Annotated in this window: 43 protein-coding genes (1 of these 43 running past the window's edge); 20 read left to right on the forward strand and 23 right to left on the reverse strand. The window is 69.8% G+C overall.

Annotated features, from left to right (window positions below):
- The 4 genes from VFI59_07575 to VFI59_07590 all read right to left on the reverse strand — a co-directional run.
- Positions 1–435, reverse strand: the 5' portion of a protein-coding gene (locus VFI59_07575) for an EamA family transporter (protein HET6713552.1). The gene continues 414 nt to the left of window position 1, outside the view; the window shows 435 of its 849 coding nt (coding positions 1–435); the start codon lies at positions 433–435; the stop codon falls past the left edge of the window.
- Positions 432–2,555 (reverse strand): acetate--CoA ligase family protein, encoded by a 2,124-nt coding sequence (locus tag VFI59_07580; protein ID HET6713553.1) that lies wholly within the window; start codon positions 2,553–2,555, stop codon positions 432–434. The genes VFI59_07575 and VFI59_07580 overlap by 4 nt, the downstream gene beginning before the upstream one ends.
- Positions 2,552–3,388, reverse strand: coding sequence for an enoyl-CoA hydratase-related protein (locus VFI59_07585; protein HET6713554.1), 837 nt, complete (start codon positions 3,386–3,388; stop codon positions 2,552–2,554). The genes VFI59_07580 and VFI59_07585 overlap by 4 nt, the downstream gene beginning before the upstream one ends.
- 77 nt (positions 3,389–3,465) lie before the next feature.
- Positions 3,466–4,680: an NAD(P)/FAD-dependent oxidoreductase gene (locus tag VFI59_07590; GenBank protein ID HET6713555.1), complete on the reverse strand. Its 1,215-nt coding sequence runs from the start codon at positions 4,678–4,680 to the stop codon at positions 3,466–3,468.
- Between the two features lie 163 nt (positions 4,681–4,843).
- Between VFI59_07590 and VFI59_07595 the strand changes: the two genes are divergently transcribed.
- The 3 genes from VFI59_07595 to VFI59_07605 are packed head-to-tail and all read left to right on the forward strand — an operon-like array spanning position 4,844 to position 7,987.
- Positions 4,844–6,115 carry a spermidine/putrescine ABC transporter substrate-binding protein gene (locus tag VFI59_07595; GenBank protein HET6713556.1) on the forward strand — a complete coding sequence of 424 codons (1,272 nt, stop codon included), beginning with the start codon at positions 4,844–4,846 and terminating at the stop codon, positions 6,113–6,115.
- Entirely contained in the window at positions 6,108–7,091 is a 984-nt protein-coding gene (locus VFI59_07600; protein ID HET6713557.1) for an ABC transporter permease, read from the forward strand. The genes VFI59_07595 and VFI59_07600 overlap by 8 nt, the downstream gene beginning before the upstream one ends.
- Positions 7,088–7,987: an ABC transporter permease gene (locus tag VFI59_07605; protein HET6713558.1), complete on the forward strand. Its 900-nt coding sequence runs from the start codon at positions 7,088–7,090 to the stop codon at positions 7,985–7,987. The genes VFI59_07600 and VFI59_07605 overlap by 4 nt, the downstream gene beginning before the upstream one ends.
- Before the next feature lie 40 nt (positions 7,988–8,027).
- Here VFI59_07605 and VFI59_07610 read toward each other — a convergent pair whose 3' ends face one another.
- Positions 8,028–9,140 (reverse strand): ABC transporter ATP-binding protein, encoded by a 1,113-nt coding sequence (locus VFI59_07610; protein HET6713559.1) that lies wholly within the window; start codon positions 9,138–9,140, stop codon positions 8,028–8,030.
- Positions 9,141–9,220: 80 nt separating this feature from the next.
- On the opposite strand from VFI59_07610, the gene VFI59_07615 reads away from it, so the two are divergent.
- Positions 9,221–10,423 carry an MFS transporter gene (locus VFI59_07615; GenBank protein HET6713560.1) on the forward strand — a complete coding sequence of 401 codons (1,203 nt, stop codon included), beginning with the start codon at positions 9,221–9,223 and terminating at the stop codon, positions 10,421–10,423.
- On the opposite strand, the gene VFI59_07620 is transcribed toward VFI59_07615, so the two are convergent.
- Together VFI59_07620 and VFI59_07625 are read right to left on the reverse strand one after the other, a co-directional pair.
- Positions 10,412–10,870, reverse strand: a complete 459-nt coding sequence (locus VFI59_07620) for a DUF3291 domain-containing protein (GenBank protein ID HET6713561.1) — start codon at positions 10,868–10,870, stop codon at positions 10,412–10,414. The genes VFI59_07615 and VFI59_07620 overlap by 12 nt on opposite strands.
- 74 nt (positions 10,871–10,944) lie before the next feature.
- The gene (locus tag VFI59_07625) at positions 10,945–11,232 is read right to left on the reverse strand and encodes a hypothetical protein (GenBank protein ID HET6713562.1); all 288 of its coding nucleotides are present in this window, start codon (positions 11,230–11,232) and stop codon (positions 10,945–10,947) included.
- 121 nt (positions 11,233–11,353) lie between these two features.
- Between VFI59_07625 and VFI59_07630 the strand changes: the two genes are divergently transcribed.
- Positions 11,354–11,857, forward strand: a complete 504-nt coding sequence (locus tag VFI59_07630) for a hypothetical protein (GenBank protein HET6713563.1) — start codon at positions 11,354–11,356, stop codon at positions 11,855–11,857.
- Here the strand turns inward: VFI59_07630 and VFI59_07635 are convergent.
- Entirely contained in the window at positions 11,827–13,071 is a 1,245-nt protein-coding gene (locus tag VFI59_07635; GenBank protein ID HET6713564.1) for an extracellular solute-binding protein, read from the reverse strand. The genes VFI59_07630 and VFI59_07635 overlap by 31 nt on opposite strands.
- A 49-nt stretch (positions 13,072–13,120) precedes the next feature.
- A complete protein-coding gene (locus tag VFI59_07640) occupies positions 13,121–13,942 on the reverse strand; it encodes an SDR family oxidoreductase (protein HET6713565.1) in 822 nt (273 codons plus the stop codon).
- 10 nt (positions 13,943–13,952) lie between these two features.
- On the opposite strand from VFI59_07640, the gene VFI59_07645 reads away from it, so the two are divergent.
- The 3 genes from VFI59_07645 to VFI59_07655 are packed head-to-tail and all read left to right on the forward strand — an operon-like array spanning position 13,953 to position 15,098.
- Positions 13,953–14,276 (forward strand): alpha/beta fold hydrolase, encoded by a 324-nt coding sequence (locus VFI59_07645; protein HET6713566.1) that lies wholly within the window; start codon positions 13,953–13,955, stop codon positions 14,274–14,276.
- The gene (locus tag VFI59_07650; GenBank protein HET6713567.1) at positions 14,261–14,821 is read left to right on the forward strand and encodes an alpha/beta hydrolase; all 561 of its coding nucleotides are present in this window, start codon (positions 14,261–14,263) and stop codon (positions 14,819–14,821) included. Before VFI59_07645 ends, VFI59_07650 begins: the two co-directional genes overlap by 16 nt.
- 7 nt (positions 14,822–14,828) lie before the next feature.
- On the forward strand, positions 14,829–15,098 hold the full coding sequence (locus VFI59_07655; protein ID HET6713568.1) for a hypothetical protein: 270 nt from the start codon (positions 14,829–14,831) through the stop codon (positions 15,096–15,098).
- On the opposite strand, the gene VFI59_07660 is transcribed toward VFI59_07655, so the two are convergent.
- Positions 15,099–16,556 (reverse strand): FAD-dependent oxidoreductase, encoded by a 1,458-nt coding sequence (locus VFI59_07660; GenBank protein ID HET6713569.1) that lies wholly within the window; start codon positions 16,554–16,556, stop codon positions 15,099–15,101.
- Positions 16,553–16,993, reverse strand: coding sequence for a DUF3054 domain-containing protein (locus VFI59_07665; GenBank protein HET6713570.1), 441 nt, complete (start codon positions 16,991–16,993; stop codon positions 16,553–16,555). The genes VFI59_07660 and VFI59_07665 overlap by 4 nt, the downstream gene beginning before the upstream one ends.
- 161 nt (positions 16,994–17,154) lie before the next feature.
- Between VFI59_07665 and VFI59_07670 the strand changes: the two genes are divergently transcribed.
- Genes VFI59_07670 through VFI59_07680 form a run of 3 tightly spaced genes read left to right on the forward strand, consistent with a single transcriptional unit; the run spans position 17,155 to position 19,247 of the window.
- The gene (locus VFI59_07670) at positions 17,155–18,132 is read left to right on the forward strand and encodes a polysaccharide deacetylase family protein (protein HET6713571.1); all 978 of its coding nucleotides are present in this window, start codon (positions 17,155–17,157) and stop codon (positions 18,130–18,132) included.
- 9 nt (positions 18,133–18,141) lie between these two features.
- A complete protein-coding gene (locus VFI59_07675) occupies positions 18,142–18,552 on the forward strand; it encodes a DCC1-like thiol-disulfide oxidoreductase family protein (protein ID HET6713572.1) in 411 nt (136 codons plus the stop codon).
- Entirely contained in the window at positions 18,498–19,247 is a 750-nt protein-coding gene (locus VFI59_07680) for a DNA alkylation repair protein (protein HET6713573.1), read from the forward strand. Before VFI59_07675 ends, VFI59_07680 begins: the two co-directional genes overlap by 55 nt.
- A 9-nt stretch (positions 19,248–19,256) precedes the next feature.
- On the opposite strand, the gene VFI59_07685 is transcribed toward VFI59_07680, so the two are convergent.
- The 3 genes from VFI59_07685 to VFI59_07695 form a co-directional block, all read right to left on the reverse strand.
- A complete protein-coding gene (locus tag VFI59_07685) occupies positions 19,257–20,165 on the reverse strand; it encodes a TIGR03620 family F420-dependent LLM class oxidoreductase (protein ID HET6713574.1) in 909 nt (302 codons plus the stop codon).
- Positions 20,162–20,620, reverse strand: a complete 459-nt coding sequence (locus VFI59_07690) for a DNA starvation/stationary phase protection protein (GenBank protein ID HET6713575.1) — start codon at positions 20,618–20,620, stop codon at positions 20,162–20,164. Before VFI59_07690 ends, VFI59_07685 begins: the two co-directional genes overlap by 4 nt.
- 117 nt (positions 20,621–20,737) lie before the next feature.
- The gene (locus VFI59_07695) at positions 20,738–23,125 is read right to left on the reverse strand and encodes an MMPL family transporter (GenBank protein ID HET6713576.1); all 2,388 of its coding nucleotides are present in this window, start codon (positions 23,123–23,125) and stop codon (positions 20,738–20,740) included.
- Between the two features lie 166 nt (positions 23,126–23,291).
- Here VFI59_07695 and VFI59_07700 point away from each other — a divergent pair, with 166 nt between their 5' ends.
- The gene (locus tag VFI59_07700; GenBank protein HET6713577.1) at positions 23,292–23,972 is read left to right on the forward strand and encodes a TetR/AcrR family transcriptional regulator C-terminal domain-containing protein; all 681 of its coding nucleotides are present in this window, start codon (positions 23,292–23,294) and stop codon (positions 23,970–23,972) included.
- A gap of 3 nt (positions 23,973–23,975) precedes the next feature.
- Here VFI59_07700 and VFI59_07705 read toward each other — a convergent pair whose 3' ends face one another.
- Positions 23,976–25,157 carry a glycine C-acetyltransferase gene (locus tag VFI59_07705; protein ID HET6713578.1) on the reverse strand — a complete coding sequence of 394 codons (1,182 nt, stop codon included), beginning with the start codon at positions 25,155–25,157 and terminating at the stop codon, positions 23,976–23,978.
- Positions 25,158–25,251: 94 nt separating this feature from the next.
- Here VFI59_07705 and VFI59_07710 point away from each other — a divergent pair, with 94 nt between their 5' ends.
- The gene (locus VFI59_07710) at positions 25,252–25,749 is read left to right on the forward strand and encodes a hypothetical protein (protein HET6713579.1); all 498 of its coding nucleotides are present in this window, start codon (positions 25,252–25,254) and stop codon (positions 25,747–25,749) included.
- Here the strand turns inward: VFI59_07710 and tdh are convergent.
- Positions 25,746–26,813, reverse strand: coding sequence for an L-threonine 3-dehydrogenase (gene tdh / locus VFI59_07715; GenBank protein HET6713580.1), 1,068 nt, complete (start codon positions 26,811–26,813; stop codon positions 25,746–25,748). The two genes, VFI59_07710 and tdh, sit on opposite strands and share 4 nt — an antisense overlap.
- A 79-nt stretch (positions 26,814–26,892) precedes the next feature.
- Here tdh and VFI59_07720 point away from each other — a divergent pair, with 79 nt between their 5' ends.
- Both VFI59_07720 and VFI59_07725 read left to right on the forward strand, forming a co-directional pair.
- Positions 26,893–27,756, forward strand: coding sequence for a hypothetical protein (locus VFI59_07720; protein ID HET6713581.1), 864 nt, complete (start codon positions 26,893–26,895; stop codon positions 27,754–27,756).
- A gap of 89 nt (positions 27,757–27,845) precedes the next feature.
- Positions 27,846–30,122 (forward strand): EAL domain-containing protein, encoded by a 2,277-nt coding sequence (locus tag VFI59_07725; protein ID HET6713582.1) that lies wholly within the window; start codon positions 27,846–27,848, stop codon positions 30,120–30,122.
- Between the two features lie 11 nt (positions 30,123–30,133).
- Here VFI59_07725 and VFI59_07730 read toward each other — a convergent pair whose 3' ends face one another.
- Positions 30,134–31,342, reverse strand: coding sequence for a DEAD/DEAH box helicase (locus VFI59_07730; protein HET6713583.1), 1,209 nt, complete (start codon positions 31,340–31,342; stop codon positions 30,134–30,136).
- A 304-nt stretch (positions 31,343–31,646) separates the two neighbouring features.
- Here VFI59_07730 and VFI59_07735 point away from each other — a divergent pair, with 304 nt between their 5' ends.
- Positions 31,647–33,485 carry a transketolase gene (locus VFI59_07735; protein HET6713584.1) on the forward strand — a complete coding sequence of 613 codons (1,839 nt, stop codon included), beginning with the start codon at positions 31,647–31,649 and terminating at the stop codon, positions 33,483–33,485.
- A 24-nt stretch (positions 33,486–33,509) separates the two neighbouring features.
- Here VFI59_07735 and VFI59_07740 read toward each other — a convergent pair whose 3' ends face one another.
- Positions 33,510–35,801: an EAL domain-containing protein gene (locus VFI59_07740; protein ID HET6713585.1), complete on the reverse strand. Its 2,292-nt coding sequence runs from the start codon at positions 35,799–35,801 to the stop codon at positions 33,510–33,512.
- 61 nt (positions 35,802–35,862) lie between these two features.
- On the opposite strand from VFI59_07740, the gene VFI59_07745 reads away from it, so the two are divergent.
- From VFI59_07745 to VFI59_07755, 3 genes are all read left to right on the forward strand, one after another.
- Positions 35,863–36,138: a hypothetical protein gene (locus VFI59_07745; protein HET6713586.1), complete on the forward strand. Its 276-nt coding sequence runs from the start codon at positions 35,863–35,865 to the stop codon at positions 36,136–36,138.
- Positions 36,139–36,318: 180 nt separating this feature from the next.
- Positions 36,319–37,806 carry a lysine 2,3-aminomutase gene (locus VFI59_07750; GenBank protein HET6713587.1) on the forward strand — a complete coding sequence of 496 codons (1,488 nt, stop codon included), beginning with the start codon at positions 36,319–36,321 and terminating at the stop codon, positions 37,804–37,806.
- 38 nt (positions 37,807–37,844) lie between these two features.
- Positions 37,845–38,702 carry a carbon-nitrogen hydrolase family protein gene (locus VFI59_07755; protein HET6713588.1) on the forward strand — a complete coding sequence of 286 codons (858 nt, stop codon included), beginning with the start codon at positions 37,845–37,847 and terminating at the stop codon, positions 38,700–38,702.
- Here the strand turns inward: VFI59_07755 and VFI59_07760 are convergent.
- Genes VFI59_07760 through VFI59_07775 form a run of 4 tightly spaced genes read right to left on the reverse strand, consistent with a single transcriptional unit; the run spans position 38,666 to position 43,596 of the window.
- Positions 38,666–39,382 carry a hypothetical protein gene (locus VFI59_07760; protein HET6713589.1) on the reverse strand — a complete coding sequence of 239 codons (717 nt, stop codon included), beginning with the start codon at positions 39,380–39,382 and terminating at the stop codon, positions 38,666–38,668. The genes VFI59_07755 and VFI59_07760 overlap by 37 nt on opposite strands.
- Positions 39,379–40,887: an alkaline phosphatase family protein gene (locus tag VFI59_07765; protein HET6713590.1), complete on the reverse strand. Its 1,509-nt coding sequence runs from the start codon at positions 40,885–40,887 to the stop codon at positions 39,379–39,381. The genes VFI59_07760 and VFI59_07765 overlap by 4 nt, the downstream gene beginning before the upstream one ends.
- A gap of 17 nt (positions 40,888–40,904) precedes the next feature.
- Complete coding sequence (locus tag VFI59_07770; GenBank protein ID HET6713591.1) at positions 40,905–42,359, reverse strand: sulfatase; 1,455 nt, start codon at positions 42,357–42,359, stop codon at positions 40,905–40,907.
- Between the two features lies 1 nt (position 42,360).
- The gene (locus tag VFI59_07775; protein ID HET6713592.1) at positions 42,361–43,596 is read right to left on the reverse strand and encodes a molybdenum cofactor synthesis domain-containing protein; all 1,236 of its coding nucleotides are present in this window, start codon (positions 43,594–43,596) and stop codon (positions 42,361–42,363) included.
- 77 nt (positions 43,597–43,673) lie between these two features.
- Here VFI59_07775 and moaA point away from each other — a divergent pair, with 77 nt between their 5' ends.
- Positions 43,674–44,693: a GTP 3',8-cyclase MoaA gene (moaA, locus tag VFI59_07780; GenBank protein ID HET6713593.1), complete on the forward strand. Its 1,020-nt coding sequence runs from the start codon at positions 43,674–43,676 to the stop codon at positions 44,691–44,693.
- A 61-nt stretch (positions 44,694–44,754) separates the two neighbouring features.
- Here the strand turns inward: moaA and VFI59_07785 are convergent, their stop codons facing one another.
- The gene (locus VFI59_07785; protein HET6713594.1) at positions 44,755–46,635 is read right to left on the reverse strand and encodes an ABC transporter substrate-binding protein; all 1,881 of its coding nucleotides are present in this window, start codon (positions 46,633–46,635) and stop codon (positions 44,755–44,757) included.
- Positions 46,636–47,050 lie beyond the last annotated feature (415 nt).

Below are 47,050 nucleotides of genomic sequence, written 5' to 3' on the forward strand. Positions count from 1 at the left end.
GGGTCTCGTGTGCGTCCCCGCCCGCAGCTTCGCGAGATCGGTCGAGGTGAGCATCACGCCGAGCACCGTGATCGCGCCGCCGACGATCGCCGCGGGGCCGGGTCGCTCGCCGAGCACCACCACGGCGAGGGTGACGCCGACGACCGCGTACGTCGCGCCGATCGGCGAGACGACGGCGACAGGCCCGAGCTGCAACGCGCGGTAGTGCGACAGGTAGGCCCCGCCCGAGGCGAGGCCGTTCATCAGCACGAACGCGACGTACGGGGCCATGACGCTCGGGTCGTGCCCGCCGGCGATCATGAAGCCGGTCATCACGACCGCGCTCAACGCCTGCGCGACCATCACGGTCGGAAGGCTGCCGATGCGCCGCCCCCCGACGGCGCCCGTGAAGTCGGCGAGCCCCCACCCGAGGGCGGCCGCGAGGCCGTAGATCACCCGGGGCGGACTTCCGCGAGGGCGTCGACGGCCACGGCGCCGCGCTCGCACACGAGCAAGGGGTTCGCCTCGAAGGAGGTCAGCCGGCCTCGGAGGTCGTGGGCGATGCGGGCGATCGCCTCGACCGCCCTCGCCGCCGCCCGTAGATCGTGATCCTGTGGGTCGAGCCCACAGTCCGATGCCTGATCGAGCATGTAGGCGCGGGCCTGCGCAGGGGTGAGCGGACACGGCACGAAGACCGCCTCGCCCTCCTCGGCGAGAGCTCCGCCGGGTCGCACGGTGATCATCGGCCCGAACCGCTCGTCGACGACGGCGCCCACGAGGACTTCGGAGCCACGCACCATCTGCTGCACGAGCACCTTCGGCACGCGTGCCCCCGCCCGCTTCGCGGCCTCGAGCACCTCGGCCGCGGCGACCTCGACGTCGGTCGCGTTGCGCAGCCCGAGCCGGACACCGCCGAGCTTCGCCTTGTGCGGGATCTCGGGCGCCTGGGCCTTCACGACGACCGGGAACCCGATCGAGCGGGCGAACGCCGCCGCCTGCTCGGGGCTGGCGACGGTCCGTTCCTTCGGCCGGGCGACCCCGTACAGGCGCAGGATCCGGGCACCCGTCTCCTCGTCGATCGGGCCCTCGTGTCCGCGCAGCACCCGCAGCGCCTTCGCACGGTCGGGATGCGGCGGCAGGTCGTCGGCCGTCGCCCGCGCCTTCGCGCTCTGGAACTCGACGAGCGCCCGGATCGCTCCGGCCGATGCGTGGTGCCCTTGCAGGAACGGCAGTGCATGCTTCCTCGTGAACGACTTCGCCGCCCGCTCGTAGGCGAGCGGGCTCATCGCCACGCTGGCGAACACCACCCCGGTCTCGCGCCGCAGCGCCGCGACCCTCCTCAGCACCGGGTCGGCCCACGGCGTCTCCCCCTCGAGCCTCGGGGGGAACGCGTCGAAGGCGATGAAGCCGACGGCCGGGTCGTTCGCCAGCGCCTCGAGCGCGCCCTCGAACATCTCGGTCTCGACCGCGGCCTGCCCGGTGACGTCGAGCGGGTTGTTCTGCGAGGCGAAGTGGGGCAGCACCTTCGCCAGCCTGCGCCGCGTCGTCGGCGAGAACTCGGGCAGGTCCAGACCCGCGGCCCCGGCGGCTTCCGCGAAGAGCGTGCACGCGCCGCCCGACTGCAGCGCCGCGGCGACGCCGGGCGTCCGCAGCTTCCGCTCCTTCGAGAGCAGCACGGCGGCCTCGAACATCGTCACGGGGTCCTCCACCAGGATCACGCCCTGGGCGCGGAGCCACGCGTCCCGCAGAGTGGTGTTGCCGGCCAAGGCCCCGGTGTGCGCGACGATCGAGCGGCGCGCCGCCTCGCTCCTGCCCTCGGGGGCGCAGATCAGCACGGGCTTGCCGGTGCGTCGCAACGCGTCGAGGCCGTGGTCGATGCCGTCGACGTCGCGCATCGTCTCGATGTAGCTCGTAACGACCTTCGTCTTCGGGTCGGCGGCCGCCCACTCGAACATGTCGCCGAGCCCGAGCACGGCCTCGTTGCCCACCCCCAGGATGATGCGCAGGCCCACGCCGCGATCCGAAGCCAGCTGATTCATCGTCCACGCCACCGTGCCGCTCTGGCTGATCACGCTGATCGACCCGGGAAGCGGCTCGGGGGGTGGGGTGGTGCCGTAGGGCGCGATGCGGTCGACGTAGTTCACGAAGCCCTCGACGTTCGGGCCGAGCACCGGGATGCCCGTGCGAAGCGCGGCCTCACGCAGCTCGGCTTGCAGGGCGGCCCCTTCCTCGCCCGCCTCGGCGAACCCCGACGAGACGACCATGATGCTCCGCACGTCGCGGGCGCCGCAGTCGTCGATCATGCGAACGACCACCCGGGCCGGCACGACGAACACCACGAGGTCGACACCCCGCGGCAGTTCGGCGATCGCATGCAGGCACGGGCGCCCCCACACCTCGTCGTACTTCGGGTTGATCGGGAAGAGCTCGCCCTCGAAGCCGACGTGGCGGAGGGAACGCTCGATCTCGGGCGCCCACGAGTCCGGGGACTCCGAGGCGCCGACGATCGCGACGGAGCGCGGCGCGAGCAGCGGCGTGAGGTCGTACCGGGGGCGCCGCGAGCGTGATCGGCTCACGCCTGCTCCCCCCGGAAGCGCTCGTCGCGCCACGCGATCGCCGCCTTCAGGCCCTGTTCCTGGGTGATGCGGCGGAAATCGTCACGCGCGGGCAGGTTCGCCGTCTCGATCAGCACGTCGAGCTCGGTGTTGGCTGCCATCGCCGCCCGGAACCCGGCGACGTCCCACACACGGTTCACCGCCCGCTTCGTCGTCGCGATCACGAACGGCTCGTTCTTCGCGATCTCGTTCGCGAGCGCCAGCGTTGCGTCGTCGAGCTCGGTGGCGGGCACGACGCGGTTCACCATGCCGATGCGCAGGGCCTCGTCGGCGCCCACGCGATCCTCCCCCGTGAACAGCAGCTCCTTCGCCCGGCGCACGCCCACGACCCACGGCAGGAACATCGACACGACGCCCGAACCGAAGCGGATGTCGACGTAGCCGAACTTCGCGTCGTCGGCGACCACCGCGAGGTCGCAAGCGAGCATCAGGTCGGTGCCCCCTGCCAGACAGTACGAGTGCACCTGCGCGATGGTGGGCTTGGAGCACTCGGTGAACTCGAGCATGTGCTCGGTCGACCGCGAGAGCTCCTCGTGCCAGGACCTGGCGTCGTGCTCACCGCCCTCCGCGTCCTCGTTCAGGTCGTACCCGGCGCAGAAGGCGCGACCGGCGCCGCGAAGGATCGCGACGCGAACGTCGTCGTCCTCGCTCGCATCGTGCACGGCGGTGGACATCGCCTCGATCAGCTCGCCGTTCAGGGCGTTGAGGGCGTCCGGGCGGTTCATCGTGAGGCGCCGCACGGGTCCGATGTCCTCCACGAGCAGCACGGGCCCTGGGGCGGTCGACTCGCTCACGGCTCTCCCTCTCTCGTCGAACTCTCGTCGAACGATCTCTCCTCGCGTTCGGCCGGTGCCACGCGAGGCCCGGGATGCTAGCGCGACCCGAGCAGGTCGAGCACCTGGCCGGCGGCGCGCTCACCCGACCGCAGGGCGCCCTCCATCGTGCCGTGGTACTCGCTCGCGGTGTGCTCCCCTGCGAACGCGATCGGACCGACCGTGCGGGCGAACACCTCACGACGCTGCCACGAGGCCGGATCCCAGCTCGAGTACCCGCCGAGCGTGTACGGGTCGTCGGCCCACGCGTAGAGCACGGGCTCGCCCACGAGCGTGAGATCGGGGTTCATCGCTCGCACCGCCTCGAGCCAGGGGACGATCTCGCCACGCGTCACCCCGAGCGACTCCTGTGCGGCGTGCGAGCCCGCGAACGCCGTGACGCAGCGCCGCGGCCTGCCGTCCTCGCCGTTCGCCGTCCAGCACCACATCGATCGATCCGTCGCCTGTCTCGACCGCGTGGGAGGGTGCTCCTTCGTCGCGACCGCGAACTTCGATGCCTCACCCAAGCGCAGCGACGCGAGCGCCGACGCGAGGTCGTCGGGGAGCGCGGGCAGGAACGTCATGCGCGCCGCGATCGGCGACGGGATCGCGACCACCACGGCTTCCGCGCGCTCGGCGTGCGGCCCGACCCGTACCGTGACCCTCTCGGCATCGTGCTCGATCGCGTCGACCGCGTGGCCGGTCCGCACGTCGGGCAATGACGCCGCGAGCTCGCGAGCGATCGCCAGGTTCCCGCCACCCACACGCACGTACCGGTCCGGACCCGGCGCGAACGGCCGCTCGCCGCCGAACTCGCCGAGCGCAACCTCGTGTAGGTCCCGAGCGCACGTGCCGGCCAGGCGCAGCATCACGATCGACCGGGCACCCTCGTCGTCGTCGAGCGAAGCCAGGAACGACCCGACCGTCATCGACGCGACCCGCGCGGGGGAAAGCTCGGCGATGGCATCGTTCGCGCGCTCGAGGAACCGGTCCTGCGCCTCGAGCGTGGCGGCCATGGCTCCCCACGGTTCGCGACGACCGTACGACGCACCCGTCTCGACGAGCCCGAGGCCGAACCGCTCCGCGGTCTCCCGCACCTTCGTGTCGCCGGCCATGATCCACTCCGCGCCGAGCTCGACCACCGCGCCGTTGGTGAGCCTGGTCGACCAGACCCTTCCCCCGACGCGTTCCCGCGCCTCGAGCACCGAGACGTCGATCCCCGCATCGACGAGCCGACGGGCGGCCGACAGTCCGGAGAATCCTGCGCCAACCACGACGACCCTCGGCGTCGTATGCATCAGTGACCAGGTCCGAATGGACTACCGGATCGTGGCGCGCGTGGGCGAAACTTGCAGGACACGGTACGCCTATGGTACTCAGCGCCATCGACCTGAACGGCGGCTCAATCTGGTTGGGCGCCGCACGAGGGAGGCAGGCATGATCGGAAGGCACCCGATGGAGAACCGCTGGTCGCGACGCCAGTTCCTGGGAAGGGCGGCCGGTGGCGCGGTCGCGATGCCCTCCCTGGCAGCGATCCTCGCCGCGTGCTCGAAGCCCGGGGAGAACGCGGGGGGCTCGGGCTCGGGCTCCGCGTCGACCGAGATCCCGATCGCGACCCTCGAGAACCCGGTCGAACTCCCCGTGACGATGGACACGATCGCCGCCGACACGCCGATCGAATCGGGTCCGCTCGTGCTCTACAACTGGGCCGACTACATCCACAAGAAGGTGGTCGCGGAGTTCGAGGAGGAGTACGGCGTCGACGTGGAGATCACCACCTACAACAACATGGAGGAGGGGATCCAGAAGGTCGCCAACGGGCAGGTGACGCCCGACGTCTTCGTGCCCACGGTCGGCTACCTGCGCCGCCTCGTGCAGAAGGATCTTCTGATGCCGCTGCAGCAGGAGCTGATCCCGAACATGCTCGCGAGCGTCTGGCCGTCGTACTCCGATCCCGGCCCCTACTACGACCTCGGGTGGAACTACAGCGTGCCCTACACGATCTACACGTGGGGCGTGGCCTACCGTCGCGATCGCGTGAGCGACGAGGATCTCGCCGCGCAAGGGTGGGAGGCCCTGTGGAACCCGGAGTACGCGGGCGCGATCAGCCTCTACGACTCCTACGGCGACACGATCGCGGTCGCGATCTTGCGCAACGGCAGCCTCGACGTGAACACCGGGGACCCGGCATTGATCGACGCGGCCAAGGTCGCGATCCTGGAGACGATCAACGACCACGAGGCTCGCCTCACGATCAACGGCGTCTACGCGAAGCTCCCGGCCGGCGACTTCACCGTCGCCGAGGCGTGGTCGGGCGACATCGTCGGGGCCCAGTGGTACCTGCCGAGGGGCACCGGCACCGACGTGCTCGGCTACTGGCGCCCCGAGCCGGGGCAGACGATGATCGGGAACGACACGCTGGTCGTGCCGGCGGAGGCGCAACGACCGCGGCTCGCCCACGAGTTCATCAACTTCATGCTCGACGAGCAGCACGGGACCGACAACTTCGTCAACTGGAACGGTTACCAGCCGCCGTTCGTGTCGATCCAGCCGGATTCCCTCATCGATCAGGGCGTCGTGCCGGAGAACCTGTCCGACGCCGTCGTGACCGAGGAGATGTTCGCCGACGACCTGACCCCGATCGAGCTCTCCCCCGAGGTCGAGGCGATGTGGCTCGATGCCTGGACCGAGATCAAGGCGGGTGCCTGAGATCGAGACATCGGCGACGCACGACGAGCGACCACGGCGCCGCCTTTGGCGGCGCCGTGCCTCGGTCGACGAACCGGGGGGCGCGAGCGGCGCCTGGTATCCCCGCTGGTATTGGCCCTCCTTCGTGGCTCCGGGCAGCCTGTGGCTGGCGCTCTTGTTCCTACTGCCGTTCTACGTGGTGTTCTCGGTGGCGTTCGGCACGGTCGACTTCGAGAACTTCGGGGCCCCTGTCCCCTACTACGCGCCGTGGTGGTGGTCGTTCGACACATTCAACGAGACACTCAGCAAGTTCTACGAAGGCACCGCGATCTACCGGCCGCCGCTGTTCCGCACGTTCGCCTACGTGTTCTCCGCGACGGTGATCTGCCTCGTGGTGGGGTACACGGTCGCCTACTTCGCCGCGCGGAGCGCGACGAAGTACAAGGGCCTCATCCTGATCCTGCTCATCTCTCCCTTGTGGATCAGCTACCTGATGCGGATCTACGCGTGGCAAGGGCTGCTCGACACCGACGGGCCGATCAACCTCCTGCTCAGGCCGCTCGGTTTCGGCGAGACGAACTGGCTGGAGGGCATGCACGTCACGGTCATCCTCGGCCTCGTCTACGGCTACATCCCGTTCATGATCCTGCCGATCTACGCATCGCTCGACCGGATCCAGGAGAGCCTGCTCGAGGCCGGGCGCGATCTCGGCGCGAGCGGACGGCAGACGTTCTGGCGCGTCACGCTGCCCCTGTCGCGCCCCGCGATCCTGGCCGGCATCGTGATCGTCACGCTGCCCATGTTCGGCGACTACTACACGAACGACCTGCTCGGGTCGACGAAGACCTCGATGTTCGGGAACCTGATCTCGACGCAGCGGGAGCAGCAAGGCGGGTCCACCCGCATGGCCTCGCTCGTGCTCATCCTGGCCGTGATCGTGCTGGTGCCGATGTTGTACTACCTGCGCGAGACGAAGCGCGCCGCGGAGCAGGCGTGAGCACGGCGATTGAGCACGCGCCGGCGACCCCAGCCAGGGGCTACTTCAGGAACCCCTGGCGGAAGCCGCGCATCCTGCAGGGCGTGACGATCGGGTACTTGCTCTGGTCCTTGCTGCCGGTGGTGATCGCCGTGATCTTCTCGTTCAACGGAGGTCGCTCCCGCATCTCATGGCAGGGATTCTCGTTGCGGTGGTGGACCCAGGACCCCACCGACTCGCTCCTGCGCGATGAGGCGATGCGCTCGGCCATGGCGCAGACCTACAAGCTCGCCATCATCACCGTGCTGGTCGCGGTGCCGCTCGGCACATTGTTCGCGATCGGCATCGACCGATGGCACGGCCGGCCCGCGCGGAGCGCCAACTTCACGATGCTGCTGTCCTTCGTCGTGCCCGAGATCATCCTGGGCGTCTCCCTCTACATCCTGTTCACGAACCTGCTGCAGGGGCTCGTGCCGCTCGGGACGCCGGCGCAGGCGATCGGGCTGATCAGCTTCCAGCTGAGCTATCCGGTGATCATCGTGCGAGCCCGCCTGCTCTCGATCGGCCCCGAGTACGAGGAGGCCGCGATGGACCTCGGCGCCACCCCGAGTCAGGCGATCCGTCGGATCCTGCTGCCGCTGATCGCCCCGGCGATCCTCGCGAGCGTTGCCCTCGTCTTCGCCGACGTCGTCGACGACTTCGTCACCGTCGCCGCGCTGTCAGCCGAGGCGAGCAGCGAGACGCTCGCCCAGAAGATCTACTCAGCCTCGCGCGCCTCGCCGACCCCCGAGGTCAACGCCGCCGCCACGATGATGTTGATCACGACGTTGCTCGTGGTCGCCGGTGGCCTGCTGTTCTATCGCCGGTTCAGCCGGGGGCAGAGCGACATCGCCACGACCGACTTCATGCAGCTGTAGCTCCCCGGCCCGATCGCCGGGCCCTTGACCCGGGACGCGCCTAGTCCTCGAGCTCGCCGCTCTCCATCACGGCGGTCCCAGCTTCGGGGAGCACCCGCAGTGCCTCGACCGGGAAGTGCACCGTCACCGGGGCGCCGGAGTCGAACGGCATGGCACCGCCCTCGTTCTGCACCCAGGCCTGGATGCGCTGGCCCGGCGCGAGGTTCACGATCACCTGCAACACCGACCCGACGTAGACGACACGCTCCACCATGCCGGGCACGCGGTTCTCCCCGCTGGTGCCCTGCGGCTCGAGGCTCACCCGCTCGGGGCGGATCGTGACCTTGGCCTGGCCACGGGTGTCCTCGTCGCCCTGGCCGGCGACGAACGAGAACTCTCCGATCGCCACCTTGCAGCCGTTGGGGACTTGCCCCGCGGCGGTCGCCTCCATCAGGTTCGACACGCCGAGGAAGTCGGCGACGTAGGCGGTCGCGGGCTCCTCGTAGATCTCCTTGGGTCGCCCGATCTGCTCGACGCGCCCCTGGCTCATCACCGCGATGCGGTCCGACATCGTGAGCGCTTCCTCCTGGTCGTGCGTCACGTAGACGAACGTGATGCCGACCTCCTCCTGCAGGGCCTTCAGCTCGATCTGCAGGCGCTTGCGGAGCTTGGCGTCGAGGGCACCGAGCGGCTCGTCGAGCAGGAGCACGGCGGGGTTCAGGATCAGCGCCCGCGCGAGCGCGACCCGCTGCTGCTGACCGCCCGAGAGCTGTGAAGGGCGGCGGTTGCCGAACCCCGTGAGCGCCACGAGCTCGAGTGACTTCCCGACCCGGTCGCGCATCTCCTGCTTGGAGACGTCCTTGTACTTCAGGCCGAACGCCACGTTCTCCTCGACCGTGAGGTGCGGGAAGAGCGCGTAGTTCTGGAAGACGGTGTTCACGTTCCGTTTGTGGGGCGGCGTCTGGGCCATGTCGACCCCGTCGAGCAGGATCTGGCCTTCGCTCGGGCGTTCGAACCCGGCGATCATGCGCAACGTCGTGGTCTTGCCGCAGCCCGACGGGCCGAGTAGAGAGAAGAACTCGCCGGAGGGCATGTCGAGGTTGATACCGGCGACCGCCGTGAAGTCCCCGAACCGCTTGACCAGATCGACGAGTTGGACCTCTCCACCTGCCATGGACGCGGAGTCTAGTCCAGGCGAGCCGCGACCGGTCAACACGACGGGAGCGAGGCGTTCGCCCGTGGCATCATGCCCCGATGGACGAGCTCGCCCGCCCGCCCGCGACCACCGGACGGCCGCTCGAGCGCCCTCTCGACGCCGCGGCGGGCCGGCGCGCGACGCTGCCGTTGCTCGCCGGCTACCTGGCGTTCGGTCAGTACTGGGGCGTCTGGGTGATCCTCGTGTTCGACTTCCAGCGGTTCCACGGGCTGACGTCGAGCCGGCTCGGTGCCCTCTACACGATGCTGTCGCTGACGGCGGTCGCGGTGATGCTCGTGGGCGCCCCGAGGCTGCAGCGGCTGCCGCTCACGACGACCGTCCCGCTGTCCATGCTCGTGCTCGCCGGGGGCTCGCTCGTGATCGCGTATCAGCCGACCGCCATCATCGCCCTCGGGTTCCTGATCGTGGGCGCCGGCAACGGCCTGATCGACGTCTACCTGAACGTGGCTGCCCAACGGGTCGAGGTCGCCACGAGGCGCCCGGTGCTGCAGTGGCTCCACGCCTCGTACGCGCTCGGCGGCGTCACGGGAGCCGCGATCGCGGGGCTGCTGCTGGTCGCCGACGTCGACTACCGGTGGGGGCTGGCTCTCGCGGGTCTCACGCTCGCCGTCACCGCCGCCTGGAACGCACGGACCGCGCCCCCTGAGCGCAGCCCCGAGGGTGCCCAGGCCGTCTTGTCGGTCTCCGCGCTCTTCCGCACGCCGGCGCTCTGGGTACCGGCGCTCACCGTGCTGTTCGCGTTCCTCGTGGAGGGGTCGATGGATGCGTGGTCGGGCCTGTACCTCCGCGACGAGCTCGGCGCATCGGCGGGGGTCGCGTCGCTCGCCTTCATCGCGTTCTCGGGCGCGATCTTCCTCGGCAGGCTCTTCGCGGGGAAGGTGCTCTTCGGGCTCGGCCCTCGCACGACGATCATCGTGGCCGGGGCGGGATCCTTCGTAGGAGGTCTGCTCGCGATCGCCACTGACGACCTCGTCGTCGTGGCGATCGCCTACCTGATCCTCGGGTTCATGATCAGCGCGGCCGCACCCGCGGGGTTCAGCCTCACCGAGGACATCGACGAGGATCCCACCAGCGCGATCGCCGCCGTCACGACGGTCGGCTACACGGGTTTCATCTGGAGCCCGCCGCTCTTTGGTTATGTCGCCCAGACGATCGATCTGCGGGCGGCGATGGCCGTAATCGTGATCGCCACCGTCGGGATCATCGTCGCGGGACTCATGGCCCCACGCTCACGAGTGTGAGCTCGGCGGCGGCGGGAACGCATCGCGGAGCGTGAACCCCTCGCGGGTCGGACCCCGCGCACGGAGCGACTCGAGCTTCGTCTTCGCGTCCTCGACCATCGGGGTCTCACCCGCCCGGATCCACCACAGGGCCGTCGATGCCTCGGCGAGCTTCTCGAACCACTCGGACCGGCGTCGCAGGTAGCCCGCGTGCTCCGACCGGAACACGAACGCGTGGAGCGCCTCGACCGAGTCCCAAACCGACATGTTCACGATGATCATGTCGTCGTCGAAGACCCGGAGCGCGGTCGCGTCGCCGTCGTCGGTCTGCAGTCGCCACACGAACCCGGGGCTCGCATCCGCGAGCGTGTTGATCGGTTCGAGCCCGTCGACGAACGCCTGCATCGACGGGCGGTCGAGCGGCTCCCGCAGGCGGGCGACGTTGATCTGCGCGACGTGGAAGGTCATGGCGGGCAGCCTAGCGTGACCTTCCCGAGGTCCGGACCGACGTCGCTCTTCGGCAGCCCTCGGCGAGTGAACCGTTACGCGGTGTCCTGCTCGATCTCCCCGTCGTGCCACTCGGGCTCGTCCTCGAGCAGCGCTCGGTACTCGAGGTACCGCTCGTGCTGCGCCGGGTCGTCGGCGTTGCGCTCGTACGTTTCACGATCGGTGAAGACGGCGAACATCCAGGCGGTGTCGCTGTCGTTCTCGAAGAGCACGTAGGAGGTCACGAACCCAGGGACCTCGTCGTAGCCCTGCCGCTCAGTGACCTTGCTGAGCTGCTCCCGGTTCTCGGGCTTCACCCGCGTGCGCGCCACGGTGCCGTACATCGGCTCCCCCTTCCCGCGGGCACGCTCGGTCGGACGGTCGCGCCCACGCTACGCCCGCAGGATCGTCGGGTGAACCCCCTCTTCGGCCCCGCCGTGCCGACGCTCGGGGTACGCTCGGCTGGTGCGTTCGGCTTCCCTGGTGACGGTCGTGCTCCTGGTCGCGTCGTGCAGCCTGGTCGACGACCCGGCGCCGTTCGCACCCCTTCACCAATCGGTCCGCCAGGAGATCCCCGGTACGTTCGGTTACGACCTGCTTCCGGTCGACGGCTTCGATCCAGCGATCGATCCGCTGCAGGCGTGGCGAGGACTCACCGGCGCGGCGGGTGGCACCCACGTCTCCGTCACGCTGGCCGCGGTCGAGGACCCCGTCGACGGCGGTTGGGGGCCGTCGTGGGTGTTCTTCACACGCGACCTCTGCTACTTCACGGCCAAGGGTGACTTCGTCTCGCCCTCGCGCAGCGGCGACGGCGACGGCTGCACGCCGCGCAATGTGCTCGTTCAGGTGGTCGATGCCTCGACAGGCGATTTCGTGGCGGTCTTCGAGGCCTACGACGCGGACCTCACCTGGCTGCCCGACCGTGTGGGAACGCCCGCTCAGGTGCCGGGGGCGAGGCGCTTCCAGTAGTCGAGCCAGCGCGCGCGTTCGCTCGGGCCGAACCCCACGAGCATCTGCGCATCGGCGAACGTGCCGTTGTCGAGCAGCGTGCTGATCAGGTTCGGCGGCACCTCCATGTGCCACGGCGAGTCGGGTGCCGCGAACGCCTGGGGCGTGACCCCCTCGAGGGGCGGTTGGTAACCGTTCCAGCAGAAGTTCTCCACGCCGACGCGCGTGTCGAGCAGGTGGTTCAGGAACGCGTGCGCGAGCTCGGGGTGCCGGCCACGCGCGCAGACCGCCATCAGGTCGCACCCGACGATCTTCTCCGATCCGGGGGGGGACCAGAACCGGAGCTTCGCGCCGAGGTCGAAGTCGCCCTCGGCCGCCGCGTACCCCGGGGCAGACAGCACGTCGCCCGACCACGCCTGGTGGGCGGCGAACGCACCCTCGGGCAGGCCCTCCTCGACTCCGTCGTTCGTGAACCGCACGTGGGTGAGCGAGACGGCGTCGGCGAGCGAACCCACCGCGGCGTCCAGCTGCGCGTCGGTCGCGGTGCGCACGTCGAGGACGCCGTCACGCAACAAGGCGAGCGAGATCGCCTCGAGGAAGCCGTCGTACATGCCGACCCGCCCGCGGTAGTCCGGGTTCCAGAAGACGCCCCACGGGTCGGTCGCCGCATCGGGCGCATCGGCCGCATCGACCATGTCGGACCGCCACGCCACGCCGCTCACGTACACGGTGTACGGCAGCGAGTATCGCTGCCCTGGGTCGTAGAACGGCCCACCGCCCTCACGGAACCAGGGCCAGAGGTTGCCGACGTTGGGGAGCCGACCGTGGTCGAGCGGGCGCAGCAACCCCGCGTCGATCAACCCCGGCAGGACATCGATCGTCGGGAAGAACACGTCGAACCGCGTGTCGGGGTCCTGCAGGCGCGATATCGCCTCGTCCATGTGCGTGAAGCTCTCGACCTCGACCCGCACGGAACCCCTCGGGAACGAACGTTCGAACGACGAGAGCGTGCTTTTCGACAGGTAATCACGCCATTCGTAGACCCTGAGCACTCCCTCGTCGTCCGGCTTGCGGCTCTCGAACGTCGGGCCGACCGGTCTCGCCCCTGACCCCAGTCGCCCTCCCCGGTCGCGGTCGCAGGCCGCCAGCAACGCCGGGAACGTGACGCCGACGGCAGCGAGTCGTCGCAGGAACGCCCGCCGATCGAGCCCGGGAACATCGTGCCGAGGGTCCACCGGGCCCATCTTGCGGGAACGGACGTGCGGGCCGCAAGGAGCGCGACGGCTAGGCTTCGGGCGGCTCGATCTCGGGAGGCGCCGCGCCCTGCCCCCACGCGTCGGCGCCGCCGTCGACGAGTACCGACGACCCCGTGATGTAACCACCGCCCGCCGAGGCGAGGAACGCGATCGTCGCGGCGACCTCCTCGGGCAAGCCCGCCCGACGCATCGGCACCTGGGCCGCGAACCCTGCCACCACCTCGTCGCCTCCGTACTGCTGGAGCCCCTCCGTCTCGATCAATCCCGCCGCGATGCACACGGCGCGGATGCCGTAACGAGACCACTCGTTCGACAGTGAGGAGGCCATCGTCTCAAGGGCGGATCGCGCCATCGACGAGTGCGCCATCATCGGGATGCCACGACGAGGGCTGAACCCGATGACGAGGATCGTGCCGCGTCGTCGCGGGATCATCCACCGCGTGGCCACCTCGTGCGTGAGGTGCCACACGGCGTCGACGTTCAGCCGGTGCACCGCTCGAAGGCCCTTGAGGGAGATGTCCTCGGCGGCCGCCGCGAACTGCCCGCCGGCGTTGTTCACGAGCACGTCGGCACCGCCGAAGCGCTCGTCGACCCTCGCGAGGAACCCGGCGACCTCGTCGGGCTCTCGCACGTCGCAGGTGGCGGCGAGCACATCGGACCCGGACGCGTCGAGTTCCGCCCGCACGGCTTCGATGGGCTCCGGACGTCGCCCGCAGATCGCGACGCGTGCGCCGGTGCGCGCGAGCTCGCGGGCCGTCGCCCGCCCGATGCCGGTGCCCCCGCCGGTGACGATCGCGACCTTCCCCTTGTTGGCGTCGGCGGTGAGCGGGGAGCGGAATCCGTCTGCCATGCTGCGCAGTATGCCCGAGGTGACGAGCGCGGTCGTCGTCGGCAGCGGTGGGGTCCGCCTGTCGGTGCGCCTGCACGAGGCGCCCACGCCCACTGCGCCGGGGCTGCTGCTCCATCACGGCCTGGCGTCGTCCCAACGCATCTGGGACGGGGTGCTGCCCCGGCTCACACGACGGTTCCGCGTCGTGACGTTCGATGCGCGCGGGCACGGCCTGAGCGGCAAGCCGAACCGGGGCTACGGGTTCGCCCATGTCGTGGCCGACGCGCTCGCGGTCGCGCGCGACACCGGCCTCGGCCGCCCGATCGTGGTCGGGCACTCGTGGGCGCGATGGTGACGCTCGAGCTGGCGGCACGCCACCGCCGGTCGGTCGCCGGCGCCGTGCTCGTCGACGGTGGCCTGCTCCGCATGCGCGACGAGCTCGACTGGGCGGCGGCGAAGGAGTTGCTCGCACCGCCGAACCTCGCGGGCATGCCGTTCGAGGAGTTCCGTGGAGTGATGCGCATGTTCATGGCCGACGCCGTCGACGTCACGCCCGACGTCGAGACCCAGATGCTCTCGGTGATGCGCGTGCGTCGCGACGGCACGATCGCGCCGCGCCTGGCCCGCTCGAACCACTTCCGCATCCTGCGGGCGATCTGGGAACAGGACCCCGATGACCTGTGGACCCGGGTCGCCGCGCCCACGCTCGCGATCGTCGCTCACGGCACCGACGCCGACCGCGACGTGAGGGCGCGTCGGGCGGCAGCAAAGGTGCAGGAGCTCACTCGTGGGCGAGCGGTCACGGTTTCATGGATGCGGGGCATCCACGACCTGCCTCTGCAGCATCTGGACGCCGTCGCCCGCCGCATCGAACGCTTCGCGCGAAGCGCCGTAGGCTAGGGACGGGATGTTCGTGCTCGTGTTGATCCTGCTGTTGCTCGCCGCCGTGTTCGGTGTGCTCGGAGCCGTGCTGAAGGCGGTGGCGTTCCTCGTGATCACCGCCCTGCTCACGGTGACCGTGCTGGCCGCGCTCGCATGGTGGGGCTTCAAGCGAGCGACCCGCGAGTTCCGGGCAGAGTACGATCGGCAGATCACCGAGCAGCGGGTCACCCGCTACCGCGTGAACGAGGCGCAGCACGACCCCGAGCACCTGCCGCCGCACGACGACCGATACTGATCAGCGGCGACGGTGTCGCGCGGCCCTCTTCGCGACCCACTCCCGATACGCCAGCGGCGCGTACCCGGCCGCATCCAGCAGGATGCCGCGCGACCGACCCGCGTCGGCGCGACGGTCGCCCGCCTCGAGCGCCCGCGACGAGAGCCACACCGCCGGGAAGCGCAGGGGTTCGGGCGGCGACTTCGCCTCGGGCCCGACGACCGGCATCGAGGTCCACTCGTCGTCGAGGCCCAGCACCATCGAGGCGAGGATGCGCCCGCCCAGCATCGTCTGGGATAGCCCGTGCCCGGAGAACCCCATGCCCGCGTGCACGTTGCCGGGCTCGAGCGTGCGGAAGAACGGCAGGAACGTGGCGGTCTGGTCGATCGGTCCGCCCCACGCGTGGGTGAAACGGATGCCCTCCAGCTGCGGGAAGAGCCAGAGCAGCCCTCGGGCGGCGGCCTCGGCAACACGGCGGTCGTGCGAGGCCGCTCGCCCCCCTGCCCTGCCACCGAACACGACGCTCAGGGCGCCGCCGCCGATCACGATGCGTCCGTCGTCGGTCGGACGCAGGTAGTACACGAGCTCCCGCCCGTCGCCGATGCCCACCTGCGACGTCCAACCGATCTCCTCGAGGCGGTCGGGGATCGGCTCGGTTGCGACCACGTGGTCCGCGATCACGCCGAAGCTGCGGCGGAAGCCGGGCCAACCAGCCGCCCACGCGCCGATCGCGAGCACCACCGCCCGAGCCTTCACCGCGCCGTGGGTCGTGCGCACGACCGCCGGCCGCGAACGATCGAGCCCGGTCATCGCCGTCCGCTCGAAGATGTGGACCCCTCGCTCGAGCGCGACACGACGCAGGCCTCGCGCGAGCCGGGCCGGCTGGACGATGGCGCCGTCGGGACCGAACCGCGCCTCGGTGAATCGGGGTGAGTCGGCGATCGCCCGAGCCTCGTCGAGCGGGATCGGCCGCAGTCGATCGCCAAGCCCCCTCGCTTCGAGGAACGCCGCCGCAGAGGTCTCGTCGACGTCGGTCTGCCACGGTCCCGTCGCGACTCGCATCGTGCCCTCGTGGTGGAACCACGCGTCGACGCCATTGGCCTCGAGCCACGCGCCCGCCTCGCCGACCGTGTCGGCGACCGCCTGCAGGTAGCGCAGCCCCTCGTCCTCTCCGAAGAGCGCGCACGTGGCCGGCGCGTCCCACCACGACGACGAGAAGAATCCCCCGTTGCGACCGCTTGCGCCGCCGCCGCAGATGTCCTGTTCGACGAGCGCGATCCGCAGTCCGGGATCCCTCGCGGAGAGCTCGATCGCGGTCCAGAGCCCGGTGAACCCTGCGCCGACGATGCAGACGTCGGCCGACAGCTTGGCGGTGAGCGGTGGGCAGCCGTCGCCGGGGTCGTCGGTGAGGGCCTCCTGCAGCCAGAAGCTCCGTGCCGCGCCGGGAGCCGGTATCGACGGGACTTGCTCGCCCGTCACGGCCGTCGACGCCAGACGGGTTTCGTCCGGACGAACGCGGCGACGAGCGCACGGCCGAGCGACAGGAACAGCAACGTGAACGCGAGTCCCACAGCGAGGAACACCACGATGCGCCATCCTTGCGGCGAGCCGACCCACCAGGTCCGCACCACGAGCGCCACGGGCACGGCGATCGCCCACGTGATCACGAGCGAGGAGACGTCGCGGCGGCGGTATGTGCCGACGACGACGCACACGACGATCCACGTCACCGCCAGCGGCACGGCGTTGCGGGCCGCGACCTCGGCGATCGCCCCGATGCGGTGTGACCGCAAGCCGACGGCGACGAACGTGAGCAGCGCCACGGCGTCGACCACGGCGAGCGCGGCTCCGGTCGGTCGCTGCTCGGTCCGAGCAGACGCGGTGTCGGCGGCGGTCGTGCGCGTGGACCCGGCCATGTCTCCATGTTCCCAGCGAGGCCGTGCCATGATGGAGCAACCCGATGCTGCGTCGATCCTTCCCCTTGTGGCCCCGATGCGTCGTGCTCACGCTCGCCTTGGCGACGGCGGCTTCCGCCTGCACGATCGCCGTCGAAGCGGCACCTACACCACCGCCCCCGGTGCGCATCCGCCTCGATCGCGAGCCGGTGACGGTGCCTCAAGGCACGACGTACGGCGACTTCGCCGAGGGTGAGAGCATCCAGGCCCGCGACGGTCGCCTGCTGTCGGTCACGGGCGAGATCCTCGAACGCCACGTGTCCGAGGGAACGGTCGAGCTCAACGGCCACGCGCCCGATCCGCTCCACCTGCTCGCCACCGGCGACCGCATCGTGCGCCTCGAGGGCGAGGATCGGAGCGAGGGCACGAGGAGGGTCACGACCCGGCTCCGAGGCCGCACGAACGCGTTCGTGCAGCGGACGCTCGCTACGTTCCGGGTCCGGGAGGTCACGACGGTCGGCCGGATCTCGGGCGAAGTGGCCGACCTGCGCGTCGAGACGAACGGGCGGCCCCGCATCCCCCGTGCCGTCGCGCTCACGTTCGATGACGGACCCTGGCCGGGACATACCGAGGCCGTGCTTCGGGTCTTGCGCCGCGAACGGGTGCGGGCGACGTTCTTCATGATCGGTTCGCTCGTCGTCGAGCGCCCGGATCTCGTGCGGAAGGTCCTCGACGCGGGCCATGTCGTGGCGAACCACTCCCTCACGCACCCCGTCGCGCCGGCGTTCGCTGAGCTCCCCGATCATCGGGTCGAAGCCGAGATCGTGCAGACCGTGGACGCGCTGCGGGAGATCGGCGCGCACCCCACCCTGTTCCGGCCCCCCGGCGGGAGCTACGACGACGACACGATCCTCGAAGCATGGCGCCAGCGCGAACGGGTCGTGATGTGGAGCGTCGATCCGCACGACTGGGACGCCTCGCGCACGCCGAAGCAGATCGCGAACGACGTGCTCCGCCGGGTGCGGCCAGGATCGATCGTGCTCCTGCACGACGGAGGTGGCGACGCCGCAGACACGATCGCCGCGCTCCCGAGGATCATCCGCGGTATCCGGAAGATGGATCTGCGGCTCGTGACCCTCGACCCCTATCGACCCCGATAGCCTGTCGCCATGCGCCGGGCGACCGTGCTCTACGATGAGGACTGCGGGTTCTGCCGTTGGTCGGCTGACAGGCTCCGCGCGTGGGACCGACGCCGGGAACTGCGGTTCGTGCCGCTGCAGGATCGCGAGGCCGACCGGCTCCTGGAAGCGGTGCCGCCTCCATTGCGGGCGCGGTCGTGGCACCTCGTAGAGCCGGACGACCGCGTCTGGTCCGCCGGGGCCGCCGTGCCACGGGTGCTCCGCAGGCTGCCGCTCGGCGCCCCGCTCGCGGCTCTCGCCGAGGCCGCGCCGGGGCCGACCGACCGCGCCTACGACGCCGTCGCCCGACGACGCACGACGCTGGGACGGCTGCTCGGGCAGCGAGCATGCGCGGTCGACCCGTCCCGGGGATCGACGACGGCCGCCCGGTCCGCGCCGTGAACGCCGATACCCGGGCGGTCGTCGCCGAGCTCCGGACGCTGGCCGATCCCTCGCGCAAGCCCGGCATGGCCCACGTGGGCATCACGATCGACCGGGCGCTGGGGGTCTCGATCCCGAAGCTGCGTCGCCTGGCGCGAGCACATCGGGGCGACCACGAGCTCGCGCTCGACCTGTGGGCGACGGGGATCCACGAGGCCCGCATCCTCGCGTCGATGGTCGATGACCCGGCCCTGGTCAGCCGCACGCAGATGGACACCTGGGCGAAAGACTTCGACTCGTGGGACCTCTGCGACCAGGTCTGCACCAACCTCTTCCAGTCCTCGCGATCGGCCGATGCCGCCGCCCGCGCCTGGTGCCGTCGCGACGAGGAGTACGTGAAGCGCGCAGCGTTCGCGATCGCTGCGGCCCAGGCGGTACACGGTCGCGACCGCGACGACGACTCGTTCATCGCCTGGTTCCCGAGAATCCGCCGGGCCGCGACCGACGAGCGCAACGTCGTGAAGAAGGCCGTGAACTGGGCGCTGCGACAGATCGGGAAGCGGAACCTCGCACTGCGCGATGCGGCGATCGCCGAGGCGGAACGATTGCTCGAGCTCGACAGCCGCAGCGCCCGCTGGATCGCGCGCGACGCGCTCCGCGAGCTCCGCAGCGACGCCGTCGCGGAGCGGCTCGGGGCACGCCGGGAGGAGGCCTGAGCCCGGAGCTCAGCCCATCACGAGCGGCGCGAGTGCTCGGTACGCTGGCATGCACACGTCGGCGTCGTCGCCGTTCACGAACTGCACGCAGACGTGGTCGGCTCCCGCGGCGAGGTGCTCGCGCACGCGTGCGGCGATCGCCTGCTCATCCCCCCAGGCGACCGTGGCGTCGACGAGTCGGTCGCTCCCCCCGTCGACGAGGTCGCCCGGCTCGAACCCCGAGCGCTCGAGGTTCCGAGCATAGTTCGGCAGCTCCAGGTACCCGCTCGTCCAGCCGCGCGCAACCGCTCGCGCTCGGTCGGGATCGGTCTCGAGGACCGCGGTCAGCTCGACGGCGAGCACGGGCTCGGCGCCGAGCACGTCGCGGGCGTGCACCGTGTGCGCGACCGGCACGAAGTAGGTGTGGGCACCGAGCGCCTGCTCCGCGGACAGCCGCAGCATCCCGTCGCCGAGCGCCGCGAGCATGCGGCGAACCCCCACCCGTGGCTTCGGCGCGTCCCACGGCGCCTCGTCCATGCGCTCGAGGTAGGCGCGCATGCGAGTCAGCGGCCGTTCCCATGCGTACCCGCGCGCCTCGGTCGAGTACTCGTGGCCGACGCCGATGCCGAGCACGACCCGTTCGCCGAACGTATCGGCGAGCGTGCGTGCGCCGGCGGCCATCACCTCGGGCGCACGAGCGGTGATGTTCGCGATCCCCGAGCAGACCGTGATGCGCTCCGACCTTGTGGCGAGCAGCGACAGGTGCGCGAAGATGTCGCGCGAAGTCGAACCCTCCGGGACCCAAACCGCCTCGAACCCGAGCGACTCGAGCGCCCTCGCATCGATGCCGATCTGTTCGGCCGAGCGAGCGTCGAACGCGAACGTCCACGCGCCGACGCGGCCGAGCGCGGCCCTGACCGCCTCGTGCTCCCCGCTCACGTGAGCTGGGTCCGCACCATCCAGAGCTGCTTCTCGATGCCCGCGACGATCTCGATCAGGATGTCCTGACTCACCGGATCGGTGTCGCCGAGGCGATCCATCCGCTCGCGGAACGCACCCGCCGTGGCTTCCAGGCGCTCGACGAACAACCCGATCACGTCATGGTCGCCGACCGTGCCGTCGGGGAAAGCGGCGAGCACGCTGCCGTCGGCGACCGAACGGGCACGCCCGTCGGCAGCGACGCCGATCGCCACGATGCGCTCGGCGACGACGTCGGACCAGGCGCGGTACTCGGTCATCATCTCGTCGAGCTGCAGGTGCACCGATCGGAAGTTGCCGCCGGTCACGTTCCAATGCGCCTGCTTGGCCTGCAGGGCCAGGTCGATCAGGTCCACCAAGGTCGCCTGCAGATCATCGGCGACCTTCGGGTCGAGGGTCGGTACACGATCGGTCATGGGCTGCCTCCTTCTGACGCTCCCGAAGACAGCCTACCCATGCCAGGCGCCCGCCTACCCACGGACGCGACGAGGAGGGGATGTCCAGCCCCCTCCTCGCCTCGCTCCCACGCGCCGCTACTCCTTGGCCTCGGCCTCCACGAGCTCGGCAGGGCTGTCGGGGACGACGACCGCGGTCTCGCCCGCCGCCTCGTGTCCCTCGACGTCGACCTTGGGCAGCCACTGCAGCCACCCCGGCAGGTACCAGTTGCGATCGCCGAGCAACCGCATCGTCGACGGCACAAGGATCGAGCGGACGATCGTGGCGTCCATGAAGACCGCCACCGCCAGGCCGAAGCCCATCTGCTCGAGCGACGTCAACCGACCGGCGGCGAACCCGGCGAACACCGCGACCATGATGATCGCCGCGCCGGTGATGATGCCCCCCGTCGTGCGCAGCCCATATGCGACGGCTTCCGCGTTGTCGCCGGTCTTGTCGTACTCCTCCCTGATCCGGGTGAGGAGGAACACGTGGTAATCCATCGACAGGCCGAACAGGATCGAGAACAGGAACAGCGGCAGCCACGCCTCGATCGCATCGACCTGCTCGAACCCGAACAGGTTCGCGATCGACTCGCCGATCGTCGGCCCTCCCTTCTGGAAGACCAGCACGATCAGGCCGTAGGCGGCACCGACCGACAGCAGGTTCATGACGATCGCCTTCGCCGGCACGACGAGCGACCGGAACACGATCGTGAGCAGCACGAACGACAAGCCCAACACCAGCAGCACGATCAGCGGCGTGTAGCTGTCGCTGATGTCGAAGAAGTCCTTCACGAACGCGGTGTCGCCGCCGACGAGGACCTCCTGTGCACCGCTGTCGTCGAACGCGTCCGGCACGTACGTCTCGCGAAGCCGCGTGACCGTCGCGACGGCAGCCTCGCTCTGCCCGTCGGTCGCGGCGCCCGTGAGCGGCACCTCGATCACGGCGAGCGAGCCGTCCTGGCTCACCTGCACCGGCAACGGGTCGCCGAGCTCTGCATCATCGGCGATCGATGCGCTGAACGCGTCGACGGACGCCGCGACCTCGGGCTCGAGTTCACCGGGCGCGCCGGCCTCGGCACCGGGTGTGCCGACGGCACCGTCGCCGACCACGACGATCTTCACCGATGCCTGGGCGCCCGCCTCCGGGAACCGCTCCACGATCGCGTCGAACGCCTGCTTGGACTGGGCATCATCGGGCAGCGTCTCGATGCCGGCCAGCCCGGTCTTGATGCCCTGACCGTCGTCCTCGGGATGACCCTGGAGCCAGTACGGCAACGACAGGAGGATCATGAAGCCGCCCGCCAGCACGAGCCACACGACGGGCCTGCCCATGACCGCGCGCGTGGCACGGTCCCAGAACCCTCCCGGACGACCGTGTTCGATCGTGCGGTTGCGGCCGAAGATGCGCCCGGCGTTGATCTTGTCGCCGAGCATCGCGAGGATCGCCGGCAGCAGCGTCATCGACGCCGCGACCGAGACGAGCACGACGATGATCGCGCCGCCAGCGAGGCTCCGGAAGATCGTGGTCGGCACGAGCAGCATGCCGGCGAGCGCCAGCACCACGGTCAGGCCGCTGAAGAACACCGCCCGGTTCGCCGTGGCGCCCGACATCGCGATCGCGTCGAGCTTCTCCCGCCCCTTCGAACGCTCCTCCCGGTACCGGGAGACGATGAACAGCGAGTAGTCGATGCCGACGGCCAGGCCCATCATCGAGATCAGGTTCGGCGTGAAGAAGCTGAAGTCCCACAGCACCCCGAACAGACCGACCACGCCGAGCGTGACCGCGATCGCGAAGATCCCCATGACGATCGGCGTGAGCCCGGCCACGACGGCCCCGAACACGACGATCAGGACGATGATCGCGGCGAGCACGCCGACGCTCTCGCCGAAGCGCAGGTCTTCCTCGGAGATGCGCTTGAAGTCCTCCGAGGAGCTCACCTGTCCGAGCTGGTAGGCCTCGATGCCGTCCCTCGAGTAAGCCTCGCGCACCTCCTCGACCTCGAGGGCGTGACCGGTGGCGTCGTCGAGATCCCCCGCCAGCACCGCGGTGAACAGCACCGCCTGCCCGTCCTCGGACGGGATCGGCCCGAGCGCGGCCACGCGTGGATCGGCGGCCGCTTCTTCCGGCATCGGGAACGAAGCGGGGACGGTCGTGACGACTTCGGGTCCGAGCGCCGAGAGCTCGGACAGCAACCCGTTGACCTGTTCGGCGAACGCCGGATCCTCGATGCCTGCGTCCGACTCTGTCGTCACGACGAACGTCTCGGTGGCGATGTCCTCCTCGAGCTGACGCTCCTCGAGCAGCTGCTGAGCGCGCTTGGCCTCGGGCACGTTCGTGAAGTCGAAGTCGGTGGTGAGCGCCGGGCCCAGCAAGGTCGCCGTCGAGGCGATCCCCACGACGAGGATCGCGAGCCAGATCGCCACCGTCCTGCCGGGGTGACGGCTGCTCGCCCTCGCGAGCGATTCGGGATTGATGCGCATCCCGGGTTTCCCCCCTTCTCCGCCGGCTCCCGGCCGGCGCTTGACGTACGCTGTATGCTTACGGCGTACGGGAGCATAGGCATACACCGTAAGCCTGTCAACCCCACCGACGGAGAACGATCGAATGCCCGCAAGGAACCGCAAGAACGGAGCAGTGGCAGCTCCCATGAGAGAGCGTCTGACGCGCGACCGCATCGTCGAGGCGGCGCTCCGCATCATGGACGAGGAGGGCCTCGACGCCGTCTCGATGCGCCGCGTCGCCCGCGAGGTCGGGGTCGAGGCCATGTCGCTCTACCACCACGTGCGCGACAAGGAAGACCTGCTCGACGGCATCTGCGCGCTCGTGATGCGCGACTTCCGGTTCCCCGACGAGGACCGCCCGTGGATCGAGGTCGCCCGCGACGGCGCGCGCGAGTGGCGCCGCGTGCTGCGCCACCACCCGAACGTGATCGCCCTGTGGGCCGATCGCCAGCGACCGATGACCGACCTCGAGTCCCTGATGCCGATGGAGTTCGCCCTCCGTGTGATCGGCCGCGCGGGCATCGACGAGCGAGAGGGCGTCCTCGTGTTCAACGTGCTGGGGGGCTACATCATGGGCGTGGTGATGATGGAGGTGGGCGCGATGTTCTCGGCGGGCACCATGCGCGGCGGGAAGGCGGTCGACCTCAACGCGGTGCACTCGAAGCTGCCCGACGAGGCCATCGCGCAGCTCTTGCCGCCGGAGCGGTTGCCCTGCATCGTCGCGGCGCTGCCCCACCTCGCCGCGTGCGACCCGGATGAGCAGTTCGAGTTCGGGCTCGACCTGTTGCTCGCGGGGATCCAGGCGCGGGTCGTCGCGCCCGCCTGACCCTCACCGCAGCCGGAGCTCCGACCCCACCCGGGCGAAGACCTCGAGCGCCTCGCGCAGGTCGTCTCCCGTGTGGTCGGCCGTCACGATCGTGCGCACCCGCGCGAGGCCCTTGCCGACCGTCGGGAACACGATCGCGGGGCAGAAGACGCCCTCCTCGAAAAGGCGGACCGCGAACGCCTGCGTCCGCTCCTCGTCGCGCGTGATCACCGGCGTGATCGGCGTCTCGCTCGCGCCCGTCTCGTACCCCAGATCGTGCAACCCCGTCTTGAAGAGCTCCGTGTTCGACCACAGCCGAGCCAGGCGCTCGGGCTCGTCGGCGATCACGTCGAGCGCGGTGATGCAGGCGGCGACGACGGGCGGTGGGGCGCTCGTCGAGAACAGGTACGGGCGCCCGCGATTCTGCAGCCACTCGATCAAGTGCGTGGGGCCGGCGATGAACCCGCCCAGTACTCCGATCGCTTTCGAGAGCGTGCCGACCTGGATGTCGACGCGCCCGGGCAACCCGAAGTGATCGACGGTGCCCGCGCCGCCGGTGCCGAGCACCCCCGAGGCGTGCGCGTCGTCGACCATCATGATCGCGCCGTGGCGCTCCGCGACCTCGACCAGTGCGGGCAACGGAGCGATGTCGCCGTCCATCGAGAAGACGCCGTCGGTGATCAGCAGCTGGCGCCGCCCGGGCCGCGCCGTCTCGACGAGCAGCCGGTCTGCGTGGTCGGCGTCGCGGTGATCGAAGACCGCGATCTCCGCGCGCGACAGCCGGGCTCCGTCGATGATCGAGGCGTGGTTCAGGCGGTCGGAGACGATCACGTCTTCCTTCGTGAGTATCGCCGCGACCGTGCCCGCGTTCGCGGTGAAGCCCGACTGGAACATCAGGGCGGCCTCCGCGTGCTTGAAGGTCGCGAAACGCGCCTCGAGCTCGCGGTGCATCGTCATCTGCCCCGCGATCGTGCGCACGGCGCCCGACCCGGCGCCGAACTCCATCGCCGCGGCGGCAGCCGCCTCGTTCATCCGCGGGTGGCTCGCCAAGCCCAGGTAGTTGTTCGAGGCGAGGTTGATCACGTCCCGCCCGTCGTAGCGTGCCCGCGCTCCCTGCCGTCCTTCCAGGGTGCGCGGGTGCAGCAACAGCCCGTCGCGCTCGAGCGTCGCGAGCTCGTCCTTCAGGTAGTCGAGCGTGCCGGACATCGGTCCCCTCGCTTCCTCGATCGTCGCGCAGGCTCGGTCCCGGCGCTCCTGAGGCGAACCCTACCCGGCGAGGGTCGAGCGTAGGATGGCTCGCATGAGGGTCCGCGCCTTCCTCGCCGACGGAGTGCAGGCGGTCGAGGGCAAGCTGTACGTGCTCGGCGCCGGATGGAACCGGCTCGCGACGCGCAGGTTCCCGACCCGACACGATCGCATCGGCATCGGCGCCCTCATCGTGCTGGAAGCGGGGGAAGCCGGTCGGCACTCAGTCGAGCTCCGCCTGCTCGACCCGAGCGGCACACCGGCCATGCTCGCGACCGACGCCGAGGGGACGGCGAAGCAGGCGATCCGCATCGGTTTCGGAGCGAGCGAGGCGACCGACGGCCTGGAGGAGACGATCGTGCCGCTGGCCCTGAACCTCGACGGGCTGGTCTTCAGGGAACCGGGCACCTACGCGTTCGAGCTCCGGGTCGACGAGGGCGAGCCCGAGCGTCTTTCGTTCAAGGTCGACCTCGCGGTGGAACGCGAGGGCGCCCACGTGCCCGAGGGCGGATCCACCTCCGCGCGTGCTGCGACGGAGGCCGGCTACCTCTAGTCGGTGGTGCCGGGCGCCAGGATGACTTTGCCCGACTGGCCGGAGGCTGTGGTGTCGAACGCCTCCTGCCACCGGTCGAGGCCGAAACGATGCGTGATCACAGGCGAGACGTCGACCCGTCCTGTCGACAGCAATGTCGTGGTCTGTTGCCAGGTTCGGAACATCTCCCGGCCTGTGATGCCCTGCAACCTGGCTTCCTTGAAGATCACCTGATCGTTCAGGTCGAGCGTGACCGCCGCGTCGGGCAGGCCCAGGAGCGACATGCGCCCGCCCCGGCCGAGCATGCGGGTGCCCTGATCGATCGCACGCGCGTTCCCGCTCATCTCCAGCACCACCTCGACGCCGGCGCCCCTCGTCTGCCCGAGCACCGCCGCCACGGGATCGACCTCGGTCGGGTCGAGCAGCACGTCGGCACCCATCTCCGACGCCTTGGTGCGCCGATAGGCGTTGGGCTCGATCGCGATCACCTCGAAGGCTCCCAGCGCCCGAACCACTCCGACCGCGAACATGCCGATCGGACCGCACCCGATCACGGCGACCGAGTTCGTGGCGATGTCCTCCCCGCCACCCGTGCCGAACGCCGCGTGCACCGCGTTCCCGAACGGCTCCATGATCGAGGCGACGTCGGGATCGATGCCCTCACCCACGACCCACGCATTCTGGGCCGGGAGCACGACGTACTCCGCGAACGCGCCTTCCGTGTCGACCCCGAGGATGCGGAGGTTCTCGCAGATGTGCGCGCGACCCGTTTGACACGTCGTGCAGTGGCCGCACGCGATGTGCGTCTCGGCGGCGACGAAGGCACCCGGATGCAGGTGGTGCACCTCGTCGCCGACGGCGTGGACGGTTCCGGCGACCTCGTGGCCGAAGGTCATCGGCACGTCGCGGACGCGCCGATCGGCCCACTCGTTCCACTCGAGCATATGCAGGTCGGTGCCGCAGATGGAGGCCCCGTGCACCCGAACCAGGACCTCGTCGTCAGCCGGCTCCGGGATCGCGATCTCGACCAGCTCCGCCCCGGGACCCCGGGCGGTCTTGCGCAGGGCCCGCATCGTTCCGTTCACGCCCGCAGGGTACCCTGCGCCGGGAACCGATCCGTCGCCGACACGCGTCTGAGCGTGACCCGAGGTGGAAGGACGAGCCGTGAAGCTCCGACCGATCGCTCCCATCGCGCTGATCCTCGCCATGGTCGCCTGTGCCGAGCCCTCGACGGACGGTAACGACCCTCCCTCGCCCTCCGTCGACCACGGGACCGCCCCCGACGACCTCCTGCTCCGGTGGGGGTACGAGGGTGGGTTCACGCCCCCGGAGTACCAGCTCACGAACCTTCCTTCGTTCTCGCTGTACGGCGACGGCACGATCGTGCGGCCGGGCCCGCAGATCGAGATCTACCCGGGTCCGGCGATCCCCGCGCTCGAGACGACGCATGTCGACGAGGACGGAGTGGATGCGATCCTCGACGCAGCGTTCGATGCGGGCCTCGACACCGTGGGCGACCTCATCGACATGGGCTCGGTCGGCATCGCCGACGCACCCGAGACCGTGTTCACGCTCCGGGCAGGAGGGGTCGATCGCACCATCCGCGTGTACGCCCTCGACGAGCTGACCGGACAGCCACCCGGCATGCCCGACGAGGAGTACGAAGCGAGGCAGGCGCTGCTCGAGCTGATCGATCAGCTCGCCTCCCTGGAGACCTGGCTGCCCGAGGGCTCGGTCGAGGCGAGCGAGGTGTACGACGTGGCCGGCGTCCGGGCCTTCGTCTCGAGGTATCGCGGTCAGGCCGACCTGCCCCAACCGGAGATCGAGTGGCCGCTCGACGAGCCGCTCCGCGGCATCGGGGAGGACGTCGGCTCGGGCTACCGCTGTCTCGTCGTGGCGGGCACGGACTGGACCGACCGCCTCGAGCCGCGGGCGGCGGAGGCGAACCAGCTCACCCCCTGGACCAGCGCCGGGCAGCGATACGCGATCGCGTTCCGGCCCCTCCTGCCTGACGAAACCACCTGCTGACGCCCCCGGCGTGGGGGTGGCAAAGCGTTCAAGCGGGCTTCGCCGCAGGCCGATGTATCCGATTGTCGGCATCGATCCGGCGATCAGACGTGCACGAACAGGCGGGCGGCGTGACCTTCGACGACGAGACGATGCAGGTGACCCCAGAGGCGGTGACGGCCCAGCAGGGCTTCTTCCCCTCGACCGTCGTCGCTCCCCCGGGCGTGGACGGTGGTCTCGCCGACCTGCAGTCGCAGCTGCAGGACCTCGAGGTCCGCTACCGCGGCCTCATCGATCGGCTCCCGGCGATCGTGTACATCGACGGCATCGGGATCGACGATCCGATGGTCGACGTCAGTCCCGGCATCGAGACCCTCTTCGGCGTGTCCCGCGAGGAATGGCTCACCCGCCGATCGAGCTGGGTGGATGTCGTGCATCCGGCGGACCGCGATCGAGTCGTGGCCACGAGCGATCACGCGACCGCGACGGGCGAGCCCTTCCACCTCGAGTACCGCGCGATCCACGGCGACGGCCGCGTGATCTGGGTGCAGGAAGACAGTGTGCTGGTCCGCGACGGGCACGGCACGCCAATGTATTGGCTCGGCATGATGCGCGACGTCACCGCCGACGTCGCCACACGGGGGCAGCTGTATGAGGCCCGGACCAAGTACGGCGCCCTCGTCGAGCAGATCCCGGCGATCGTCTACCAGGACCTCGCCGACGAGAACTGGACGACCGTGTACGTAAGCCCGCAGATCACCACGATCCTCGGGGTCGATCCCTCCGAGTACGTCGGTGACAGCACCCTGTGGGTGGACCTGATGCACCCGGACGACCGGGCGCGCACGATCGAAGCCGTCGAACGCGGCATCGAGGCCGGCGAGCCCTACTCGGTGGAGTACCGCATGATCGGGCGCGACGGTCGCCTCGTGTGGTTCCGCGATTCCGCGGTGGTCCTGAACGATGCCGAGGGTCGGCCGGTGATGGTGCAAGGCGTGATGCTGGACATCACCGAGGGCAAGGCAGCGGAGGAGCGCATCGCCTACCTCGCGTACCACGACAAGCTGACGGACATGCCGAACCGGGCGATGTTCGACGAGCTGCTCGACCTCTCACTGGCCCGCGCTCGCCGCAGCGGGCTCGGAGTGGCCGTGATCTCGGTCGACCTCGACGACTTCAAACTCGTGAACGACTCGCTCGGCCACGAGATGGGCGACGAGCTCATCAAGGTGCTGGCCGACCGCATCCGAGAGGCGACCCGCGACACCGACCTCGTGGCCCGCCCAGGCGGCGACGAGTTCCTCGTGCTCCTCGCCGACCTCGACATGACCCCGCCCGTGCCGGGTGGCCAGGACGGCGGCTCGATCGCCGCGGAGGCGGTGGCGATCCGCATCCAGGAGGCGATGCGAGCCCCGTTCGAGATCGCCGGCACCGAGCTCTACCTCACGGCCAGCCAGGGCATCGGGGTGTTTCCCCACGACGCCGAGGACGCGGTGACGCTGCTCAAGAACTCCGAGACGGCGATGTTCGAGTCGAAGAGGATCGGGCCGGGCGGGTTCGTGGTGCACACGAGGAAGTCCGGCGACTCGATGAACCGACTCTCGATGTCGACCCGACTGCGAAAGGCCGTCGAACAGAAGCAGTGGATGCTGCATTACCAGCCGTTGATCGAGCTCGATTCGGGCCGCATGTACGGGGTCGAGGCGCTGATCCGCTGGCCGGAGCCGAACGGCGGGCTCGTCCCCCCCGGGGACTTCATCCCGCTCGCGGAGGAGATGGGTCTGATCGAGGCGATCGGCGACTGGGTGGTCGAGGAGATCTGCCGCCAGGACGCGCAGTGGCGCGCGGAGGGCCTCGAGCTGGAGCTGGGCTTCAACCTCTCGCCTCGCCAGCTCTGGCAACCCGATCTCGTGAGCAAGATGGTGGCGCCGATCGTGATCGCGGGGGTCGACCCGTCGCGTGTGACGATCGAGATCACCGAGTCGACGGCGATGACCGATCCCGACCGCACGGTGGAACTGCTCCTCGAGATGCACGAGCGGGGACTGAAGCTCGCGATCGACGACTTCGGCACCGGCTACTCCTCCCTGGCGCGGCTCAAGCACATGCCGGTCGACATCCTCAAGATCGATCGCTCCTTCGTGCGCGACATCGACCTCGATCGCGACGCGGCCAGCATGGTCTCGGCCATGATCTCCCTCGCCGAGAACCTCGGCATGACGCCGCTCGCGGAGGGCATCGAGACCGAGGGCGAATGGCGGTTCCTCACCGACCGAGGGTGCACCCTCGGTCAGGGATACTTCTTCTCCCGGCCGGTGCCGGCCGACGAGATCCTCGCGCTCCACCGTCGGGCAGGGCTCACCGTGGTGGAGGGCGGTGCCGTCTAGCCCAGGATGGACTAGCGACGACGTTTCGGTCCGCGCAGGCCCGAGCGGCGACCGCGGGAACTGCCGCTGAACACCGTTCGCGGCGGCGCGACCTTCATGCCCTCTAGCTCGAACTCCGCGTGCAGGTCGAGGCGCGCGGCCATGCGGCTCACGTCGCCGAGCTGCTCGGGAGTCACGAACGTGACGCTCGTGCCGGTGCGACCCGCTCGCGCGGTACGGCCGACCCGATGGACGTACCCCTTGTCGTCCTGCGGCGGGTCGTAGTTCACGACGAGCGTGATGTCGTCGAGGTCGAGACCCCTCGCGGCGACGTCCGTCGCGATCAACACCCCGACGTGCTTCTCTTCGAACCGCTGCAGCGCCTTCTCCCGCGCCTGCTGGGTCATGTCGCCGTGCATCGCGACCGCGGGCAGCCCTTGGGCGCGCAGCTGCCGCGCCAGCGAATCGACTGCCCGCTTCGTGTTGACGAACACGAGCGTCAGGCCGTCGGGCTCCTCACCTCGGGCGAGCTCGATCAGCGTGGCCAGCTTCTCGTGCGAGCCGACAGGCACGAACCGGTGATCGGCCTCCTCGACCGTCTTGCCCTCTGACTCGATCTCGTGGCGCACGGGGTTGCGCGTGTACACCTCGGCGATACGGCCGACGGCACCGTCGAGGGTCGCCGAGAAGAACATCGTCTGACGATCCTTTGGCAGCCGGCGAACGATGCGGTCGACCTGGGGCTGGAAGCCCATGTCGAGCATGCGGTCTGCCTCGTCGAGCACGAAGATTCGCACGCCGTCGAGGCGGACCATCTTCCGTTGGGCGAGATCGTCGAGGCGCCCCGGCGTCGCGATCAGGATGTGCACGTCGCCCACGCCCTTGGACTGTTCGCTCACCCGGGTGCCGCCGTACACCGCCTTCACGTTCAGGTGCTTCGCCTTCGCGATCTCGGCGAACTCGTCGCGCACCTGGGTGGCCAGCTCCCTCGTCGGCACCAAGACCAGCGCCTCGGGACGGCTCGCGGCGTCGGGATCCAGTTGCTCGACGATCGGGATCGCGAACCCGAGCGTCTTGCCCGACCCGGTCTTCGACTTCGCCAACGTGTCGCGCCCCGACGTCGCGTCCTCGATCACCATCACCTGGATCGGGAACGGGTCGTCGATACCGCGGGCGGCGAGCGTGTCGATCACGGCATCGGAGACGCCGAGGTCGCGGAACGAGGGGATCGTACTGCTCATCTATATGAAGGGTAACGGTTCCGCTACAGCTCGAAGGAGTCGTCGGCGCCATGCCCGCCAGATGGATCACGATCAGGAGTTGGGCCGGCGCAAGGACTTCGCTCCGACGCTCAGCCGCCCCGTCGTGCGGATGACGCCGATGCGGTCGCGATGCCGTTGACCGTCGAGACGCAGCGCGGACCACAGCACCACTCGATCTTCGTGGCCCGGCGATCGCTGGCTCCCTCGGCATCCGGCCCTTCCACGGTCTGCGACGTTCCCGCACGCACGGGTACCCTTCGGTCACCAGTCACAGGGGGAGACGATGGACGACCGCATCCAGCTCTGGAACGACCTCGCCGCGCAGATCGGCGTCGACAGCATCCGCTGCACGACGGAGGCGGGATCGGGCCACCCGACGTCGTCGCTGTCCTGCGCTCATCTGCTCTCCGTGCTGTATTCGAGCCACCTCCGCTTCGACGTCGAGGACCCGAAGTCGCCGGCGAACGATCGGTTCGTGATGTCGAAGGGCCACGCCGCGCCGGCCCTGTACGCGACGCTCAAGGCGATCGGCGCGGTCTCCGACGAGGAGCTGCTCTCCCTGCGTCGATTCGGCTCGCCCATCCAAGGTCACCCGGCTCCGGTGCCCGAGCTGCCCTGGGTCGATGTCGCGACGGGTTCGCTGGGCCAGGGCCTCGGGGTCGGGCTCGGCATGGCGCTCGCGATGCGCCTCGACGGCACCGGCGGCCGTACGTTCGTGCTGCTCGGCGACTCCGAGGTTGCCGAGGGTTCCGTCTGGGAGGCCATGGAGGCCGCCGCCTTCCACGAGGTCGACGATCTCGTCGCGATCCTCGACATGAACCGCCTCGGGCAACGTGGACCGACGATGCACGGCTGGAACGGGGACCTGTTCGCCCGGAGGGCGCAGGCCTACGGCTGGCGCACGATCGAGATCGACGGGCACGACGTCGCGGCGATCGACGCCGCCTACTCCGAGGCGATCGCGGCCGACGGTCCGACGATGATCGTGGCACGCACGGAGAAGGGGCACGGGGTCTCGTTCGTCGCGAACCACGAGGGCTGGCACGGCAAGGCGATGTCGTCGGAGCAGGCAGCGCAGGCGATCGAGGAGCTGGGCGGCATCCGGTCCTTGACGATCACGCCTCCCTCGCCGCCCGACGTCAAGCCGCTCACCCTCGGAGAGCTGCGGGCCGCCCCTCCGCCCGCCTACACCGAGCCGATCCCGACCAGGAAGGCCTTCGGCGAGGCGCTCGCATGGCTCGCCGGTCACCGTGCCGATCTCGTCGTGCTCGACGGCGAGGTCGGCAACTCCACACACACCGAGGACTTCCAGGCCGTCGCGCCGGAGCGGTTCGTGGAGATGTACATCGCGGAGCAGGCGATGATCGGCGCCCAGACCGGGCTGCAGGCGCTCGGCAAGACGGCGTTCGCGGCGACGTTCGGCGCGTTCCTCACGCGGGCCTACGATCAGGTGCGTATGGGCGCGATCAGCCGCGCCGACCTGCGGCTCTGCGGATCGCACGCGGGCGTGTCGATCGGCGAGGACGGGCCGTCCCAGATGGCTCTCGAGGACCTCGCGATGTTCCGCGCGCTCCACGGTTCGACCGTGCTGTATCCGGCCGACGGCGCGGCGACGGTTCGGCTCGTCGCCGCGATGTGCGACCTGCCGGGCATCTCCTACATGCGCACGACCCGGGAGGCCACACCGGTCGTCTACGGCGCCGACGAGGAGTTCCCGATCGGTGGGTCGAAGACGCTGCGCAGCGGCGACGGCGGCGTCGCCACGATCGTGGGCGCCGGGGTCACGGTGCGTGAGAGTCTGGCGGCCGCCGACGCGCTCGCGGCGGAGGGCATCGCGGTCCGCGTGATCGACGCCTACAGCGTGAAGCCGATCGATGCGGCGACGCTGCGGCGGGCCCTCGATGAGACCGGCGCGATCGTCGTCGCCGAGGACCACCGGGTGGAGGGCGGGCTCGGCGACGCGGTGCTGGAAGCGCTGGCCGAGACCGGCACGCTCGCTGGCCGGGTGGTCAAGCTCGGCATCCACGACATGCCAGGCTCGGGAACACCGACGGAGATGCGGGCCTGGGCGGGGATCGACGCGACCTCGATCGCGGCCGGCGTGCGCGACGCGCTCCCCTGATCGGAAGGAACGCCCGGCGTGCGGTCAGGCCCGGTCGGCGCTCGTGACCTTCGTCGCCGCACCGGGCACGCCCCCGAAGGCGTAGGCGATGATCTCCTCCGGTGGCACCGGCTTCGAGAACAGGAAGCCCTGTCCGAGCATGCACTCGCGCTCGCGCAGGAAGGCGAGCTCCTCGGTGGTCTCGATGCCTTCGGCCAGGGTCGTCATGCCGAGGCCGCGAGCGAGCTCGAGGAACGCCCCGACGATGCTGGCCGACTGCTCGTCGGTCCCCACGTCGCTCACGAACGCCCGGTCGATCTTCAGGACGTCGACCGGCATCTCCCGCAACCTCGACAGCGACGAGTAGCCGGTGCCGAAGTCGTCGATCGCGATCCGCAGCCCACCTCGATGCAGATCCCAGAGGATCTCCTGGGCCCGATCGGGGTCCATCATCGCTGAGCTCTCGGTGATCTCGACCACCACCTGCGCAGGGTCGAGCCCGCCGTCGACGATGCGCGAGAGGATGCGATCGGACAGATCCGGCTGCCAGAACTGGCGAGGCGAGAGGTTGAACCCGATCTCGAGACCGATGTCGAGTTCATGCCAGGCCTGCGACTGGTACACGAGCTCGCGGACGACCCAGTCGCCGATCAGCTCGATCAGGCCGAGCTCCTCGGCGAGCGGGATGAACTCGATGGGCGGGACCATCGTGCCGTCGGGCTCGATCCACCGGATCAGCGCCTCCACCCCGACCATGCGCCCGGTCGCGAGCTCGATCACCGGCTGGTAGTGCAGGGTCCAGCGCTGCGTGTCGACCGCCTTGCGCAGCCGGGTGACGAACTGCAGCTTCGCGCTCGAGTCGGAGGCGCCGTTCGAGGAGATCGCGTAGCCGGCCGGGCCGCTCTTCTTCGATTCGTACATCGCGGCCTCCGCGTTGCGCTGGAGACCGTTGGCGTCGTCGGCGTCCTGCGGGTAGAGGCTGATGCCCATGCTGACCGAGACGTAGAGCTCCGTGCCGTCGATCGTGATCGGCGGCAGCATCGCGTCCTTCACCCGCTGAGCGGCCGCCTCGGCCCGAACGACCGCCCCCTCCATGTCGCCGCCGGCATCGCGCTCGAGGTCAGCGATCAGCATCAGGAACTGGTCGCCGCCACGGCGGGCGACGAGGTCGGTCTCTCGGGACGCCCCTCGCAGCCGATCGGCGACCGCGCGCAGGACCTCGTCGCCGCCCGTGTGCCCGAGCGAGTCGTTCACCAGGCGGAAGTCGTCGACGTCGACCGCGATCACGGCGACCGCTGCGTCGTGCCGCCGGGCCCTGGAGATGGAGAGCTCGAGCAGCTCGTCGAACATCGACCGGCTGGGCAGGCCCGTCAGCTCGTCGTGGTAGGCGAGGAACGCCACGTTCTCCTCGCCTCGCTTGCGTTCGGAGATATCCATCATCACGCCGTGGGAGAAGCGCGGCACGCCGCGGTCGTCGCGCACCATCCTGGCCTCATCGTGCACCCACACGATGTGGCCGTCGCGGTGGAACAGTCGGTACTCCATGCGGAAGGCCTCACCGGTCTCGTTGTGCCGCTCGTTCTCGGCGATCGCCCGCGCCCGGTCGTCCGGATGCAGCAGCTTCGGCCAGAGCTCCTCGTCCTCGATCCATTCGGCCGGCGAGTAGCCCAGCACCGTCTCGATCTGCGGGCTGATGTAGATGGTGGACGCGTTCTCGTCGGTGGCGTCGATGTAGCTCACGGCGGGTCCGTGCTCGATCATCGAGCGGTACCGATCCTCTTCCAGCGCTTGCGTCCGCTCGGCGAGCTCATGGTCGAAGAAGACGCCGAGGTTCCCCGCCACCGCCCGCATCGCGTCGATCTCGGCCTCGCTCCACGCCCGCTCTCGGGTGCAGTCGTCGAACCCGACGTATCCCCACCACTCCTCGCGTACGAACACCGGCACGGTCAGTGTCGAGAGCACCCCCTCGGCTTCGAGGACGGCGCGCTCGGTGTCCGGCATCGCTCGCACGGGCTCGGCGAGCACGTCGCCGCGCCAGTAGAGGTCGATGCGCCTGGTGAACGCCGGCGCGTAGGGGTGCAGGTGGTTGCCGGGATCGTCGAAGATCGGGGCGATCCCTGAGGCGTTCCATTCCGCACGGAGGTCCATCCATAGACGCCCCTGAGGGTCGCGGACGTTCTGGAACAGGTAGGCGCGGTCGGCGCCCGCGGCGCTGCCGAGGTGCGCCAGCACCTCTCGCAGCCTGCCCGCGGTATCGCCGTCCCCACGGAGCAGACGCTCGGCAGAGAACGCGACAGCGCTCAGCACGGCCTCGCCCCGAGCCGTGGAAGCCTCCATCTCTCCTCCAGCTATCGGCCCAGGTCGGAGGCCGCTTTACGCCTGCTACCCTGGTCCGACGATGGCTGACTACCGAGAGATCCTGCACGAGCGCCTGTACGTGAAGGTGCCCGGAACCGACACGCTGCGCAAGACCGCCGCCAACCGTGAGAAGCACCTGCTCGCCAACGGATGGCGCGAGCTCGACCGCCAACAGCGGACCGACCACGTGATGGTCATGTTCGAGCGCACCGGACACGCGCCGATGAAAGCTCGGTTGCCCAAGCAGGCACCCGAGGTGCGCATCGAACGCCGTCCCCGACGCGACGACAATCGGGGCGGCGGCCGGCGGCGCTGAGCCCGGAACGGCATCCGGCGGGTCCCATCGAGTCCCCGGATAACGTTCGGTTCCAGACGTGCTTCACCGGACGTTCTTCGGCTATCCTTGAGTTTCGCCGAAGGAATGCCGAGCGCCTCTTGCCCTGCCCATTCGGGAAGGAGCCCCGTCGCCGGCCCGACCAGACGCAGGAGGTGGCCCATGAGCGCCGCAGAGAACCCCAGCACCGTCCGTCCGGCCCATCGCGAGGCTCATGCCCACGCCTCCGAGGACCAGCCGTTCCACTACCCGCTCCAGCGGGAGTACGTCGAACCCGACTGGACCAGGCTTCCCGGCTACCGCGACGTCACGAGGCAACAGTGGGAGTCCGCGCAGTGGCAGCGCGCGCACTCCGTGAAGAACCTCAAGGAGTTCAAGGAGGCGCTCGGCGACTTCCTCACCGACGACCTCCTCGAGGACATCCGCCGCGACCAAGAAGAGCGCGCGACGATGTCGATGCTGATCCCGCCACAGATGATCAACACGATGGAGGTCAACGACTTGCGCGCCGACCGTGTCCGTCGGTACATGGCCCCGGCGTTGAGCGACCGCGAGACCGAATGGGCGTCGCACCCCATGGCCTCACGCGACTCGCTCCACGAGGCCGACATGTGGGCGGTCGAGGGACTCACCCACCGCTACCCCACGAAGGTGCTCGCCGAGCTGATCCCGACCTGCCCCCAGTACTGCGGGCACTGCACGCGCATGGACCTCGTCGGCAACGACACCCTGCAGGTCCTGAAGTACAAGTTCGAGATCAAGCAGAACGAGCGCTGGGACCTGATGCTCGACTACCTGCGACGGACCCCACAGGTGCGCGACGTCGTCGTATCGGGTGGGGACATGGCGAACGTCCCGGTCAAGCGGCTCGAGGGCTTCGTGATGTCGCTGCTCGAGATCGAGAACGTCCGCGACATCCGTCTCGCGACGAAGGGTCTCATGGGCATCCCGCAGCACTTCCTGCAGGACGACGTGAAGGAGGCGTTCGAGCGCATGGGGCGCACGGCCCGCGACCGGGGCGTCGATATCGCCCTGCACACTCACGTGAACTGCGCGCAGCAGGTGACCCCGCTCGTGGGCGACGCGGCGCGCATGGTGCTCGACTCGGGCTTCCGCGACGTGCGTAACCAGGGGGTGCTGCTGCGGGGCGTGAACACCTCGCCCGGCGACCTGCTGGAGCTGTGCTTCATGCTCCTCGATCACGCGAAGATCATGCCCTACTACTTCTACATGTGCGACATGATCCCCAACGCCGAGCACTGGCGCACGTCGGTCGCCGAGGCCCAGGACCTGCAGTATCAGCTGCTCGGGTACATGCCGGGGTTCGCCACGCCGCGAGTGATCTGCGACGTGCCGTTCGTCGGGAAGCGCTGGGTGCACATGCTGAAGAGCTACGACCGCGAGCGCGGCATCTCGTGCTGGACGAAGAACTACCGCACCGGCATCGAGTTCGACGATCCCGAGGCGCTCGGCCGAGAGTACGTGTACTTCGACCCGATCTACACGTTGCCCGAGGAGGGACAGGCCTGGTGGCGCGAGGAGGTTGCGAATGGGCTGCCCGACGCGCACTGGGTCGAGCCGCCCGCGCCGGTCGAGCCCGCAGCGGCCGACATCGCGGCGCCGAGCGCGGACGAACCCGCGTCGGTCTGAGCGCCCGGCCCGTGAGCGGCGACTGCTAGCGTGCGGGCATGACCCGGCTGCTCCATGTCGTCGGCGCGCAGATCGCACCGGTCGGTGGCGACCCCGACGCGACGTTCGAGAAGTTCGCTCACGAGGTGCGCACGATCCGTGCCTCCTTCCCGAGAGCGCAGCTCTACCTGTTTCCCGAGCTGTACCTGGCCGGCGAGATGCCGTTCCGCACGCACGTGCCGGTCGCCAAGAACCGCCACCGCGTGCCGGGGCCGCTCACCGAACGCATCGGCGCCGTGGCCCGCCGCGCCCGCCGCTGGATCCAGGCGGGCTCGATCTACGAGGCGGCGGGGCGTCGGACCTACAACACGGCGCTGCTCTTCTCGCCCGACGGGTCGCTCGTCGCGACCTACCGCAAGCTCTTCCCGTGGATGCCGTTCGAGGCCACGGATCCGGGTTCGGCGCCGCCACCCGTCGTCGACCTGGCCCGCATCGGCAAGGCCGGCATGCTGACCTGCTACGACGGCTGGTTCCCTGAGGTGCCTCGCTCGCTCGCGATGCGCGGCGCCGAGGTGCTGCTGCACCCCACGCTGACGAGCACCCCCGACCGTGAGGAGGAGGTCGTGCTCGCGCGCTCGAACGCGATCGCCAACCAGTGCTACGTGATCAACGTGAACGGGTCGCTCGACGTCGGAGGCGGCCGCTCCGTCGGCGTCGATCCGGAGGGGCGCGTGCTGTTCGAGGGTGGCTCCGGAGAGGAGTACTTCAGCGAGGTTCTCGACCTCGACCGCGTGCGGACGGTGCGCGGACGCGGGACGCGCGGCATGAACCGGCTGCTCTGGCAGCTCTCCCAGCACGGGCCGCGGGCGGCTGACCCCGACTATCCGGGGTTCCGGGCTCGCCGCCGCACGAGGTAGACGCCCGCCAGCACGGCAACCATGAGCCCGCCGACGGCGAGGATGAGGAGACGCCGACCCGAAGGCGTCACGGCGGGCTCCTCCTCGACCGGTACGGGGGAGGCGTCGACACGTTCGACCAGTCGCAGGGTGGGGCGGCCGCTCCTGAGCAGGTCGCACGACCCCTCGTCACGCACCACCACGCTCCACCGCAGTTGCCCGACGCCGGGCGAGGCACCGGTCTCGTCCTCGTCGGCGACCACGGTCCGCCCCGGCACCTGGAGCACGTACGTGTCGCCGTCGATCGTCGGCGGCAGGAACCGGCTCTGACCGGCTTCGGGCAACAAGAGCGTGGTCGTCACGGCATCGGGCACAGCGTCGTACCGCAGTATCCGGTTCAAGCCCCGGTACATGCCCGCGTCGACCGCCGGGGCGTCCGGATCGAACAGCACGACGTCGATCCGGAAAGGGTGGCCCTCCCCGTCGGGCACGACGAGCGGCTCCGCGAAGCGGAGCGTGAAACGGATCGACGTGCCGAGCTCGACGATCTCGCCACGCGCTTCCACGAGATCGGGCGCCGCCACCGCTTCACTGCGGGCGAGGATGTGGGGACACGGGCCCACGTCGCCGGGTGGATCGCCGGCAGCCAGCAGCAGGGGCGAGACGAGGAGGACGGCAACGGCCAGCCGGGCTCGCGTCACGATTCCGGACAGTCACGGGGCTCGAGGATCAACGGCTCGAGCCGGGGTTCCTGCGTGAAGTCGAACGCCCCGGTGAGCGGGTCGGCCCGAGCGTCGCGGTCGGTCATCGGCTTCAGCCCGTGGAGCTCCTCGATGAAGCGCAGCACCGAGGAGAACTCGTAGACGTTGTCGTCGATCGCGCCGCCGTCGGGGTTGTCGCCCCGACGGGTCCAGGGGGAGATGATCAGGGCCGGCGTGCGCGGCCCGAGACCCATGATGTCGTAGTGCGGCGGCGGCAGGTGGTCGTAGAAGCCGCCGAAGTCGTCCCACACGATCACGACCGCGGTGTTCGGCCACGCGTCACTGCGCTGGATGGCGTTCACGTATTGCACGGTCCAGTTCTCGCCCTCGCACACGTTCGTGCCCGACCCGGGGTGCTCGTTCGGCTGACCCTCAGGCGGGATCAACCACGACACCGCGGGCAGGGCGTCCTGCTTCAGGTCCTGCAGGATCGTCGCCGGGTCCTGAACCTTCTTCCACATGTCGCCGAAGCGAACGTGGCGGATCGCCTGGAGCGCGTTCATCCACTTGTCGGGCAACGCGTAGTACTTCCAGCTGATCCTCTTTCGCTCCAGCTGGTCCTGGATCACCGGGATGTTGATGCAGGTGCGGGTGCTCTCCCAGTACGCCGCGATCTTCAGCAGCTGGCCGCTCGGAGGACCTCCTCTCGTGATGTTCTTCTCGAGCCGCATGATCCGTTTCATATCGGCGTCGGTGAGGTCCTCGATCGGGAACCGCTGCGTGTACTCGTCGGGGTCATCGCAGTAGTTGCCCTCGGTGTTGGTCGTCGACTTGTTATCGACGATCCCGTAGCTCTGCGCAGCCACCGTGTACAGGTGCTCGGGGAACGTGGGCCCGTACATCGAGGTGAAGAAGTGGTCGGCGATCACGAAGCGGTCGGCGTAGGCCCAATACGCTGGCAGGGAATCGCGGTCGTACTGCGAGTACCCGGCGAGGTCCTCCCCCAACGGGATGCAGTTGAAGCCGTTCATCTTGCCGCCGTTGATCGCGAGCAGCCCGGGATAGAACGCGTGGCCGAGGTCATGCGGTTGCACGAGCGGCGAGTCCTTCAGCGTCACGGTCCCCGCATCCTCGAAGGTCGAACAGTCCATCGTGGCTCCCTCGGCCGCGCCCTCGACCCCCGGGTACCGGCCGAAATAGTGGTCGAAGCTGCGGTTCTCCTTGACCAGGAAGATCACGTGCTCGATCGGGTTCTCGCCCGGCACGACCGTGCCCCGCCCCTGGTCGTCTCCTTGCCCTCCGCCGCCGTTCCCCTGGCCGCTCGCGCCGTCGCGGCGCGTGCCACCGACCTGCTCGGTCGCATCGCCTCGCGGCCACACGAACCAGACCAGGGCCACGATCAGCACCACGATCAGCGCCGCGAACGCGCGACGTCGGGCGATCTGCTGGCGGGACGGACGGCGCGGACCGGCGGCACGGATGAGGGGACCCGACGGTTGCTGCACGATGCAGGAGTCTAGCGTCAGGCCCCAGGCCGCAGAGGGGCTCCTTCCACCAGTTCCGCGAGCGTGAGGGCGAGTTCCCGGCGGATGGCCGCGTAGGCCGGATCGGCGGCTCGGTTCCGGAGCTCCGACGGGTCCGCCGCGCCGAGGCGCCCCACGAGGTCGTAGAGCTCCACCGTGCCGTCCGTATGCTCCAGATAGCTGAACGCCTCGGTGCGCACACCACGCCATGCGGGCACCTCGCCGTCGCCCACCCACTCGATCAACACCGCGTCTGGCGACACCGCGGCCCCGGTCCGGTCGTCCAGCACCGGTCGCACGCTGCGCCCGTCGATCTGGGCAGGCACGCCGAGACCGGCCAGATCGAGGATCGTCGGCGCGAGATCCACGTTCGACACGGGGGTGGTCACCGCGCGGCCGTCGGTCCAAGGGGACCGAACGACGAGCGGGGTGCGCACACACGCGTCGTAGGGGCAACGCTTGCCCACCCAGCGGTGCTCTCCGAAGGAGTAGCCGTTGTCGGAGAGGAATATCACGATCGTGTCCTCGAGCTCCCCTCTGGCCCGCACCTCGGCCACGAGCGAACGGAGCGCCCGGTCGACCGCTCCGAGCGTCTCCAGCATGCTCCGACGGTCCTCGGCCAGGGCATCGGCCGCGGCGGCCTCGATCGCAGGAAGCGCCCGGACCCAGTCCGGCTTGCCTCGCACGTCGTTCAGAGCCCGGAGGCTCGGCGCGTCCACGTCGACGCCGGCGAACGACCCGGCATCCTGCGGGGCGGGGGTCCAGGGTTCGTGCGGCGCGGTCGGGGCGTAGACGAGGAACCACGGCCGATCCCGTGACGCCCCCCGCAGGAACGTGGACGCCTCGTCGGCCAACAGCGACGTGGCGTACGCCCGCTCGCTCGTGCCCGCCGTGAACGGCACGCCCTGATCGACGAACGGGTACCCCGCGTAGGTCGTCGAGAGGTCGAGGTTGCGCTTCGCGAGGAACCGATCCCATCCCGCCGGCACGTACGGCCCACGGCCCCACGGGTACCCGTTGAGGTACTTGCCGAGGAAGGCGGTCTGGTAGCCGGCGTCGTCGAACCATGTCGCGAGCGTCGCCGACTCGTCGAAGTCAGCGCCGTCGCCGTTGTCCTCGACCCCCGTGTGGCGAGCGTACCGGCCCGTCAGGATCGAGGCGCGCGACGGACAACACAGCGGCACGTTCAGGAACGCGTTCGTGAACCGCACCCACCGGTCGGCCGGATCCGCGAGACGCGACTCCAGCCACGGCATCGCCGGCGGCCCCACGGCCCTGGGGAGCGTGTCCCACGGCTGGTCGTCGGTGATCACGATGAGCACGTTGGGCGGACGCTCACCCGCCCCCTGGACCGGCGGCAGGGGAAGCGCCGCCGCCACGACGCACCCGAGGACCGCCAAGAGCGTGGCGGCGGCGGCGCGAACGTTGCCGTCGCCGCGCAGGGCCGAGCCCATCTCAGCGGTCGAGCCACCCTCCGTCCCGACCGTGCGCGTCGGCGACGATCCCCGCCGCGATCGACAGCGCGATCGATCCTGGGTCGCGGCCACCGAGGTCGAGCCCGAGCGGCGAACGCACACGAGTGATCTCGTCGTCCGTGACCCCCATCGAGCGCAACGCCTCGACGTGATGGCCCACATGGCGACGGCTGCCCATCACCCCGACGAATCGGGCAGGAGAGCGGAGCCCTTCGGCGAGCATCGGCGCCACGTCGGGAGCGTCGTGATCGGTGAAGACCACCACGTCGCGACCGCCGAGCGCACCGGCGTCCACCGTCGGGACCACAGGCCCGTCGTCGGGACGGACCCGCTCGACCCTGGGTTCCACGAGCACGACGCGGTAGCCGAGACGCTCGAGGTGCGATCGGAGTTCCCGGGCCACGTCGGTCGCCGAGACGATGACCGCGGTCGGGGCCAGCCCGTGCGGCTCGAAGTACACCTCGATCTCGCCAAGATCGTGTGTCAAGGTCCGGGTCTCCGGATCCCCCGACGCCATGACCTGCGCAGCGGCGTCGACGGCGGCGGCGTCGAACTCGGCGCATCCGAGCGTGCCGCGCACCTCGCCACCCACCACGATCGACATCGCCGCCCCGACCCGGCAGGGCGGCGAACCATGCACGCGGACCGCCTTGGCCTCCACGGTCGGCTGGATCGCCACCGCTGCGGCGTCGCCACCGGCTGCCTCTCTGGGAGCCATCTCGTGTCCCGTGGGATGCGTACCGGTCGCCCCCCCGAGGAGCTGCAACGCGTGCGGCAGCACCGGCATGATCGCCGACAAGCCCTCCCGCACGCCCGAGGGCGAGCCGGGAAGGTTCACGACGAGCGAGTCCCCGATCGTGCCGGCGACCGCGCGAGACAGCGCTGCCATCGGCGTCTGGGTGAGACCCTCGGCTCGCATCAGCTCGGCCAAGCCCGGGGCTTCCCGGTCGATGACGGCGCGCGTCGCCTCCGGCGTCACGTCGCGGGGCCCGAACCCTGTGCCGCCCGTCGTCACGACGAGCCCGTGCGATGCCGAGAGTTCCGTCAAGACGCCTTCGATCTCGCGGCGCTCGTCGGGCACGACGCTGCGCGTCGTGACCTCGAACCCGCTCGCGCGCAGGATCGACTCCGCGAGGTCGCCCGACTCGTCGACCCGCGAGCCGTGGGTCACCCCGTCGGAGACGGTGACCACCGCGGTCGAGATCGTCGATGCCACCCCATCATCCTCGCACCTCGCGTGCCGACCGACCTCCGCCTCGCGCGGTGCGCTCGAAGCGGGGTACTCTGGGCGAGATGCCCGATCCCACCCCGAGCCCGGCGCCCGCGACCGGCCCGCTGATCGACACCTTCGGCAGGGTCGGCAGCGACCTGCGTATCTCGGTGACCGACCGCTGCAACTTCCGGTGCACCTACTGCATGCCTGCCGAGGGGGTCGCGTGGCTGCCGAAGGACGAGATCCTGACGTTCGAGGAGCTCACGCGGCTGCTGCGCCTGTTCGTCCGGCTCGGGGTCGAGTCGATCAAGGTCACGGGCGGCGAGCCGACCGTGCGTGCAGATCTGCCCACGCTCGTCGCCATGTTCCGTGAGGCCGGCCCCGATCTCGACATCTCACTCACGACGAACGGGGTGCTCCTGGAGACGCTGGCCGCACCGCTGGCCGCGGCGGGAGTCGATCGTGCAACCGTGTCGTGCGATTCGCTGCTGCGGCACCGCTTCGTGGAGATGACGCGCCGCGACGCCTTGGAGAAGGTGCTGCGGGGGCTCCACGCCGCCGAAGACGCCGGGCTCACCCCGATCAAGATCAACTGCGTCGTGATCGGTGGCACGAACGACGACGAGCTCGTCGGGTTCGCTCGCTGGGCGCGTGAGACCGGCTACCAAGTGCGCTTCATCGAGTACATGCCGCTCGACGCCCAGCACGCATGGGAGCGGCAGAAGGTCGTGCCGGCCCGCACGGTGCTCGACCGCATCGGCGAGGAGTTCCCGCTCGTCGCCGACGGCGAGGGCGCCGAGCCGGCCACGACGTACGGCTTCGCCGACGGCGCCCCGGGCCGAATCGGGGTGATCCCGAGCGTCACCGAGCCGTTCTGCGACTCGTGCAACCGCATGCGGCTGACCGCGGAGGGGCAGTTCCGCAACTGCCTGTTCGCCCTCGAGGAGACGGACCTGCGCGGCCCGATGCGTGCCGGTGCGAGCGACGACGACCTCGAGGCGCTGCTGCGCGAGGCGATGTGGCGGAAGTGGGCCGGCCACCGCATCGATCACGCCGACTTCGTGCAGCCCATCCGCAGCATGTCGATGATCGGCGGCTGAGCGAACGACGGAGGCCGGGGCTCGCGCCCCGGCCTCCGTTCGTGCTCGCGTTCGGAGCGGCCTACGCCGGCGCCACCGCCAGATGGTCGAGCGCCGCGATGTATCCGAACTCGTCGTAGGAGTAGTTGACGACGTTCGGACCGACGATGTCGGTCTGGTTCGTGTACGTGCGAGGCACCCAGGGCACGATCTCTTCCATCAGCATCTTGTCGAGATCGGCCCAGCACTGCGTGCGCTCGTCTCCGACCGGCAGTGCCGCGCACTCGGACAGCTTCTCGTCGGCGCTCGGCACCGACGTCACGGGATACCCCCAGTCTTCCATCTCGGCTTCGGTCGCGCCCACGGCCGAGTAGTTGCAACAGCCGGGGTAGAGCGCACCGAACTCGCTGCTGCCGAACAGCGGCGGTCCGAACGTGTACGGGTCGGGATAGTCCTGGAGCCATCCGACCTGCAGGCAGATCGGGATACGCTCGGCCAGATTGTTGCACTTGGCGTACATCGCCGTCGTGGTCAGACCCTTGACGTCGAGCTCGATGCCGATCTCCTCGAGGTTCTGCTGCCACAACGCCGCCACCTTGCGGCCCGTCGCGCTGTCGGACGCGTAGATCGCGACGACACCCGTGCACTCGTCCGCATCGCAGATGCCGTCGCCGTCACTGTCGTACTTGGACGTCGACATCTGCTCCTTCGCGAGCTCGGCATCGCCGCCGTCCTCCGGCGTCGCGTAGGGGTCGTAGTCGACCAGCAGGTTGTTCAGCAGCGCGTCGGGGAAGATGTGTCCCGCGTTCACCCCGACCAAGGGGCCGCCGGCCAGCTGCCGGCCGCCCGCCTTGTCGTAGGCGAAGTTGACGGCCTTCCGCACCTGCACGTCGTCGAAGGGCGGCACGCCCAGGTTCATCGACGTGTACGAGGTCGCCGGCTGCGGGTACACGTGGAGCCGATCCTGCAGATCCGGGTTGGTGCTGTACTCCTTCAGCTGGTCGGCCTCAGGCGGATCCATCACGAAGTCGAGCTCGCCGGCCTGAAGCTTGTTGTACAGGTCGGGCACCGAGCCGCCGATCTCGATCGTGATCTCGTCCGCGTACGCGGGCCGCAGGTCGTCGGTCTCCGCCGACCAAGAGGGGTTGCGCACCATCACGAGCGAACGACCGGGTGTATACCCCGCGACCGCCTTCTGCCTATCCGCCGGCTGCGAGAAGTCCATGTCCTCGCTGCCCTGGAACATGTACGGACCGGTCGCGACCAAGTAGCGGCCGTAGTCCTTCGTGTGCCCCTCGGCGGCGCCGAGACGGGCGTCTCCGTTGGGCGGGATCGGCGCGGTGGCGGGCATCGCGAACCGCCAGCCGAGGTCGCCGGTCGGCTCGGTCACCGTCACCTCGAGGGTGTAGTCGTCGACGGCCTTGATGCCGGAGATCTCGTCGGCGTCACCGGCCCCGAAGTCGTCGAAGCCCTCGATCGCCGAGTAGTAGAAGCTGTATCCGCCGGCGCTGGCCTTCGGGTCGGCCTCACGCTCGACCGCTCGCACGATATCCTGCGCCGTGACCTCGACGTCCTCGAACGGCGGAGAGTACATGACCCCCTGCTTGAGTGGGAACGTCCAGGTCAGGGCATCCTCGCTCACGGTCGGCAGATCGGCAGCGATGTCGGGGCGCAGCTCTGCGCCGCCCTCGTCGACGGGCTTGCCGTTCGTCGCGTACAGCGTCCGAGCGAGGCAGCACTTCAAGATCTCGAAGGAGAGTTGGTAGTACTCCTTGGCCGGATCGAACGCAGCGCTGGCCGGCTCGGAGGAGACCGCGATCCGCACCGTTCCACCACGAGGGATGTCGCCTCCGTCCGCCGTCGGCGACGCGGCCGGCTCGTCCCCTCCTCCATCGCCGCCACATGCCGCCGCGACGATGCCCAGGACCGCCAGGACGGCGATCCACCGCGCGTATCTCCTCATGCGCGAACCCCCTCTCTCAAAGGTGCACAGATGTTCTCACCGGAACCACCGCCGGTCCAACAACCCATATACGCACGGAACGCACCACAAGGGTTGCCCATCTGCGAGACGGGCTCCCGCGTGGACGCGGCAACCTTCGACGGGTCACCGAATGTTCACGTGGGCGCGAGTCTGCTCGGTGCCGAGAGGTTGCGCCCCCTCTCCGGCGGCGCGGGGGCCGGGCGTCTCGCCCGGCCTCCGCGACCCCCTCTCACGGCCTACCCGGACTGGAGCCCGTCGAGGTTCGCTTCGATCGCCCCTTCGGGCGACTCTCCGATGGTGACGTTGTCGACCGTACCGTCGGCGTTCACGTAGTACACGGTCGGGAAACTCGAGACCCCGAGCCCCTGCATCAACGTGCCGGCCCCGTCGTCGA

The sequence above is a fragment of the Actinomycetota bacterium genome, from assembly GCA_035697485.1.
In the GTDB taxonomy this organism is placed as follows: domain Bacteria; phylum Actinomycetota; class UBA4738; order UBA4738; family HRBIN12; genus JAOUEA01.

What these genes read in the sequence shown, in the direction of transcription:
- VFI59_07595 (HET6713556.1), top strand. Translation starts at nt 4,844, where the DNA reads ATGATCGGAAGGCACCCGATGGAGAACCGCTGGTCGCGACGCCAGTTC.
- VFI59_07610 (HET6713559.1), bottom strand. Translation starts at nt 9,140, where the DNA reads ATGGCAGGTGGAGAGGTCCAACTCGTCGATCTGGTCAAGCGGTTCGGG.
- VFI59_07615 (HET6713560.1), top strand. Translation starts at nt 9,221, where the DNA reads ATGGACGAGCTCGCCCGCCCGCCCGCGACCACCGGACGGCCGCTCGAG.
- VFI59_07620 (HET6713561.1), bottom strand. Translation starts at nt 10,870, where the DNA reads ATGACCTTCCACGTCGCGCAGATCAACGTCGCCCGCCTGCGGGAGCCG.
- VFI59_07625 (HET6713562.1), bottom strand. Translation starts at nt 11,232, where the DNA reads ATGTACGGCACCGTGGCGCGCACGCGGGTGAAGCCCGAGAACCGGGAG.
- VFI59_07640 (HET6713565.1), bottom strand. Translation starts at nt 13,942, where the DNA reads ATGGCAGACGGATTCCGCTCCCCGCTCACCGCCGACGCCAACAAGGGG.
- VFI59_07645 (HET6713566.1), top strand. Translation starts at nt 13,953, where the DNA reads ATGCCCGAGGTGACGAGCGCGGTCGTCGTCGGCAGCGGTGGGGTCCGC.
- VFI59_07655 (HET6713568.1), top strand. Translation starts at nt 14,829, where the DNA reads ATGTTCGTGCTCGTGTTGATCCTGCTGTTGCTCGCCGCCGTGTTCGGT.
- VFI59_07665 (HET6713570.1), bottom strand. Translation starts at nt 16,993, where the DNA reads ATGGCCGGGTCCACGCGCACGACCGCCGCCGACACCGCGTCTGCTCGG.
- VFI59_07675 (HET6713572.1), top strand. Translation starts at nt 18,142, where the DNA reads ATGCGCCGGGCGACCGTGCTCTACGATGAGGACTGCGGGTTCTGCCGT.
- VFI59_07680 (HET6713573.1), top strand. Translation starts at nt 18,498, where the DNA reads ATGCGCGGTCGACCCGTCCCGGGGATCGACGACGGCCGCCCGGTCCGC.
- VFI59_07690 (HET6713575.1), bottom strand. Translation starts at nt 20,620, where the DNA reads ATGACCGATCGTGTACCGACCCTCGACCCGAAGGTCGCCGATGATCTG.
- VFI59_07695 (HET6713576.1), bottom strand. Translation starts at nt 23,125, where the DNA reads ATGCGCATCAATCCCGAATCGCTCGCGAGGGCGAGCAGCCGTCACCCC.
- VFI59_07700 (HET6713577.1), top strand. Translation starts at nt 23,292, where the DNA reads ATGAGAGAGCGTCTGACGCGCGACCGCATCGTCGAGGCGGCGCTCCGC.
- VFI59_07705 (HET6713578.1), bottom strand. Translation starts at nt 25,157, where the DNA reads ATGTCCGGCACGCTCGACTACCTGAAGGACGAGCTCGCGACGCTCGAG.
- VFI59_07710 (HET6713579.1), top strand. Translation starts at nt 25,252, where the DNA reads ATGAGGGTCCGCGCCTTCCTCGCCGACGGAGTGCAGGCGGTCGAGGGC.
- VFI59_07730 (HET6713583.1), bottom strand. Translation starts at nt 31,342, where the DNA reads ATGAGCAGTACGATCCCCTCGTTCCGCGACCTCGGCGTCTCCGATGCC.
- VFI59_07735 (HET6713584.1), top strand. Translation starts at nt 31,647, where the DNA reads ATGGACGACCGCATCCAGCTCTGGAACGACCTCGCCGCGCAGATCGGC.
- VFI59_07740 (HET6713585.1), bottom strand. Translation starts at nt 35,801, where the DNA reads ATGGAGGCTTCCACGGCTCGGGGCGAGGCCGTGCTGAGCGCTGTCGCG.
- VFI59_07745 (HET6713586.1), top strand. Translation starts at nt 35,863, where the DNA reads ATGGCTGACTACCGAGAGATCCTGCACGAGCGCCTGTACGTGAAGGTG.
- VFI59_07750 (HET6713587.1), top strand. Translation starts at nt 36,319, where the DNA reads ATGAGCGCCGCAGAGAACCCCAGCACCGTCCGTCCGGCCCATCGCGAG.
- VFI59_07755 (HET6713588.1), top strand. Translation starts at nt 37,845, where the DNA reads ATGACCCGGCTGCTCCATGTCGTCGGCGCGCAGATCGCACCGGTCGGT.
- VFI59_07770 (HET6713591.1), bottom strand. Translation starts at nt 42,359, where the DNA reads ATGGGCTCGGCCCTGCGCGGCGACGGCAACGTTCGCGCCGCCGCCGCC.
- moaA (HET6713593.1), top strand. Translation starts at nt 43,674, where the DNA reads ATGCCCGATCCCACCCCGAGCCCGGCGCCCGCGACCGGCCCGCTGATC.
- VFI59_07785 (HET6713594.1), bottom strand. Translation starts at nt 46,635, where the DNA reads ATGAGGAGATACGCGCGGTGGATCGCCGTCCTGGCGGTCCTGGGCATC.